This is a genomic window from Streptomyces spinoverrucosus (assembly GCF_015712165.1).
GTDB classification, from domain to species: Bacteria; Actinomycetota; Actinomycetes; order Streptomycetales; family Streptomycetaceae; genus Streptomyces; species Streptomyces spinoverrucosus_A.
This window is the reverse complement of record NZ_JADPZX010000001.1, coordinates 6874552-6930148: the sequence shown is the minus strand read 5'-3', so window position 1 is coordinate 6930148 and position 55597 is coordinate 6874552. Positions and strand designations below refer to the sequence as shown.

The following is a 55597-nucleotide window of genomic DNA, read 5'->3' as shown; positions in this document are numbered from 1 at the left end:
TGCCGGTGTTCTCAGCCGCCTTGGTGGCGTACTTGGCCACGTACGAGGCGACGGCCTGTTCGGTCAGCTCGGAGCCGTCGCCGAAGGCCCGCACGGGGCGGACGTCGAGCTGTCGGCCCCACTTCAGGGCGCGGGCGGGTTGCTCGCCAGCGGCGGGGACGTTGACGGTCGTGTAGCCGTGTCGCGCGGCAGCCCGGATCGCATCCGTGAGCAGGCTCGTGCTGGCCCAGGATGGGGGCGTCGAGTCAGGCCCGTCGGTGCCGTCGAGCCGGATCACGGCGTGGAAGTGGACGGCGCCCCGCTTCTGGAACTCGGCGACCTTGCCGTAGGAGACACGGCAGGTGTCGGCGAGTTCGCGCTGTGTCAGTCCGGCGCGTTTGGCGATCTCCCGGCGGAGCCGGTTGACGAAGCGAGCCCACATCTCCCCTGCGTAGTTGTTGAAGAGCACGGCGCCCGCGTAGTCGTACGTCGCCGGGTCGAGGGCAGTACCGAGGGTGGGATCTTCCGGCGTGTGGCGGGTGCCGCAGCGGCAGACGCCATGGTCGGGCCGGTTGTGGACCGGGCCGAATGAGGGTGCCGTGAGGGTCGCGAAGACTCGGGGGTGGTCGCGGATGGTAACGGGGACGTCCTTGTCCTCGTCCCCGGCGAGCCCTGCGCGAATGAGTCGGTACGTGTCGCCCGCGTACATCCAGGCGCAGGCCGGGCAGCGGGAGGCGCGGCGGTTACCGCAGGCGACGCGGAGTCGGCCGCCCGGCTCGTGCTCGGTGGAGTAGTGGTGCAGGGTCTCGCCGGTGGTCTTGTCCTTGTGGACGACCCAACCGCGCAGGTGGATGGGGTCGGCGCAGCCGCCGGTGCGGCGGATCTGGTCTTGCCAGCGGTCGAAGCCCGGAGACCCGGCCACCCGGAGGAGGTCCCCCAGGGTGGTCGGGTCCAGGCCCGCGAAGGTCGCGGGGTTGGTCATGCGCGGCCCCCGGCGAGCTGGGCGACGGGGGCGGGAACGGTGCCGGTGCCGTGGCAGGCCGGGCAGTCGACGGTCAGCGTGTGCAGGTGACCGTGAGGGTCGCGCGGACCGGAGGATACGGCGGCGGTGGCGAAGCCGTCGCAGTTCTGGCAGATCCGCGCGGGTGTGGTGGTAGCCGGGGTGGGGCCGGTCATGATGGAGATTCCTTCCGGTTTCTTGAATCGGACAGGGACGGCGCCCGGGCGGCGGATGCTTGGCGGTATCGAAGCCGCCCGGGGGCCGGTCAGCGTCGCTTCGTCTCGGATGCGAGCAGGGAGCGAAGGACGACGGCGCACACGGCGACCGAGACGCCGGTTATGGCAACCGCCAGGAGCATGGAGACCAGGACGGCGCCGACGACCAGCACCACGGCGGTGCCGCCGCCGACGAGGGCGAGCACGGTGCCGGGCGTGAGCTGGACGACGGGCCGGGACGGCGCCGGAGCCGCCGGGACAGGCGGCGGAATGTGGGCCGCCGGTACAACGGTGGTCGGCTCGACGACCGCGGGCGGGGTCACGTGGCCGGTCGGAGTCGGCATGGTGGGAATCTTCGGACGCAGCATGGGATAACTCCCTTCTGTGGCTGGTTACTTGACGAAGGCGTTGATGGCGGGAGCAAGGACGCTGTCGGCAAGGAGGAAGCCGCCGAGCAGCAGGACGGCGATGAGCCAGGCGGGCGGGCGGATGAGCTTGACGCCGAGCCAGCCGACGACGATCAGGGCGAGCCAGAGCGGTACTTCCATGGCGGTGGCCTCCCTCAGCGGACCTTGCAGCGGTGGGTGCGGGCGGCGAGCTGGGCGGCGGACTGACTGGTGTAGTCGGCGGACCAGCCGCAGCCGTCGGAGGTGCACACGGCGGCGTGCTTGGTCTGGCCGCGCCGGTCGCGGCGGGTGCCGATCTGCACCGGGCCGATCCGCATCACGGAGTGGAAGAAGTCACGGGCGGGCATGAGCTGGTCTCCTTGTCTGTCAGGCGAGTTGGGCGGCGATGGCGTCCGCCATGGGGGCGGGAACGTTGAGGCGGGCGCGCAGGGTGTCGGTGTCGATCCGGGTGCCGGTGCGGGCTTCGTGGTCGGCGGCGACCTTGCGGGCGTGGTCGACGAGGGCGGCCGGGACGGGCACGGCCGGAGCGGGCGCCGGAGTCGGAGTCGGGGTCGGGTCGGCGGCGGGCAAGGCCGGGGCGGTCTCCGGCTCCACGACAGGCGCAGGGTCGGTGTCGTGGTCGGGTTCGGGGGCCGCGGCAGCGGGCGCCGGCGGAACCGGCACCCGGTCCCCGGCCGGAGTCGGCGAGTGGGCCAGGAGGGTGCCGCCGAGGAAGGCCAGCGCGGGCCATCCGGCGACGAGGATGCGCAGCCAGGCCGGGACGTGGTCGAGGTCGAGGAGTCCGGCGGTCGCGACGTTGGCGCCGAGCGAAGCCACGAGTGCGATGAGGAACCAGCACCAGGCCAGCCGGGACGGGCCATCGGTGCGCAGCCTGCGCCAGACGGCGACCAAGAGGAGGTCGACGGAGACGGGGTAAGCCCAGGCCTTCCAGCCGGACTGTCCGGCAGCAGCTGCCAGGTCGTGCAGGTGGGCGAAGGACAGGGCCCCGGCGATGACCGCTTGGACGAGGACGGCGTCAAGGCGCAGTCGGGACGGCATGGCCATCACCGCACCCTCGGGCGGCCGTTGGCTTCGGCGATGGCCGTCAGGACCAGGTCGAGGTTGGCCGCGTCCAAGCCGCTGACCGCGTCCCCGAGCGGAACCCGGGCGGCGGGGTGGGCCAGGGAGGCGGCGAGGCCGAGGATGCGCAGCTCCCCACCGGAGGCGGGCAACTCCTTGGCGTCCAGGGCCTCAACGACCTTGACCCAGTCGACGCCGTACGGCTCGGGGGTGGGGCCGGAGTAGTCGATAAGCAACAGTCCGGGCCGCTCGGCCAGGCGCTTGACCCACGGGCCGTGGCCGATCAGGAGGCCGATCGCGGCCCGCAGGGCGGGGACGCCGTCCGCCGTGGCCCTCAGGGTGTCGGCCAGCTGGTCGGCGTCGATCGTCACGGCGCCGTCCTCGGTGCCGTACCAGGGGCAGTCCCGTTCGTCGTGGTCGACGCCGGTTTCCTCGCCGTCGACATCGCCGCAGTACTCGCAGAACATCGGGGGTCCTTCCTGGGATCACGTGGTGGCAGGGATGGACTCGACGGCCGAGTCAGGAGTCGGCGCAGGGCCGTCGAGGGCGGGCCGGAAGGGCGCCAGGGCGGGCAGGTCCGGGGTCAGGTCGGCGTGCAGGTTGCAGATGTTCACGGCCTGCCGCAGCGAGGTGTGCGGGGCGCGGATGCGGGCCCAACCGCCGGTGGAGTCACCCGTGATGGCGACGCCGGGCATGTCGGTGGGGATCTGGATCGCAGCCAGCACGGCGTCCGGGGCGATGTCGCCGAAGGCCATGTTCGCGCTGGATTCGTCGTTGACGCGGTGCGCGGTCCGGCCGGTGAGCTGGGCGCGGAGCATGGTGATGCCCTTGCCGAGTTCGGAGCCGAAGCGCTGCCCGCAGATCTCCAGGTAGATCCCGGCGGCACGGCCGAGCTGAGCCAGCCGGGCCAGCGCGGTGATGATCCGGTCCCGCCGCTTCTCCTCCTCCTTGCTGGCGAACAGGGCGAGTTCGGCGACCTCATCGACCAGGACCACGACCGGTATCGGCCGCAGGTCTTCGGGCAGGTCCCAGATGTCGGCGGCGATCTCCGCATCCGGCACGTCGGTGGTGATCCGCTGCTCGGCGCGGATGAGCTGGTAGACGTCCTCCATGTGCGCCACCAGTGCGTCGAGGAGTTCGGCGGCGGTGTCGGGGTTGTCGGCGAGCGCGGAGAACCGGCGAGCCAGCGGGAACAGCTCCACCCCCTGCTTGCAGTCGATCCCGACCAGGGCCACGTGCTGCGAAGCGAGCCCTGCCACGAGGTTGCGCTGGTAGACGGACTTGCCCGACTCCGTGGCGCCGAGCGTGAGCGCATGAGGCACGGCCCGGTAGTCGCGGTAGTGCACGCTGCCGTCCTCGCGCAGGGCGACCGGGACCCGCATCGGGCGGGTGTCGAGCTGGGCGGGCATCTGCACGCGCTTGAGCACGTCGTAGCCGGTCATCCGCACCTCGACGACACCGGAGCGGAGTTCACGGGAGGTGACGCCGTACATGGCGAACGAGTGCCGCAGCCGGTCACACGAGGCCGCCACGTCGAAGGCGTCCTGACCGGGCCGAAGCTTCAGCCGGAGGACCAGGCCGGTACGGGTCGGCCGCACGCGCAGGATGCGCGGAGCATGAGGACCGGGAACGGGCCGGTTGGCCATCCGGGCCAGCGTCAGCCGCCAGCGGGAGGCCGGAACAGTCAGCCCGCAGGCGTCCATCACGGAGGGGTAGCGGACCAGGACCCGCAGCGAAGCCCAGGTGACACCGAAGGCCAGCCAGTACCAGGCGGGGCGCCGCCACCGCAGGAGACCCGCAGCGGCGACAACCAGCACCAGGGCGACGATCAGCCACGTCATGGCTCAGGCCGCCTTCGACTTCGCCGCGCCAGCCTCAGCGAGCGAGGTGACGGCCACGGCACGGAACGCGATCCCGTGCCGCTTCTGGCCGTTGAACTCGTTCTCCCACGGCCGGGCGATCAGGCCCGTCAGGGCGACCGGCGTCCCCATCGCCAGGTCCTCGGAGACGCCGGTCTCCGGCACGGTGACGTTCAGGATCTCGACGTCGCCGTTGAGGGCGAACATCACGTTCACCGTCATCAGCTTCGCGCCGGTCTCGGTGTCGGTGGCGATCTCGCCGGTACGGCGGTCGCGGACCTTGGGCTCCGGGGTCTGAGCAACCATCACGGTGGCGGTGGAGGTGTCGACAGGAATCTGACGCATCGTCTGTTCTCCTGATCTGGAGTGGATTTGGAACCGACCGGAATCGCCGGTGAGATCAGGAGACCGCGAGGAGTGGTGGACACATCACGGCCCGTATGGACGTTTGGGGACGTCTGAGTTATCGTCAAAACGTCCCTGATACGTCCCACGAGAGGGCAGTCATGGCGAACGAGCGTCTGCGCGCGGCGATTTCAGCGAAGGGCGAGACCATCCAGTCCGTGGCCCAGCATGTCGGCGTCGACCCGAAGAGCGTGGAGCGCTGGATCACCACCGGCCGGACGCCGCACCGAGGGCACCGCTGGAAGGCCGCGAACTTCCTCGGAGTTGACGAGGTCTACCTGTGGCCCACCGTCGAGAAGCAGGCCGAGTCCGCCAGCACGTCCGAGCTGATCACGTACTACCCGCACCGGGGTGCGGTACCGGCCGCGCTGTGGTCATCGCTGATCGAGAAGGCGAAGGACCAGGTGGACATCCTCGTGTACGCGGGACTGTTCCTCTTCGACAACCACCCGGATCTGCCGTACGAGTTGGCCGACAAGGCCAAGGCCGGAGCACAGATACGCGTGCTCCTCGGCGACCCGGACTCGGAGATGGTCCGCCAGCGCGGCGAGGAGGAAGGCATCGGCGACGACCTGGCCGCACGCGCCCGGATAACACGGCGCTACCTCGAACCGGCGATGACGACGCCGGGCGTCGAGGTCCGGCTTCACAACACGATCCTCTACAACTCGATTTATCGCTTCGACGATGACGTGTTAGTGAACCCGCACGTGCTCGGAGCACCGGCCGGACAGAACCCAGTGCTGCACTTCCGGTACATCCCCGGTGCCCGCACCTTCCGGCACTACATGCGGAGTTTCGACTACGCCTGGGAGCGTGGTCGCCTCGCGTAGGCAAGCCGATGCCCTCGGGGGCCGGGGCTGCGGGCGCCGGCGGAACCGGCACCCGGTCCCCGGCCGACTCGGTACGACAGCCGAGCATGCGAGGCTGGAGGCATGGCCCGAGTCGACTACTTCAACGATCCGAACGCCCCGAAGGCGAACAGCATCGTCCCCTCCGTGACCGCGGTCGCGCTGAACGATGCCGGGGAAGTCCTGCTGATCCACAAGACTGACAACAACCTCTGGGCTCTGCCGGGCGGCGGGGTCGACGTCGGCGAGTCAGCACCCGATGCCGCCGTACGTGAGACGAAGGAAGAGACCGGCTTCGACGTCGAGGTGACGGGACTGGTCGGCCTCTACACCAACCCGGCTCACGTCATGGCGTACGACGACGGCGAGGTACGCCAGCAGTTCTCGATCTGCTTCCGAGCACGCATCGTCGGCGGCGAGCTGCGCACGAGCAGCGAGAGCAAGGAAGTGGCCTTCGTGCACCCCAGTCGGCTGGACAGCCTGAACATCCATCCGTCGATGCGGATGCGGATCGACCACGGATTGGCGAACCGGCAGGAGCCCTACGTCGGCTGATCACCGAGGCGAGCGCGCGTCCGTTCCACGGCGGCCCCGAGGTACGGACGCGCCTTGCTGATCGCGTTGTGCACTTCGCTACCCGGCTCGTACCGCTCCAGGATCTCGTCAATGCGCTGATCGAAGTCGAAGGACTGCCCGGCCGGACCGGTCGTCATGTCGGCATAGATCAAGGCGTCCAGAACGGGAGAGTCCTCCCGCTCGTACACGGCCAACTCATCGGTGAGCCCACGCTGTTCGGCTTCGTACACGGCGCCAGAGTGATGAGCGACGAGCCGCACGAGCCGATTAGGCGCCCTCAGTGTCTCCAGGTAGCGCGCGCCGTCGAGTGGATGAAACCCCGTATCGCGCAGCTCCGGCGCATACCCGATGTCGTGCAACCACGCGGCAGCGACGAGAAGATCCCGGTCTCCCTTGGACACAGCCGCCGATGCTTCGCGCGCACGAGCCGCCACGGCCTGAGTGTGCAGCCAGCGGTTCCCGAGCGGAGGCAGAAGCGACTCGGCCAGTTCAGCCGCGCCTTGGGGCGTGTCCAGTCCAGAGGGCATGAACCGCACGGTAGCCGACACGACCAGGCCACCAACACCCCGGCGCCGACCGCTCCTGATCATGGCGCGGTGAGAATTTCCCTACGTCCATCAAGAGCCCGCGCACGGCGCGGGCGCGCGCCGCCTCTGCGGCGCGGCCTGCCTCCTGTCTGCGCCCCGGCTGGCCGCGCCCGGCGGCGCGCTCGTCGGCTGCGGGCATGAAGTGGGAGACACCCTGTGTGGCTGGGGCGGTCGGCTCCACGGCTTTAGGCAGCCACTTTGGGGCGAGCCTCTAAGATCATGGCCCCAACGTCGTGCTTTACCGGGCAGGTCCACAGACTGCCCGACTCGCCGGAAGCTTACGGGGCCATGATCACTCGCCCCAAAGCAGCTCCAGCCCAAAGCCGCTCCACCGACCTCGATTACTCGAAACCACCCACGTGCCCTGCGCCCCCGATGCAGAATAAAGCCATGCTCGCAAATCTACTCCCAGGAATTCGAGAAATCCGGGCCCCATTGGCGGCCGGTTATATTTGGGTGATTGCTCTCTGGATTACATTTTCCGATCACATCCCCAAGAGAGGCGAGGCACAGGGAGTATGGAAGAGCGTATATCAGCTAAGCGCTACAGCCGGCACGGCGGCAACACTTGCCGCCGTCTCCTTTGCGGCATATCTAATTGGTAGCCTGCTTGAGATTCGCGCCCGCTCTATAGTTCACTGGTTTAGATTTACTGAGTGGTGGTGGATCCTCCGTCAAAAAATCCTGAAGAGGTCAGCGGGGAGCCAACTTAGCGATCCCCGAATTCTGCAATGGACCGAGACCCCGGCCACCATTCGGGGCCCCGCAGACCCACGTGCACCACTTGCCTTCGCGGAGTCCTGGACCGGCGTTCGGCGGCCCGAATGGGGCAGTCGCGCCTCTCGCTCGGCCCTTATCGATCTAGCCGTATACATTCGACATATCGGCGGAAGGAAGGTGGATCTTCATTCAGTAATGGGCAGGTTCGGCGGCGAACTCGACCAATTGGCCATCCGACTCCAGGCGAGAAATATAGATCTCTACGGCACATATGATCGCGCAACAGCAGAGGCGGACTTGAGAGTGAACGTCGGCCTCAGTTCGTCCATCCTCGTGAGTGCCGTCGCAGCTAATAGCAGCCCCAGCGTATTCTTGCTCATTCCCTGCGCGTGGCTTCTTATTATGCGCGGTCAGCAAAAGGCGCGCGAGGCGAATGACGTACTGATCCAGGCTGTGGTCTCTGGAGAGTTGGAATCAACTATCCTGTCGTCTTCATTGCCTCAAATCGTGGCATCATCGCTGGACGCCGAGGAAGGTCAATCAAACGGAACGCCTACTGAAACGACTGTTGCGGAGAGCGGCGTGGGTGATCCTGCTTGAAGATCAGGTCGGCGAGTGTCTCCAGTAACGCACGCTCTCAAGATTCAGTATCCGGCGATAGCCGATTCAATCTCCAGAAGGATGTCCCTCAATTCGGGAACGATCTCCTCAGCCCTCATATTGTTCGAGATCGCCCGCACATTTACAGGCTTGCACTTCTTCGCGGTCAATTTGCCATTTAGGGAAGAAAGAACCTTCTTCGGAGGCACCATCCCCGCTCTTCTTTCCTCGTCGCTCCACCACACCTCAAATTCAGGGATGGCGGCACGCGTAACGTCCATAGCGTGCGAACTTGCACTCACCAGATCCGTTTGCCGACGATAAAGAAACTGCGCTTGAGCGTCAACTTTCTGCTCCTCAATAGCCTCATCCAGAAGCTCTTGAACCATCGGTTGGTCGGCCCCTGACAGCCGAGAAATAGCACTTGGGATCAGAAAGTAGCTCTCAAGCTCTTTCTTCTGCCAGACGTGACAGTGCACCCCCGACCGCGACAATGCACTAGTTACGTCAAACGCCTGGCCTTCCGTTCGATTGTCTCGATCCAGGATGACGTACACCTTCACCGAGTCGCCGAGCAAACTCTCACTAAGCGTAGAGAAAGAGCCAGCTTGTGCCCACTTATCGAAGCCGCCGAGGGGAATAACCGCAACACCCTTTTCTCCGGCGAGATTCCTTGCCCCCACTTTGCGTGCCACGTTCCGCAGAACTTTCATATCCTGCCCCTCAACAAAGAGGGCGACCTTGGAACGCAGGGCACGTGCGAGGCCCAAATTGAAGCCCGTCCCGAGGGACTGACTAGCGTATTCCAGCGATTTTGAGTCGCGGAGATGCCTAGCACGCTTACGGGTCCTGTCTACAAGGATCACCGAGTCCCGACGGGCTTCAGCCAGGATCTCAGGGGCATGAGTGGCAAGGATCCACTGCTGACTTCTTTCTTCCAAGACATTGACTAGTCTGCGCTGAAGATCTGGATGAAGGAATACATCCGGCTCGTCCAGAACCAGTGCCTTAGCGGCCCTATGACGGAATAGGTGAAGTAGAAACTGAAGCCAAATTTGAAGGCCATCGCCAGCCCAGAAGAGCTCCTTTACTGACCTTGTGGCGGTCTCGGTGAAATAGAGGTCGAGTTCGGCCGCATCACCGGCCGAGCTAGCCTCGATGCTAATGTCCTGAATCTCTGGTGTATTTTCCAGGATGAAAGATGTCAGATCGAAGTACGCATCAGCATCTTCCCTTTTGAGGTAATATAGCTGATTCCTGAAGTGGCTACTCGACAGGCGCGTGGTCTGGCTCTCTTTGACGTATCTCTCCGTCAGGACGAGTTCCCGATGCTGAACGGGGGTCAGCGTAGGAACTACCCCGATCGACGGCGTCACAGATCGAGCAATGGCACTTGCGCTCACGATGGATCCGTCATCATTAACCAGACAGAAAAAAGGAGACTCCTCCACCGGCCATACAGATTTCAGAGTAGCGCCAGAACTGAACGTCAACTCAAGTCGCGTTTCCGATTCTCGGAATTCATGTCGAATATTCTCGCCCACGAAACCAGACGGGTTTCCGATTCCGCTAGACAGGTGATGCCCGAAAGCCCATCTATTTCCATCTAGATTGAACCGGTCTCGGCTATTCCTGCGCCGCGCAAACGAAACTTCTTCAGCCGCAAGGCGAAGCGCAGAGATAATAGTACTCTTACCGGCGTTATTGGGGCCGACGAGAACTGCTTGCTGACCGAAGTTGATTTCGAACTCAGCGAAGCCCTTGAAGTGGGACAGGCGAAGCTTCTTAAGCACCCGCCCACTGTAGTTTTCCAGCGCCACCCGGGACAGCGGTTTGGATGAACCTCTTACAAAAGGGCGCTGCCCGCCTACCGAGCACCCGAGGAAGCCTGCTTCGGAGACATGCCGAAAGCGCCCTCCCGGGCCGTCCTCGGGCCGTGGAAGGGCGCTCAACGATGACCAACGTCGACAGCTGCCGACAGCTCGACAGCAGGTCAGGACGTTGATCCATAAGACGGCCGCAGGTCACGGCCGCCGATGATCAGTTGTGGCTGTGCAGTACGTCGTTCAACCCGCCCCACTCCGCGTTGTTCGGGCGGGCCTCAACCGTGCCGGTGACGGAGTTGCGGCGGAAGAGGATGTTGGAGGCGCCGGACAGCTCGCGGGCCTTGACGATCTGGCCGTCGGGCATGGTGACGCGGGTGCCGGCGGTGAGGTAGAGGCCCGCCTCGACCACGCAGTCGTCACCGAGCGCGATGCCGATACCGGCCTCGGCGCCGACGAGGGAGCGCTCGCCGATGGCGACCCGCTGCTTGCCGCCGCCGGACAGGGTGCCCATGGTGGAGGCACCGCCGCCGATGTCGGAACCGTCGCCGACGACGACGCCCTGGGAGATACGGCCCTCGACCATCGAGGTGCCGAGGGTGCCCGCGTTGAAGTTGACGAAGCCCTCGTGCATGACCGTGGTGCCGGCGGCGAGGTGGGCGCCGAGGCGGACTCGGTCGGCGTCGGCGATACGGACCCCGGCCGGTGCCACGTAGTCGGTCATGCGCGGGAACTTGTCGACGCCGAAGACGCTCAGGTGCAGGCCGCGGGCGCGGGCGGCGAGTCGTACGGTCTCCAGGGTGTCGACGGCGACCGGGCCGAGGGAGGTCCAGGCGACGTTGGCGAGCAGGCCGAAGATGCCGTCGAGGTTCGGCTCGTTCGGCTTGACCAAGCGGTGCGAGAGCAGGTGCAGGCGCAGGTAGGCGTCGTGGGTGTCGAGCGGCTTGTCCTCGACGGAGGAGATGACCGTCCGGACCGCCACGACCTCCACGCCGCGCACCTCGTCCTTGCCGAGCGCCGCGACGCCGTGCTCACCGAGCAGCTCGGCGGTGCGGGCCTCGTCGAGGCGCTCGGTACCGGCAGGTCCGGGCTCGGCGGCCAGCTCGGGCGCGGGGAACCAGGTGTCGAGAACAGTGCCGTCGGCGGCGATCGTGGCAAGGCCGGCGGCCACGGCGCCGGTGGTGCGAGGAGCAGTCGTGTCGGTCATGAGGGCAACCTAACCGGCGGGGGGCCACGGAGGCGAACCAGCGGACGGATGTCTCAGGTGGCGGGCGGGGCGAGGGGGCCGACGCCGGGCAGGGGGCCGCTGTCGGCGAGCAGGGGGCGGCTGTCGGCAGGCAGGGGGCGGCTGTCGGCGAGCAGGGGGCTGGGGTCGCCTGCCGGGAGGAGACCGGTGCTGCCTGCGGGAAGGGGACCGGCGCTGCCCGAGGGAAGGGAGCCGGGGCTGCCCGAGAGAAGGGGACCGGCGCCACCCGCAGAACGCGGAGCAGCGCCACCCGCAGAAAGGGCACCGCCGCCACCCGCAGAACGCGAACCAGCGCCACCCGCAGAACGCGAACCAGCGCCACCCGCAGAAAGGCCACCGCCGCCACCCCCGGGAAGAGAACCAGCGCCACCCGCAGAACGCGAACCGGCGCCACCCGCAGGCACAGACCCCGCGCCGCCTCCCGTCGCAGCGACGGTACCGTCGGCAGTTCGGATCACCCGCCCCAGAACCTCCCGCGCCCACCCCTCCTCATACGCCACCCCCGTCAGCAGCACCTGCAGACAGATCCCGTCCATCAGCGCGAGCAACGCCCGCGCCGTCGCCGGATCGGTGCGGTCGGCGAGGTGTTCGCCGACCTCCTCGGTCCACTCCGCTGCCACCGGCCGCAGCGCCGGGCGGCGCAGCGCGGCGAGGTACAGCTCGTACTCCAGCTCCACCCCCGTGCGGTCACCCGCGAGCCACTCCCCCAGCAGGGCGGCGAGCTCGGCGGCCAGGTCGGTCCGCCGATCCCGCAGGGACTCGCGCTCGGCGACCAGCCTGGCGAAGCCCTCGTTCGTCTGCCGCAGCGCCGCGACCAGCAGGTCGTCGAGCGTCTTGAAGTGGTACGTCGTCGAACCGAGCGGTACATCCGCCTCCGCGGCGACGGACCGGTGGCTCAGCCCGGCGATCCCCTTGGCCCCGACCACGCGGATCGCCGCGTCGATGATCCGCTGCCGCCGCTCGGGGTCGTACCGCCGGACCATCAGTGGGCACCGCCCAGATTGAGCACCACGACCCCCACGACGATCAGCGCGATCCCGGCGGCCTTGGCCACGGTCATCCCTTCACCGAGGAACAGCATCCCGATCACCGCGATCGCCGCGGTGCCGACGCCGGACCAGATCGCGTACGCCGTGCCGACGGAGACCGTCTTCAAGGTCTGGGCGAGGAGCGCGAACGCGACCACGTACCCGAGGGCGGTCATCAGCGAGGGCCACAGCCGGGTGAAGCCGTGGCTGTACTTCATGGCGGTGGTGGCTGCCACCTCGGCGGCTATGGCGCCGGCGAGCAGTAGGAATCCCATGTGTACAAGGGTACACAACGTTATGTACAAGCGTACATAACGCCGGGCATGACAACCGCCATGACAACCGCCATGATGACCGCCATGACGACCGCTCACAGGCCGGGTTACCGACGCGGAAACCGATACGGAAACGCTTGTTGAATCAGGCTGCTCAAGCGTCACAACGTCCACTAGTGTTTCACCGCTCAATTACCGGCCGGTCACGGCCGCCCCCGGTCCCCCGCGCGCCCCCTGGAGATTCGCGCATGCCAGAAAGCTCGACCCCACCCCCGCAGCAGCCGTGGGAGAACAACTGGTCCCCGGACACCTCCCGGGTCCCCGGGACCCGGCGCCTGTGGCTGGCGGGCGCCCTCGCCATGGCCACGATCGTGGCCGGCGTGACCGCGGTGGCCGTCATGGAAACGCAGTCTGACGACATGTCACCCAAGAGCGCACCGCCCGCCCCCACGGACGGCGCGACCGTACCCGGCCTGATCTCCTTCGCCAGCCCCTCCTCGGCGGGCACGACCACACCCCCCGGCAAGAGCGCCCTGTCGTCCGCCCACCCCTCGCGGACCTCGTCCGGCAAGCCGAGCCCCGCCCCCGCGAGCACACCGCCGAAGTCCCCCGCACCCGGCGCCACGTCTTCCAACTCGCCCAAGCCGCCCTCGACTTCGGCGACCTGGCGGTTCGTCAACTCGGTCAACTACCCCGACCGCTACTGGCGCGTGAGCGACGGTCGGGTGGTCCTCGACACGGTCACCTCGTCCTCGGACCGCGAGGACGCCCGCCTCCGGCTCGTGAAGGGCCTGGCCGACTCCTCCTGCTACTCCTTCGTCACGGCCGACGGCGACTACCTCCGCCACCACGAATTCGTCCTGCGCGCCGAGGGCCACGACGGCTCGGGCCTGTTCCGGCAGGACGCCACCTTCTGCCCCCGGTCCCTCGGCTACTCGGACGCGATCGCCCTGGAGTCCGTCAACTACCCCGGCCACTTCCTGCGCCACCAGGACTTCCGGCTGCGCCTGGACTCGTACCAGCACAACGGCCAGTACTACGCCGACATGGCGTTCCGCCTGGTGACCGACGTGACCGAGACACAGCACGGGTACGGGGACGGGTACGGGTACGGGTACGGGTACGACAGTGGCCCCCGGCGGAATACCGGAGGCCACTGAAAGAACGTACGAGCGGGCTCAGACGTTGAAGCCGAGCGCCCGCAGCTGCTCCCGCCCGTCGTCCGTGATCTTGTCCGGGCCCCACGGCGGCATCCAGACCCAGTTGATGCGCAGTTCGCTGACCAGGCCGTCCGTGGCGGACTTGGCCTGGTCCTCGATGACGTCGGTGAGCGGGCAGGCCGCGGACGTCAGGGTCATGTCGACGGTCGCGATGTTGGCATCGTCGATGTGGATGCCGTAGATCAGGCCGAGGTTGACGACGTCGATGCCCAGCTCGGGGTCGACGACGTCCATCAGGGCCTCGCGGAGCTCCTCCTCCGAGGCCGGTTTCATCTCCACGGTCTCGCTCATGCGGTCTTCCTTTCGGCGTCGGCGCCCAGCGCCTGGGCCGTCGCGTCCTTCCACGCCATCCAGCTCAGGAGGGCGCACTTGACCCGGGCCGGGTACTTGGAGACACCCGCGAACGCGACCGCGTCCTCCAGGATGTCCTCCATCGCGTCGTCCGGTTCGATCTTCCCCTTGGACTGCATCAGCTCCAGGAAGGTCTCCTGGATCCGCTGCGCGTCGGCCAGCTCCCGGCCGACGAGGAGTTCGTTCAGTACGGAGGCCGAGGCCTGGCTGATCGAGCAGCCCTGGCCCTCGTACGAGACGTCGCTGATCGTCGTGCCGTCGTACTTCACACGAAGGGTGATCTCGTCGCCGCAGGTCGGGTTCACGTGGTGTACCTCGGCGTCGCCATCCCGCAAGCCCCGCCCGTGCGGGTTCTTGTAGTGGTCCAGGATGACGTCCTGGTACATGGAATCCAGTTTCACGGTGTCAGCACGCCCCTCAGCCGAAGAAGTTCCGTACGTGCTCCAGGCCGTCGACCAGTGCGTCGATCTCGGCCGGCGTGGAGTACAGATAGAACGACGCTCGCGTGGTCGCAGGAATTCCGTACCGCAGGCACACGGGGCGGGCGCAGTGGTGGCCGACCCGGACGGCGATGCCCTGCTCGTCGAGGACCTGGCCCACGTCGTGCGGGTGGATGTCACCGAGGGTGAAGGAGATCGCGGCGCCGCGCTCCTCCGCCGTGGTGGGGCCGATGATGCGCAGGTCGGGGACCTCTACCAGGCGCTTCACCGCGTACTCGGTCAGCGCGTGCTCATGGGCGAGGATCTTGTCCATGCCGATCGCCGACAGGTAGTCGATCGCCGCGCCGAGGCCCACCGCCTGCGCGATCGGCGGCGTACCCGCCTCGAACTTGTGCGGGGCGGGAGCGTACGTCGACGAGTGCATCGACACGGTCTCGATCATCTCGCCGCCGCCGAGGAACGGGGGGAGGTCCTCAAGCAGCTCCTGGCGGCCCCACAGCACGCCGATGCCCGTCGGGCCGCACATCTTGTGGCCGGTGAAGGCCACGAAGTCGGCCTGCAGGGCCTGGACGTCCAGCGGCATGTGCGGCGCGGCCTGCGATGCGTCGACGCAGACCAGCGCGCCGACCTCCTGCGCGCGCCGCACTATCGCCTCGACCGGGTTGACCGTGCCCAGGATGTTCGACACCAGCACGAAGGAGACGATCTTCGTCTTCTCCGTAATAATCTCCTCGATGTTGGACAGGTCGAGGCGACCGTCGTCGGTCAGGCCGAACCACTTCAGCTTCGCGCCCGTGCGCTGCGACAGCAGCTGCCACGGCACGATGTTGGAGTGGTGCTCCATCTCCGTGATGACGATCTCGGTGTCGGAGTCCACCCGGTAGGGCTCGTCGGCCCAGCCGAGCATGTTCGCCACGAGGTTCAGCGACTCGGAGGCGTTCTTGGTGAAGATCACCTCGTCGCGGCTGGGCGCGTTGATGAACTCGGCGACCTTGTCGCGCGCGCCCTCGTACAGCGCCGTGGCCTCCTCGGCGAGCACATGCACACCGCGGTGGACGTTGGCGTTGTAGCGCTCGTAGTACTCAGTCAGGGCGTCCAGCACCTGACGCGGCTTCTGCGAGGTCGCCGCGTTGTCCAGGTACACGAGCTTCTTGCCGTCGTGGATCTGTCGGTCCAGGACGGGGAAGTCCTTGCGGATCGCCTCGGTGTCGAGGAGGCCCGGCAGCTGTGTCACGCGGATGCGCCACCCTTCGTGTAGGCCTCGTAGCCCTCTTCCTCCAGCTTGTCGGCGAGCTCGGCGCCGCCGGACTCGACGATCCGGCCGCCGGAGAAGACGTGCACGTGGTCGGGCTTGATGTATCGCAGGATGCGCGTGTAGTGGGTGATCAGCAGGGTGCCGACCTCGCCCGTCTCGCGGACGCGGTTGACGCCCTCGGAGACCACGCGCAGCGCGTCGACGTCCAGACCGGAGTCGGTCTCGTCGAGGATCGCGACCTTCGGCTTGAGCAGCTCCAGCTGAAGGATCTCGTGGCGCTTCTTCTCACCGCCGGAGAAGCCCTCGTTGACGTTGCGCTCGGCGAAGGACGGGTCGATGTTGAGGCGCTCCATGGCCTCCTTGACCTCCTTCACCCAGGTACGCAGCTTGGGGGCCTCGCCGCGGATGGCGGTGGCGGAGGTGCGCAGGAAGTTGGAGACGGAGACGCCGGGGACCTCGACCGGGTACTGCATCGCGAGGAACAGGCCGGCGCGGGCGCGCTCGTCGACGGACATCTCCAGGACGTCCTCGCCGTCGAGGGTGACGGTGCCCTGGGTGATGGTGTACTTCGGGTGACCCGCGAGGGAGTAGGCGAGGGTCGACTTGCCCGAGCCGTTGGGGCCCATGATGGCGTGCGTCTCGCCCTGCTTCACGGTGAGGTCGACGCCCTTGAGGATTTCCTTCGTGGCGTTGTCGGCCTCGACGGTGACGTGCAGGTCTCGGATTTCAAGCGTTGCCATGGGTGCCTCAGGACTCCTGGGTGAGGGAGACGAGTACGTCGTCCCCTTCGATCTTTACGGGGTATACGGGGACGGGGCGCGTCGCGGGGAGGCCGGACGGCTTGCCGGTGCGCAGGTCGAACGAGGAGCCGTGCAGCCAGCACTCGATCTGGCAGTCCTCCACCTCGCCCTCGGAGAGCGAGACGTTCGCGTGGGAGCAGATGTCGTGGATGGCGAACACCTCGCCCTCGGTGTGCACGATGGACACCGGCGTGCCGTCGAGTTCCACCCGCTTGGGGGTGTCCTCCTCCAGCTCGCTCAGCGCGCACGCGCGTACGAAGGTGGTCATCCGACCGACGCCTCCAGCTCCTCTTCGATCCGGGCGATGAGCCGCTCCTCGATGTCCGGGATGCCGATCTGCTGGACCAGCTCGGCGAAGAAGCCGCGGACCACCAGTCGGCGGGCCTCGTGCTCCGGAATACCGCGGGCCATCAGGTAGAACAGCTGCTCGTCGTCGAAGCGGCCGGTGGCGGAGGCGTGACCGGCGCCGACGATCTCGCCGGTCTCGATCTCCAGGTTCGGCACCGAGTCGACCCGCGCGCCGTCCGTGAGGACGAGGTTGCGGTTCATCTCGTACGTGTCCGTGCCCTCGGCCTTGGCCTCGATCAGCACGTCGCCGATCCACACGGCGTGCGCGGCGTCGCCCTGGAGCGCGCCCTTGTAGGCGACGTTCGACTTGCAGTGCGGGGTGTTGTGGGTGACCAGCAGGCGGTGCTCCTGGTGCTGCCCGGCGTCGGTGAAGTACAGGCCGTACAGCTCGGCCTCACCGCCGGTGCCCGCGTAGGTGACGCGCGGGTGCAGGCGTACGAGGTCGCCGCCGAAGGTCACGACGACCGACTTGAAGGACGCGTCGCGGCCGACGAGGGCGTTGTGCTGGGCCACGTGCACGGCCTTGTCGTCCCAGTCCTGGACGGAGACGACGGTCAGCTTGGCGCCGTCACCCAGGACGTAGTCGACGTTGGCGGCGAGCACCGCGTCACCGGCGTGGTCGATGACCACGACGGCCTCGGCGAAGGCTCCGAGCTCGATGACCTGGTGGCCATAGGCGACCCCGCCCTGGCCGTGCACGGCGATGCGGATCGGCTCGGTGAGGACCGTCTCCTTGGGGACGGTGACGACTCCGGCCTTCTCGAACGCCGAGTACGCCTGGGCGGCGATGCGGTCCACCGGGGTGCCGGCCCTGCCGAGCCGCGCGTCGTCGCGGCCCACGGTCTCGACGACGACGCCCGCGGGGGCCTCGACCTCGACCTTGACGCCCTCGCCGGTGGCGACGGCGGTGCCGTCGTGGAGCCCGCGCAGGCGCTCCAGCGGGGTGAACCGCCACTCCTCCTCACGGCCGTGCGGGACCGGGAAGTCCGCCACGTCGAAGGACGGGGGCGCGCTCATGCGCGAGACGACGGTCGACTCCGCGGCGACCGCGATCGAGCCGGCGGTGGTAGAGCCCACCGGGATGTTCTGAGCCTCAGCCATGGCTGTCGGTCTGCTCTCTTTCCTACGTTTGCGATCTTCGGCCCGCCCCGGGGGCGGGCCGCCTGCTGCCGTACCGGATGGCGGGCCTTAGCCGACCGCGCCTTCCATCTGCAGCTCGATCAGCCGGTTGAGCTCAAGGGCGTACTCCATGGGCAGCTCCTTGGCGATCGGCTCGACGAAGCCGCGCACGATCATCGCCATCGCCTCGTCCTCGCTCAGACCACGGCTCATCAGGTAGAAGAGCTGGTCCTCGGAGACCTTGGAGACGGTCGCCTCGTGGCCCATGGACACGTCGTCCTCACGGACGTCCACGTACGGGTAGGTGTCCGACCGGGAGATGGTGTCGACGAGCAGAGCGTCACACAGGACGTTCGACTTGGCGCCCGGGGCGCCCTCGCCGATCTCGATCAGGCCGCGGTAGGACGTACGACCGCCACCGCGCGCCACCGACTTGGAGACGATGTTGGACGAGGTGTTCGGCGCCATGTGGACCATCTTGGCGCCGGCGTCCTGGTGCTGGCCCTCGCCCGCGAAGGCGATGGACAGGGTCTCGCCCTTGGCGTGCTCGCCCATCAGGTAGACGGCCGGGTACTTCATCGTCACCTTGGAGCCGATGTTGCCGTCGATCCACTCCATGGTCGCGCCCTCGTAGGCGACGGCGCGCTTGGTGACCAGGTTGTAGACGTTGTTCGACCAGTTCTGGATGGTCGTGTAGCGGCAGCGGGCGTTCTTCTTGACGATGATCTCGACGACCGCGGAGTGCAGCGAGTCCGACTTGTAGATCGGGGCGGTGCAGCCCTCGACGTAGTGCACGTAGGCACCCTCGTCGACGATGATCAGGGTCCGCTCGAACTGGCCCATGTTCTCGGTGTTGATCCGGAAGTAGGCCTGGAGCGGGATCTCCACGTGGACGCCCGGCGGGACGTAGATGAAGGAGCCACCCGACCACACGGCGGTGTTCAGCGACGCGAACTTGTTGTCACCGGGCGGGATGACGGTGCCGAAGTACTCCTTGAAGAGCTCCGGGTGCTCCTTCAGCGCGGTGTCGGTGTCGAGGAAGATGACGCCCTGCTCCTCCAGGTCCTCGCGGATCTGGTGGTAGACGACCTCGGACTCGTACTGGGCGGCGACACCGGCCACGAGGCGCTGCTTCTCCGCCTCCGGGATGCCGAGCTTGTCGTACGTGTTCTTGATGTCCTCGGGCAGGTCCTCCCAGGACTCCGCCTGCTTCTCCGTGGAACGCACGAAGTACTTGATGTTGTCGAAGTCGATGCCCGACAGGTCCGAGCCCCAGTTCGGCATGGGCTTCTTCTCGAAGAGCTTCAGGCCCTTGAGACGGAGCTTGGTCATCCACTCCGGCTCGCTCTTCTTCCCGGAGATGTCCCGGACGACGTCCTCGTCCAGGCCGCGGCGTGCCGACGCACCGGCCTCGTCGGAGTCGGCCCAGCCGTATTCGTAGTTGCCCAGGCCCTCGAGTTCGGGGTGGGCAGTCTCCGTGGGGAGAGTCATGCGGGGTTCCTCCCGGCCGTGCTTGCGGTGTTGTGGGTCTTGGAAGTCTTGGGGATGAACGTCGTGCAGACACCGTCGCCGTGCGCGATGGTGGCCAGCCGCTGGACATGGGTTCCGAGCAGCTCGGCGAAGATCTCCGTCTCGGCCTCGCACAGCTGCGGGAACTGCTCGGCGACGTGGGCGACCGGGCAGTGGTGCTGGCACAGCTGCTCGCCGGTGGGCGCGCTGCGCGCCGTAGCAGCGTACCCGTCCACGCTCAGGGCCTTGGCCAGTGCTTCTGCCCGCTCCTCGGGTGCGGCCGACTCGATCGCCTTGCGGTACGCGCCCGCCTGGGCGGCCATCCGGGCGCGGGCGAAGGCGGCGACCGCCTCGCTTCCGCCCTCCCGCTCGGCGATCCAGCGCAGCGCGTCCACGGCGAGCTTGTCGTACGACTGGTCGAAGGCGTCCCGGCCGCAGTCGGTCAGGGCGAACACCTTGGCGGGCCGGCCGCGCGTCCGCGCTCCGTAGACCCGCTGCTCGCGTGCCGCGACGACGTCGTCGGCGACCAGCGCGTCCAGGTGCCGGCGTACGGCCGCCTGGGTGAGGCCGAGCCGTCCGGCGAGTTCGGCCACGGTCGACGGGCCGTGGTCCAGGATGGACCGCGCGACCCGGTTGCGCGTCGAGCGCTCTCCGGTCGCGAACTCCTCCTGAGGGGCCCCCGTGGGGGTCTCCCGAGCCTGGCCGACGTTTTTCACAACGCCATTGTTGCGTAATTCCCGAGAGCGTGACAAGCGGCGTCCGAACCGGCTGCTGGTGCGCTGCGTCACTTAGGCATACCTAAGCTGACCTGCGAAAACGATCATTGATCGATCAGATCGAGCAGTTCTCGCACCCGCCCGCCCGAGGGACCAGGCCCCTTACCTAGACTCTGGACCCATGCGAAGTGAGCCCGTGCTCCAGGTCCAGGCCTTGGTGAAGCGGTACGGCGACAAGACCGCGGTGAACGGCCTCGACCTGGTGGCCGGGGCGGGCATCACCGCCGTTCTCGGACCCAACGGCGCCGGCAAGACGACCACCGTCGAGACCTGCGAGGGGTACCGGAAGCCGGACTCCGGCAGGGTGCGCGTCCTGGGCCTCGACCCGGTGCGGCAGTCCCGCGAGCTTCGGCCACGGATCGGCGTGATGCTCCAGTCCGGCGGCGTCTACTCCGGCGCCCGCGCGGACGAGATGCTCCGCCATGTGGCCCAGCTGCACGCGCACCCGCTGGACGTGGACGCCCTGATCGAACGCCTCGGCCTCGGCTCGTGCGGCCGCACCACCTACCGTCGCCTCTCCGGCGGCCAGCAGCAGCGGCTGGCGCTGGCCATGGCCGTCGTCGGCCGACCGGAGCTGGTCTTCCTGGACGAGCCGACCGCCGGCCTGGACCCGCAGGCGCGCCGGGCCACCTGGGACCTCGTACGGGACCTGCGCGCGGACGGCGTCTCCGTGATCCTCACGACCCACTACATGGACGAGGCCGAGCAGCTCGCCGACGACGTCGCGGTCATCGACGCCGGCCGGGTGATCGCTCAGGGCTCCCCCGAGGAGCTGTGCCGCGGCGGCGCCGAGAACACGCTGCGCTTCACCGGCCGCCCCGGCCTCGACGTCGCCTCCCTGCTCAAGGCGCTCCCCGCCGACTGCGCGGCCGCCGAGCTGACCCCGGGCTCGTACCGGGTCGTCGGCAAGGTCGACCCACAGCTGCTGGCGACGGTGACGTCCTGGTGCGCCCAGCACGGGGTGATGCCGGACCGGATCTCGGTGGAACGGCACACCCTGGAGGACGTCTTCTTGGAGCTCACCGGCAAGGAGCTGCGCTCGTGACCACCACGGCCGAAAAAGGCACCTACGCACCCAGGCCCGGCGCGGCCCCGCTCCCCCGCATGATCGCGGCGCAGGCGGCGCTGGAGACCAAGATGCTGCTGCGCAACGGCGAGCAGCTGCTGCTGACGGTGATCATCCCGACGCTGCTGCTCGTGCTCTTCAGCACCGTCGACATCGTCGACACCGGCGAGGGAAAGGCCGTCGACTTCCTCGCCCCCGGCATCCTCGCGCTCGCCGTGATGTCGACGGCCTTCACGGGCCAGGCCATCGCGACGGGCTTCGAACGCCGCTACGGCGTGCTGAAGCGGCTGGCGTCCTCCCCGCTCCCCCGCTGGGGTCTGATGGCCGCGAAGACCGCGTCCGTGCTGGTCGTCGAGGTGCTCCAGGTGATCCTGGTGACGGTGATCGCCCTCGCGCTGGGCTGGTCGCCGCAGGGCAACCCGCTCGCCGTACTCCTCCTGCTGATCCTCGGTACGGCCGCCTTCTCCGGCCTCGGCCTGCTGATGGCGGGCACGCTCAAGGCGGAGGCGACGCTGGCCGCCGCGAACCTCGTCTTCCTGCTGCTGCTCGTCGGCGGCGGGGTCGTCGTCCCGCTGGACAAGTTCCCGGACGCGGCACAGACCGTGCTGGGCCTGCTGCCCATCTCGGCGCTGTCGGACGGGCTGCGGGACGTGCTCCAGCACGGCGGCGGGATGCCGTGGGGTGACCTGGGCATCCTGGCCGGCTGGTCGGTCGTGGGCCTGGCGGCGGCGGGCCGCTTCTTCCGCTGGGAGTAGCGCGGAGCGGGGGGCCTAGTGAAAGCGTGCACAAGCCCAGGCCTACGATGGTGCGCGTGCCAAAGTTGACCCGCGCCGACGCCTCAGCCGCGTTGCACAACCCGCTCGCCTTCATCGCCGAACGCTGGACCCCCACCACCAGGACGGTTCAACGGGCCGCCCTCGCCGCACTCGTCATGGCGGTGATCATCGTGGTCACCGGCGGCGCGGTACGGCTCACCGGTTCCGGCCTCGGCTGCCCGACGTGGCCCAAGTGCACGGACGACTCGCTGACCGCGACCCGCGAGATGGGCCTGCACGGCGCCATCGAGTTCGGCAACCGCATGCTCGCCTACGTGCTGAGCGCGGCGGTCGGCTGGGCGATCATCGCGGCCCGCGCGCAGAAGCCGTGGCGGCGCGACCTCACCCGGCTGGGCTGGGCGCAGTTCTGGGTCGTCATGAGCAACGCCGTGCTCGGCGGCATCGTGGTGCTGGTCGGTCTCAACCCGTACACGGTCGCGGCCCACTTCCTGGCGACCACGGCGCTGATCACGGTGGCCGTGCTGATGTGGCAGCGCACCCGGGAGGGCAGCACGCCGGCGCGGCCGCTGGTCGGCAAGGCCGTGCGGCAGCTGGTGTGGAGCCTGATCGCCGCGAGCGCCCTGCTGATCATGGTCGGCACGGTGGTCACCGGCGCGGGCCCGCACGCGGGTGACTCCAGCGACGTACCGCGCATGCCGGTGGACTGGGAGAACGTCACCAAGCTGCACGCCGTGCTGGCGTGGATCGTGGTGACGCTGACCTTCGCCCTGTGGTTCGTCCTCAAGGCCGTCGACGCCCCGCGCGGCCCCCTGAACCGCACCCGCGACCTGTTCCTGATCCTGCTCGCCCAGGGTGTCATCGGTTACGCCCAGTACTGGACCGATCTCCCCGAGATCCTGGTCGGCCTGCACATGCTGGGCTCGTGCCTGGTGTGGATCGCGGTGCTCCGCGTCGCGCTGTCCCTGCGCGAACGCCCCGAGACCCCGCAGGTCGAGGCCCCGGCCACGCCGGCTCAGGCGTACGACGCCACCAGCCCGTCGATGGCCGGCCCCAGGTAGTTCCGCGTGAGCTCGCTTCTGCGTGCCGTCCACTGCGGGGTGGGCGGCACGGGTTCGCCGTAGCGCCGTCGCCTGATGTCCTCGACGACCTCGCCGGGCGCGCCGAGGGCGGGCAGTACGTCCAAGGCCTCCCGCTTGGAGATCAGACGGCCGTCCCGCAGGGTGACCACCGCGCGGGCGAAGGTCGTCAGTCCCACGTCGATCCATTCGTTCTGCGTCCAGTTGCCGACGCGGTCCACCTCCCGCCGCCAGAAGTCCCGCTGGTCGGCCACCACGAACCCGGTCAGTTCGCCGTCCGGGACCGGCGGCAGCAGGCCGGCGGGCGGCTCGCCGTGGAGGACGCGGCCGAAGGTGTGCAGCTCTCGGCGGGTGACCGGGGTGACGGGCCGTTTGAACAGTCGCTGGTGCGCCCAGGTGAGGTGCCGCCGCCGCGCGCCGTCGATCGTGTCGGGCGTCAGATAGCTGCAGTGCAGCCGGGCGGCGAGCGGCTCGGCCCGCAGGCGGGCATGCAGGCGGGCCAGTCCCCAGACCGTCCGCGCGGTGATCGGGCCGTCCAGCACCGCGATCAGGTCGAGGTCGCTGCGGCCCTCCTGGTAGTCGCCGCCGGCCAGCGAACCGTGCGCCCAGACGGCGACGGGAGCGGCGGCCGTGAGTTCCGTGAGGAAGCGGTCGAGTAACGCGTCGGTCGGCATGCGCTCAGTGTGTGCGCCTCACGCCAGCCCGTACACCCGGCGTGCGTTCCCCGCCGCGATCAGGCCCGCGACCCGCTGGGCGTCCGCCAGGGACCAGGCGCCCTCCGCCACCCAGGTGCCCAGGACGCGGGCCAGCGCCTCGCGGAACAGGCGGGCGCCCACGACGTGCAGTTCGGGCAGGCCCTGGGCGCCGCTGGAGAAGAGGATCTTGCCGAAGGGGGCCAGTTCCAGGATCTCGGCGAGGACGGTGGCGGCGCGGGCGCCGGTGCGGACCAGGGCGGCGCCGGAGTCCGCGTAGACGTGCGGGAAGACGCCGGCGAGGTGGGCGGCGTGGCGGTGGTACGGGTAGCCGTGCAGGAGGACCAGGTCGGTGCCCATGCCGGCCGTCGCGCGGACGAAGTCCGTGAGCAGCACCGGGTCCGTGCGGTCGATGCGCAGGCCCGGTTCGCCGAGCCCGGCGTGCAGTTGCAGGGGCAGGCCGGAGGCGACCGCGATCCACAGCAGGTGCCGCAGCAGCACCGGGTCGCTCAGCTCGCCGCCGACCCGGCGATCGGCCAGCCAGCGGCCCGCCGCGCCCCGCACCTCACCCGGACCCGGCGGCTCGGGCGCGAGCGCGAGGCCGTGCCGGACGCCCGCGACCGAGGTGAAGGCGACGGCGTTCGCGGCGGCCCCGTGCACCGACTCGGCGAGGTTCGCCAGGAACGACTCGACCGTGCCCGAGGTGTCGGCGACCTGTTCGGCCAGCAGCTCCAGGCGGACGATCTCACGGGCCTCGGCGGTCGCGGTCGAGGCCATCTCGGCGGGTCCGGTGAGGTCGCCGGGGAGCCCGGTGTCGATGAGATACGTCGTGATGCCACTGCCGCGCAGCAGCCGGCGGGCCGCCTCCAGTACGCCGAGTTCGCGGCGCCGGGCGAGATAGCGGGCGGGCGGGCAGTGCGGTTCCAGGCCGAGCAGTGGCGGGCACCAGCGGCGTACCGCGAAGCCGGTCTGGGTGTCGAAGAGGGTGGTGCCGGGTGCGGGCGGGCCCTCGGTGCGGGCCAGCTGGGCCTCGAAGGTGCCGAGGCCCAGCTCCGTTCTCAGAACGCCGTGGCAGTACTGGTCCACGAGGGACGGCGTTTCGATCATCCGGGGCTCCCGTTGTGGACGTCGTACTCCTACGAGTCCTAACGGGTGAACCTGGATTGAGGTGATGCGTCAGCAGGGCGTTGCTCAGCCGCCGATCTGGATGCCCGCCATCCGCTTCCACTCGTACGGGCCGGTCCTCACCTTGGCCGCGAACTCGCCGTCGAACGCCTCGTGGGCCGTGAGGCCGGACTTCTCCACGGCCTTCTGGGCGGTCTCGTACGTCGGAGCCACCAGGTCGCCCCAGCCGCCGTCCTCACCGACCAGCACGATCCGGGCGCCGCGCTGCCCGAGATACGCGACCTGGGCCTCGGCCCCTCCGTGCGCCTTGGCGAAGGCGTTGATCTGCTTGGCGAGCCGGGCCACCCGGCGCTCGTCCACCTGCTGAGTGTCTCCCATGGCCAGGATGCTACCCACGAGTAGCCAAAACGGCTAGCGCAGGAAGGGGTCCACGGCCACGGCGACGAACAGCAGCGACACATAGGTGATCGACCAGTGGAACAGCCGCATCTCCTTCAGCTTCACGCCCGTCACCTCGGCCCTCGCCCGGTTCTGCAGCGCGTGCGCCTCCCACAGCCACCAGCCGCCGGCCACCAGCGCGACCAGGGTGTAGAACCAGCCGGTGTAGCCGAGCGGGGTCAGCAGCAGCGAGACGGCGACCATCACCCAGCTGTAGATCACGATCTGCTTGGCGACGACCTTGTTGGACGCGACGACCGGCAGCATCGGCACGCCGACGCGCGCGTAGTCGTCCTTCACCTTCATGGACAGCGGCCAGTAGTGCGGCGGCGTCCAGAAGAAGATGACCATGAAGAGGATGAGCGGCGCCCAGGACAGCGAGTTCGTCACGGCCGTCCAGCCGATCAGCACCGGCATACAGCCCGCGATGCCGCCCCAGACGATGTTCTGCGAGGTGCGGCGCTTGAGGATCATCGTGTAGACGACGACGTAGAAGAGGAGCGCTCCGAGGGCGAGCCAGGCCGACAGCCAGTTGACGGCGAGGCCGAACAACAGGGTGGAGGCGATCGCCAGGGTGATGCCGAAGGCGAGGCACTCGCGCGGGCTGACCATGCCCGTGACCAGGGGACGCTGCGAGGTGCGGTCCATCAGCGCGTCGATGTCACGGTCGATGTACATGTTGAGCGCGTTGGCGCCGCCCGCCGAGAGGTACCCGGCGAGGCAGGTGACGAGCACGAGGCCGAGGTCGGGCACGCCCTGCTCGGCGAGGAACATCACCGGCACGGTGGTGATCAGCAGCAGCTCGATGATTCGCGGCTTGGTCAGCGCCACGAACCCCTTGACCCGGGCCCCGATCGGCCGCCGGCTCGGGCTCTGGCTCGTCCCGATAATCCCCGCTGGACGGGATTCAACGGCCGTCACGCACACCCCTGACAGAGACATCCCAGCAAGCCCAAACCGTGTGAAGTCCCGGTAAAGGCTCGCGCGTACCACGCCACTGTAGACGTTGCCCATACCGCGACCTTCGCGGGGGTGGGGTCGTGTTGGACAGCCCGCTCCGAGGTGCGCCGGGAGCGTCGATTGAGCAGTCAGATGAGCGGCTGCGTATTCACTTGCCGAATGGGAGAACGACCCGGTCGGGAGGCGGATCGACGACACTCCCGGCAGTCTGGAATGAGTCGAAAAAACGCACGTTCTTACGGGGGTAGGCTCGACAACGGCCGGTGGGCGTCATGTGCACCGGCAGCCGGTGTACGCGCAGGACACCGGCCTTCGACATGTGGAGAGGAGCCCTGACCCAGGGTGAGCACCAAGCCGACCACCACAGACCTCGAGTGGACCGAGCTGGACCAGCGGGCCGTCGACACCGCCCGCGTCCTGGCCGCCGATGCCGTACAGAAGGTCGGCAACGGCCATCCCGGTACGGCGATGAGCCTGGCGCCGGCCGCCTACACCCTCTTCCAGAAGGTGATGCGGCACGACCCGGCGGACGCCGACTGGGTCGGGCGGGATCGTTTCGTCCTGTCCGCCGGCCACTCGTCCCTGACCCTCTACACCCAGCTGTACCTGGCCGGCTTCGGTCTGGAGCTGGACGATCTGAAGGCCTTCCGGACGTGGGGGTCGAAGACCCCGGGTCACCCCGAGTACGGCCACACCGTGGGCGTCGAGACCACCACCGGCCCGCTCGGCCAGGGTGTCGCCAACGCGGTCGGCATGGCGATGGCGGCCCGCTACGAGCGCGGTCTGTTCGACCCGGACGCGGCCCAGGGCGAGTCCCCGTTCGACCACTTCGTCTACTGCATCGCCGGTGACGGCTGCCTCCAGGAGGGCATCTCCTCCGAGGCCTCCTCCCTCGCCGGCCACCAGAAGCTCGGCAACCTGGTCCTGCTGTGGGACGACAACCACATCTCGATCGAGGGCGACACCGAGACGGCCGTCTCCGAGGACACCGTCAAGCGGTACGAGGCCTACGGCTGGCACGTGCAGCGGATCGCCCCGAAGCCGGACGGCGACCTGGACCCGCACGCCATCTACAACGCGATCGAGGCCGCGAAGAAGGTGACGGACAAGCCGTCCTTCATCGCGATGCGCTCGATCATCGCCTGGCCCGCCCCGAACGCCCAGAACACCGAGGCCGCGCACGGCTCGGCGCTCGGCGACGACGAGGTCGCTGCCACCAAGCGCGTCCTCGGCTTCGACCCGGAGCAGACCTTCGAGGTCTCCGACGAGGTCATCGGCCACACCCGGCAGGCCCTGGACCGGGGCCGGCAGGCGAAGGCCGAGTGGGAGAAGTCGTTCCAGGAGTGGCGCGACAACAACCCGGAGCGCGCCGCCGAGTTCGACCGCGTCGCCAAGGGTGAGCTGCCCACCGGCTGGGAGGAGAAGATCCCGGTCTTCGAGGCGGGCAAGGGCCTCGCGACGCGTGCCGCGTCCGGCAAGGTGCTCCAGGCGCTCGGCGCGGTGATCCCCGAGCTGTGGGGCGGCTCCGCCGACCTGGCCGGCTCGAACAACACGACGATCGACAAGACGTCGTCGTTCCTCCCGGCGGACAACCCGCTGCCGGAGGCGAACCCGTACGGCCGCACGATCCACTTCGGCATCCGCGAGCACGCCATGGCCGCGGAGATGAACGGCATCGCGCTGCACGGCAACACCCGTATCTACGGCGGCACGTTCCTCGTCTTCTCCGACTACATGCGCAACGCGGTGCGGCTGTCGGCGCTGATGCACCTGCCGGTGACGTACGTGTGGACGCACGACTCCATCGGTCTCGGTGAGGACGGCCCGACGCACCAGCCGGTCGAGCACCTGGCGTCGCTGCGCGCGATCCCGGGTCTGAACGTGGTCCGCCCGGCGGACGCCAACGAGACCGCGATCGCCTGGCGCGAGATCCTCAAGCGGTACACCAAGGAGTTCGGCAAGGGCGCCCCGCACGGCCTCGCGCTGACCCGCCAGGGCGTGCCGACGTACGAGCCCAACGAGGATGCCGCGCGCGGCGGTTACGTGATGTTCGAGGCCGAGGGCGGCGAGGCGCAGGTCGTGCTGATCGCCACCGGTTCCGAGGTGCACGTGGCCGTCGAGGCGCGTGAGCGGCTCCAGGCCGACGGCGTGCCCACGCGCGTGGTGTCGATGCCGTCCGTGGAGTGGTTCGAGGAGCAGGACCAGGGGTACCGGGACAGCGTGCTGCCGCCGTCGGTGAAGGCTCGTGTCGCGGTCGAGGCGGGGATCGGCCTGACCTGGCACAAGTACGTCGGGGACGCCGGTCGCATCGTTTCCCTGGAGCACTTCGGTGCTTCGGCCGACGGCAAGGTCCTTTTCCGCGAGTTCGGCTTCACTGCCGAGAACGTGGCCGCGGCGGCCCGGGAATCACTCGCCGCCACCCAGCGCTGACGCTCATATACGACACGTAGGAGATGCATTTTCCATGACAGACGCACTGAAGCGCCTCTCCGATGAAGGCGTCGCGATCTGGCTGGACGACCTGTCCCGCAAGCGGATCACGTCCGGCAACCTCGCCGAGCTGATCGACCAGCAGCACGTCGTGGGCGTCACCACCAACCCGACGATCTTCCAGAAGGCGATCAGCAGCGGCGACGGGTACGAGCAGCAGCTCACCGACCTCGCCGCCCGCAAGGTCACCGTCGAGGAGGCCGTGCGCATGATCACCACGGCGGACGTCCGGGACGCCGCCGACATCCTGCGCCCGGTCTTCGACGCGACGGGCGGCAAGGACGGCCGGGTGTCGATCGAGGTCGACCCGCGCCTGGCGCACAACACCCGCGCGACCGTCGCCGAGGCCCGCCAGCTGGCCTGGCTGGTGGACCGGCCCAACACCCTGATCAAGATCCCGGCCACCAAGGCGGGCCTGCCGGCGATCACCGAGACGATCGGCAACGGCATCAGCGTCAACGTCACGCTGATCTTCTCGCTGGAGCGCTACCGCGAGGTCATGGACGCCTACCTCTCCGGCCTGGAGAAGGCGAAGGAGAAGGGCCTGGACCTCTCCCTCATCCACTCGGTGGCGTCCTTCTTCGTGTCCCGCGTGGACACCGAGATCGACAAGCGGATCGACGCGCTCGGCACCGACGAGGCCAAGGCGCTGCGCGGCAAGTCCGCCGTCGCCAACGCGCGGCTCGCCTACCAGGCGTACGAGGAGGTCTTCGGCTCCGACCGCTGGAGCACGCTGGAGAACGCGGGCGCCAACAAGCAGCGTCCGCTGTGGGCGTCGACCGGTGTGAAGGACAAGGCGTACAAGGACACCATGTACGTCGACGACCTGGTCGCCCCGAACACCGTCAACACCATGCCCGAGGCCACCCTGCTGGCCACCGAGGACCACGGGCAGATCACCGGCGACACCGTCGCCGGGACGTACGAGCAGGCCCGGGCCGACCTCGACGCGGTCGAGCAGCTCGGGATCAAGTACGACGACGTGGTCCTGCTTCTCGAAGACGAGGGCGTCGAGAAGTTCGAGGCGTCCTGGAACGACCTGCTGGCCTCGACCGAGGCCGAGCTGAAGCGACTCGCCCCTTCGGAGGGCTGACACCTTGTCGAGCAGCAATCCGCTGCGTGACCCCGCAGACCGACGGCTCCCGCGTATCGCGGGGCCGTCGGGCCTGGTCATTTTCGGCGTCACGGGCGATTTGTCACGAAAGAAGCTGATGCCCGCGGTGTACGACCTCGCCAACCGGGGTCTGCTTCCGCCGGGCTTCTCGCTGGTCGGGTTCGCCCGCCGCGAGTGGGCCAACGAGGACTTCGCTGAGCAGGTCCACGAGGCCGTCAAGGAGCACGCCCGTACGCCGTTCCGGGAGGAGGTCTGGCAGCAGCTCATCCAGGGGATGCGCTTCGTCCAGGGCACCTTCGACGACGACGACGCCTTCGAGCGGCTGCGCGCCACGATCGACGAGCTGGACAAGGCGCAGGGCACGGGCGGCAACTTCGCCTTCTACCTCTCCGTGCCGCCGCGCTCGTTCCCGGTGGTCATCCAGCAGCTGAAGAAGCACGGGCTGGCCGACCAGACGAGCGGCTCGTGGCGCCGTGCGGTGATCGAGAAGCCGTTCGGTCACGACCTGAAGTCGGCCGAACAGCTGAACAAGGTCGTGCACGAGGTCTTCGCCCCGGACCAGGTCTTCCGCATCGACCACTACCTGGGCAAGGAGACCGTCCAGAACATCCTGGCGCTCCGCTTCGCCAACCAGATGTTCGAGCCGATCTGGAACCGGTCCTTCGTGGACCACGTACAGATCACCATGGCCGAGGACATCGGCATCGGCGGCCGGGCGGGTTACTACGACGGGATCGGCGCCGCCCGTGACGTCATCCAGAACCACCTGCTGCAGCTGCTCGCGCTGACTGCGATGGAGGAGCCCGCCTCCTTCGACGCGGACGCCCTGGCCGCGGAGAAGACCAAGGTGCTGGGCGCCGTGAAGCTGCCCAAGGACCTGGGCCGCGACACCGTGCGCGGACAGTACGCGGCGGGCTGGCAGGGCGGCGCGAAGGTCATCGGCTACCTCGAAGAGGACGGCATCGACGCCAAGTCGAAGACCGACACGTACGCCGCGATCAAGCTGGAGATCGACAACCGGCGATGGGCCGGGGTGCCGTTCTACCTGCGCACCGGCAAGCGCCTCGGCCGCCGCGTCACCGAGATCGCGGTGGTCTTCCAGCGCGCCCCGCACTCCCCCTTCGGCGTGACGGCCACCGAGGAGCTGGGCCAGAACGCGATCGTCATCCGCGTCCAGCCCGACGAGGGCGTCACCGTCCGCTTCGGCTCCAAGGTGCCGGGCACCTCGATGGAGATCCGGGACGTCTCCATGGACTTCGCGTACGGCGAGTCCTTCACGGAGTCCAGCCCGGAGGCGTACGAGCGGCTGATCCTGGACGTCCTGCTCGGCGACTCGAACCTCTTCCCGCGCACCGAGGAGGTCGAGCTGTCCTGGAAGATCCTCGACCCGATCGAGGACTACTGGGACGGCAACGGCAGGCCCGCGCAGTACCCGGCCGGAACGTGGGGGCCCGTCGAGGCGGACCAGATGCTCGAACGAGACGGACGGAGCTGGCGCCGGCCATGAAGATAGACCTCACCGACACCACGGCCAGCAAGATCAACAAGGCGCTCGTGCAGGGCCGGCGCGCCATCGGCACGCCCGCCGTCGGCATGGTCCTCACCCTGGTCATCGTCACCGACGAGGAGAACGCCTACGACGCCCTGAAGGCCGCCAACGACGCCTCGCGCGAGCACCCCTCGCGCACCCTCGTCGTCATCAGGCGCGTCTCGCGCACCCCCCGGGACCGCACGCAGTCCCGCCTCGACGCCGAGGTGCGGGTGGGCGCGGACGCGGGCACCGGCGAGACCGTCATCCTGCGGCTGTACGGCGATGTGGCCGACCACGCCCAGTCGGTGGTGCTGCCGCTGCTGCTGCCGGACGCCCCCGTGGTCGTCTGGTGGCCGGTCAACGCGCCTCTCGACCCGGCGAACGACCCGCTCGGCGCGCTGGCCCAGCGCCGGGTCACCGACACCTATGCCGCCGAGCAGCCGGTCCGGGAGCTGTCCGCCCGCGCCGACACCTACACGCCCGGCGACACCGACCTGTCGTGGACCCGCATCACGCCCTGGCGCTCGATGCTGGCGGCGGCCCTCGACCAGGTCGTCTGCGAGGTCAGGGGCGTCGAGGTGGAGGGCGAGGAGTTCAACCCGAGCTGCGAGCTGCTGGCGATGTGGCTCGCGGACCGGCTGGACGTCCCCGTCCGGCGCTCGCTGTCCGCGGGGCCGGGTCTCACGGCGGTCCGCATGGACACCGACTGCGGCCCGATCACCCTCGACCGCGCCGACGGCTCGCTGGCCACGCTGTCCATCCAGGGCCAGCCGGACCGGGCGGTGGCGCTGAAGCGGCGGGAGACGGCCGAGCTGATCGCGGAGGAGCTGCGGCGGCTCGATCCGGACGACACGTACGCGTCGGCGCTGCGGTACGGGGTGGACCGGCTGAACGCCTCGATGTCGGCAGCGGTCGCCCTTGAGGAGCCGCCGGCCAAAGGAGAAGCCGAAGGACACGGCGACGGAGACGTCGTCGGCGACCGAGCGGCAGCGATCCCGGCTCCCGTCGAAACCGCTGCGAAAGCACCCGCGAAGGACGCGGCGGCGCCGGCACCGGTGAAGAAGGCGGCGGCGAAGTGAGCACTCCCCAACTGGTCGTCCACCGCGACAAGGAACTGATGGCGCAGGCCGCCGCGGCCCGGCTGATCACCAAGATCGTGGACGCCCAGGCCTCGCGCGGCACCGCGTCCGTCGTCCTCACCGGCGGCCGCAACGGCAACGGCCTGCTGGCCGCGCTGGCCGCCGCGCCCGCCCGGGACGCCATCGACTGGGCGCACCTCGACCTGTGGTGGGGCGACGAGCGCTTCCTGCCCGAGGGCGACCCGGACCGCAATGTCACCCAGGCCCGCGAGGCGCTCCTCGACTCCGTCCCGCTGGACCCGAAGCGCGTGCACGCCATGCCCGCGTCGGACGGCCCGTACGGCTCGGACGTGGAGGCGGCGGCGGCCGCCTACGCCGAGGAACTGGCCGGGGCGGCGGTCCCGGAGAACCACGCCCCGGTGCCCACGTTCGACGTCCTGATGCTGGGCGTCGGACCGGACACCCACGTGGCGTCCCTGTTCCCGGAGCTCCCCGCGGTACGGGAGACGGAGCGCACGGTGGTCGGCGTCCACGGCGCCCCCAAGCCACCGCCGACCCGCATCACCCTCACCCTCCCGGCGATCCGGGCGGCCCGTGAGGTGTGGCTGCTGGCGGCGGGCGAGGACAAGGCGAACGCCGCGGCCATGGCCCTCTCGGGCGCCGGCGAGATCCAGGCCCCCGCGGCGGGCGCCCAAGGCCGCGCCCGCACCCTGTGGCTCCTGGACGCGGCAGCGGCGTCCCAACTCCCCAGGTCCCTGTACCCACCGGCTTCGCCGTGAGGAACGGGGCGGCGCGGCAGCCGCGCCGCCCCCTACTTCACCGACCCCGCCATCACGCCCTGCACAAAATGCCGCTGGAACGCGAAGAACACCACCACCGGCACGATCAGTGACACGAAGGCGCCGGGGGCCAGGACGTCGATGTTGCTGCCGAACTGGCGTATCTGCGACTGGAGTTCAACCGTGAGCGGCTGCGAGGCGCTGTCCGCGAAGAGCAGGGCCACCAGCATGTCGTTCCAGACCCACAGGAACTGGAAGATGGCGAGGCTGGCGATGGCCGGGCGGCCCACCGGCAGGACCAGGCGGGTGAAGATGCGCCACTCGCTGCCGCCGTCCATCCGGGCCGCCTCCAGCATCTCCTTCGGCATCTCGGCGAAGTAGTTGCGCAGCAGGAAGACGGCGAACGGAAGTCCGTAGGCGACGTGGAAGAGCACCACGCCCGGGATCGTGCCGAACAGGCCCAGCTGGCCGAAGAGTTTGGCCACCGGCAGCAGGCCGATCTGGACCGGCACCACCAGCAGCGCGACCACCAGCAGGAACAGCGGCTCACGGAACGGGAAGTCCAGCCACGCGAAGGCGTAACCGGCGAGAGCCGCCACGGCGACGACCAGGACCGTCGTCGGCACCGAGATCAGGACCGTGTTCCAGAAGGCCTGCGTGATGCCCGCGTTCTGAAGCAGCGCGGAGTAGTTGTCGAAGGACAGCTGGCCGGGGCTGGTGAACACCGTCCACCAGCCGCCCTTCGCCGTGTCCTCGGCGGACCGCAGCGACGACAGGAACAGCCCGGCCAGCGGGGTGAGCCAGACCAGGCCCACCACCACGAGGAAGGCCTGGACCAGGCTGTTGCCCAGGCCTCGTCGGACGGCGTTCATCGCTGACACCCCTTCATCGCTGACACCTCTTCATCGCTGACTCCTTCGGAAACGGCGGACGTTGAAGACCATCGCGGGGATGACGAGGAGCAGGAGCAGGACGCCCAGCGCGCTGCCGAGGCCCTGGTCGTTGCCGCCGCCGAAGGACACCAGCCACATTTGCGTCGCGAGCACGGTCGCGTCCTCCTGTACGGGGCCGGGCGCGATGATGTAGACGAGGTCGAAGACCTTCATCACGTTGATCACCAGCGTGACGAAGACGACGGTGAGCACCGGCGCGAGCAGCGGCACCGTGATCCTCCGGAAGATCTGCCACTCGTTGGCGCCGTCCATCCGCGCCGCCTCCAGCGCGTCCCGGGGCAGCGTCGACAGCCCCGCGCCGATCAGCACCATCGCGAAGCCGGTCCAGATCCACAGGTACGCCCCGATGATCGCGGGCGTGACGAGCGTGGGCCCCAGCCAGGAGATGCCCTCGTAGGGCGGGGCGAAGTTCGAGGCGGGCAGCCGCAGCGTGTACGAGCCCGGGTCCAGCCCCTCGAAGCGGAAGGAGCCGTCGGACGCGGTGGTCGTCGTACCGGCCGACTTCCCGTCGCGCACCGCCTCGACCGTCATCTCGGGCAGCCCGCTCTCCTCCCGGTCGACCCGACCCTGCTTCCCTCCCCCACCGGGCGTGAAGTCGAGGTACACCACTCCGCGCAGTTCACCGGCACCGGCCTTCCGCTCGGCCGCCCCGTACGCGGGCTCCGCACCGCCGGGCAGGTCACCCGGCAGCACCCCGACCAGTCCGAGCGCCACCGTCTCCCCCGGCGACACACTCGCCGTCGTCCGGTACGCCCCGTCCGCCTCCTTGGTCATCCCCTGCCCGTCGCGCGCCCGCGCGGTCGGATAGGAGGACGTGCCCTCGAAGGCGTCGTGGACGGAGACCGCGGCGGCGTTCAGCACGCCCTTGTCCGGGTCCTCGTCGTAGGCGAGCCGGAAGATGATGCCGGCGGCGAGGAAGGACACCGCCATCGGCATGAACAGCAGCAGCTTGAACGCCGTCGCCCAGCGGACCTTCTCCACCAGCACGGCCAGGATCAGCCCCAGCCCGGTGAGCAGCGTCGGGGCCACGACGACCCAGATCGCCGTGTTGCGTACGGCCTTCAGCGTCGCCGGGTCGCGGAACATCTCGGTGTAGTTGTCGCCGCCCACGAACCGGGTGCCGGACGCGTCGAAGAAGCTGCGGCCGACGGAGAACAGCACGGGGTAGACGACGAGCGCGCCGAGCAGGAGCAGCGCGGGGAGGACGAAGAGCAGGGCGACGACCAGGCCCCGCCGCCGCGGGCGCCGGCCACCACCGGCGCCGGCGGCGGCCGGGGGGCTCGCCTCTTTCACGAGCGTCGCGGTCATGGTCAGTTCCCGTACGCCTTCGCCGCGGCGGCCTCCAGCTCGGCCGCCGTGCCCTTCGGGTCGGACGGGTCGCGCAGGAAGTCCTGAAGGATCTTCCACTCGCCCGCGCCCTTGGTGCCGCCGAAGGCCGCCGGTGCCTGGTCGGACATGTCGAAGCGGACCGAGTCGCCCGCGCCGACGAGGGACTTGGCGGTCGCGCGGGTGACGTCGTCGCCGTAGGAGGCGAGGTCGAGCTTCTTGTTCGGGGACAGGAAGCCGCCCGCCCCGGCCCACACGGCCGCGGCCTCGGGGGTGGCCAGGTACTCCAGGAGCTGCATGCCGGCCTCGGCGTTCTTGCCGTCCTTCAGGACGACGGCCGCGTCGCCGCCGCTGACGACCGGGGCGTCACCGCCGCCGACCGCCGGGAACGGGAAGAAGTTCGCGTCCTCGCCGATGGTCCTGCCGAACTGGTCCTTGGCGACACCGGCCACGAAGTCGCCCTCGTAGACCATGCCGGCCTCGGGCTTCGGCCCGAAGACCTTCTCCACCGAGCCCGGGAAGTCGGTGTTCAGGGCCCCCTTCTGGCCGCCCGCGATCAGCTGCTTGTCCTTGAACAGCTTCCCGAGCGTGGTCAGCGCGTCGACCACCGAGGCGTCCGTCCACTTCAGCTCGTGCGCGGCGAGCGCGTCGTACTTCTCGGGTCCGGCCTGGGAGAGGTAGACGTTCTCGAACCAGTCGGTGAGCGTCCAGCCGTCCTGCCCGGCGACCGAGAACGCGGCGAGCCCGGAGTCCGAGATGGTCTGCCCGGCCTTCAGCATCTCCTCGTAGGTCTTCGGCGGCTCGACTCCGGCCTGGGCGAGGGCGTCGGGGCTGTACCAGACGGTCGACTTGTGGGCCGCCTTGAAGTACAGGCCGTAGAGCGTGCCGTCGACGCTGCCGTAGTTCTTCCAGACGTCCGCGAAGTTGGCGCCGATCGACTGCTGCGCGGTCTTGGACAGCGGCTTGAGCCAGCCCTCCTTGGCGAACTGCTGGAGCACGCCGACCTGCGGGACCATCACCACGTCGGGCGCGTTGCCGCCCTCGATCTTGCTGCCGACGACGGTGGAGACGTTGTCCCCGGTGGACACGAACTGGGTCTTCGCGCCGGTCTTCTCGGTGAAGGCGTCGAGCACCTTCTGGAAGTTCTTCTGCTCGCTGCCGGACCAGACACCGGCCACGGTGACGGTCTGGCCGCTGAGCGCCTTGTCACCGCCGCCGGCCGTGACCGGGCCGCCGCCGCAGGCGGTGGCGCCGAGCGCCAGGACGAGGGCGGTGCAGCCGGTGAGCAGGGTGGTACGTCGTCGCATCATCGTTGATGTCCCTTCAGGGGTTGGGAGTTGACGAGGGGTCGGTGATCCACCAGGCGGCGGTGGAGCCGGGCAGCACCCCGGACTCCGGGCAGGGGCCGCTGGCCAGCAGGGGGGTGCCGGAGACCGGCGCGGGGGTGGGGGCCGTACCGAAGTTGACGGCGCAGACCAGGTCGTCGCCGCGGGCGAAGGCCAGGACGCCCGGCGGGGTGTCCAGCCAGCGCAGCGTGCCCTCGCCCAACTGAGGCAGCGAGGCGCGCAGTTGGAGGCCGTCGCGGTACAGGTGCCAGAAGGAGCGGGTGTCGGCGAGGGCCCGGTCGGTGGCGTGCTCGGCGAACCACTGAGGCTGCGGCAGCCAGGGCTTGACGCCCTCGACGCCGGAGGTGAAGCCGAACGGCGAGGCCTGTCCCGACCAGGGCAGCGGCACCCGGCAGCCGTCGCGGACCCGGGCCCGGCTGCCGGTGCGGTGGAAGATCGGGTCGGTGAGCACGTCGTCGGGCAGGTCGACGACCTCGGGCAGACCGAGCTCCTCGCCCTGGTAGATGTACGCGGCTCCGGGCAGCGCCAGCATCAGCAGCGCTGCGGCGCGGGCGCGGGCGGCGCCGAGGCCGCTGCCCTCGGGGGCGGGTTCGCCGTAGCGGGTGACGGTGCGGACCTGGTCGTGGTTGTTGAGGACCCAGGTGACCGTCGAGCCGGTCCCGGCGATGTCCTGCATGGCCTCGGAGATGACCTTGCGGAAGGCGTCCGGGTTCCAGGGGGCGCCGAGCAGGTCGAAGAAGAAGGCCTGGTGCAGCTCGTCCGGGCGGACGTACAGCGCGTGCTCGCGGGCGGTCGGCACGGACACCTCGCCGACCAGCAGCCGCTCCCGGCCGTCCCGGGCGGCGTACTCGTCGCATGTGGCGCGCCACTGCCGCCAGACGTCGTGCACCTCGGGCTGGTTCCAGGCGAGCGGGTTGACCGAGTCGCGGGTGCGGGCGTCGGCCTCCGGATCGTCGGAGTCCGGCAGGTCGGGGTGCTTGAAGAGGCCGGCGGCAACGTCGATGCGGAAGCCGTCGACACCGCGGTCGAGCCAGAAGCGCAGGACCCGGTCGAACTCGGCGCCGATCTCGGGGGCGCGCCAGTTCCAGTCCGGCTGCTCGGGCGTGAACATGTGCAGGTACCACTGGCCGTCGCCGACCCGGGTCCAGGCCGGGCCGCCGAACATGGCGTGCCAGTTGTTGGGCGGCTCGGCGCCGCCGGGGCCACGGCCGTCGGCGAAGTGGAAGCGGGCGCGCGCCGGGGTGCCGGGCGGCGAGGCCAGCGCCTCGCGGAACCACGGGTGCTCGCTGGAGCAGTGGTTCGGGACGATGTCCAGCAGCACCTTGATGCCGAGCCGCCGGGCGGCCCGCACCAGGAGGTCGAACTCGGCGAGGTCGCCGAACAGCGGGTCGACGTCGCAGTAGTCGACCACGTCGTACCCGTGGTCGTGCTGCGGCGACGGATAGAAGGGGCTCAGCCAGATCCCGTCGACACCGAGCTTCTTCAGGTACGGCAGCCCGGCCCGGACCCCGGCGAGGTCGCCGACGCCGTCTCCGGTGCTGTCGAGGAAGCTGCGGACGTACACCTGGTAGATCACCGCGTCGCGCCACCAGTGGTGCCTGTTCAACCCATTGATCCATCTCTACGAGGGCAGCGGTTATGCATGCATGTTAAGTAGGCATGTCGCGAGGGTGTCAACGAAAAGACGGAAGCCGTCGGGGAGTTGAACCGGGCATAGATGGACCTTTCCGGACATCTCGCGCCCAGTTGAGATGCTGGCGTTACCTAACAGGTAACTATCGGCTGGAGATGGCGGCCAGCTCGCGCGCCAGCCGTCGCACCGCGCCCTCGGGCGTCTGGCGCCCGGTCGTCGCGTCGTGCACGACCGCCTGCACCACCAGGCTGACCTGGTCGTAGCGCGGGCTCTTGGGCCGCGGCGCCGCCGCGAGGACGCCCGCGCGCAGGGTCGGCAGATAGGGGAAGTCCCGGACCAGCGCCGGGTCCTCGTACAGCGCGGCCCGTACGGGCGGCAGCGCGCCGCGCGTGAGCACCTGGCGCTGGACGGGCTCACTGGTGAGGTACGCGATCAGGCGCGCGGCCGTGTCGGGGTGCCGCGCATGGCTGCTGACGGCCAGGTTGGAGCCGCCGAGCACGCTCGTGCCCGGACCGTCCGGCCCGGGCAGGGGCACGGCGCCGACCTTGCCGGCCAGCGGGGACCCCACGGCCGAGGCGGCGGCGTAGGCGTAGGGCCAGTTGCGCAGGAACAGCAGGCGGCCGTCGAGGAAGGCCTGCTTGGACTCCTCCTCCTTGTACGTCAGCGCCTGCTGGGGGATCCAGCCCTCGCGGACGCCGCGGGCGAGGAAGTCGATGCCCTCGCGGGCCGCGTCCGAGTTCACGGTGACGCGTTCGCCCTCGTCGCCGAGGATCGTGCCGCCGGCCGAGTACACGGCCTCGGCCGCGTTGACGGTGAGGCCCTCGTACGGCAGGAACTGTCCGGCGTAGCCGTCGAGCCCGTACTTCGGCGCGACGGTCCTCGCCGCCCGTTCCAGCTCGGCCCAGGTACGCGGCGGCGGGACACCCTCCTTGGCCAGGACGTCCTTGCGGTACAGCAGCAGCCCGGCGTTGGTGACGTACGGCACGGCGTACAGCCGCCCGTCGTACGTGGCGGTGTCGACGACCGGGGGCAGGAAGGTGCCGAGCGGGAAGCGGTCGCGGGGCAGCGGGCGGATCCAGCCGGCCGCCGCGAACTCGGAGGTCCAGGCGACGTCGATGTTGAGGACGTCGAAGCGGCCGCGGGAGCCGCCGCGCAGGTCGGTGATCATCTGCGCGCGGGTCTCGTCGGCGGAGTCCGGCAGCTCGACGAGTGTGACCTGCTCGGCGGGATGGGTGCGGTTCCAGTCCTGAAGGAGGGGACCGAGATAGCCGGTGAGGTCTCCGGCGGTGGCGATCGTCAAAGGCCCCCGGCCGCCCACGGTCCCGTCCTCGGCGCGGGCGCCGGAGGCGACGTAACCGGTCAGCACGACGACCAGAACGAGGAGGCCCCTACCGGCGGCGCGTATCCACCGCATAGGTTCCTCCCTGTACACCGGCACCGGGCCCCTTCGCCCGGAGTCAGCGCCATGTATACCTGTTAGGTATGGGCGATACTAGGGCGTGGCACACAATAAGCAGACGCGAGGAGGAGAGCACGAGTGCGCCTGCCCCTCCTGGCACTCCTCGCGCGCGGCCCGGCCCACGGCTATGAGCTGAAGCAGGACCTTGAGCAACTGCTGGGCGCCGCGTACCCTCAGCCGAACATCGGCCAGATCTACGTCACCCTCGGCCGCCTCGAGAAGTCGGGACTGATCGAGGGCGAGGAGGTCGAGCAGTCGAGCCGGCCCAACAAGAGGATCTACCACCTCACCGACGCCGGGCGGGAGGCGCTGCACGCCTGGTACGAGGAGACGGCGGACGAACCGCGGGTCCGGGACGAGTTCTTCATGAAGCTCGCGCTCGCCCCGCAGACCGGGCTGGCCGACCGGATCGCGCTGATCAACAGACAGCGGCGCCAGTATCTGAACACCATGCGCAGTCTGTCGAAGCTGGCAGCCGCCGAGAACCGGGACAACCGCATCGCCCAGCTGCTGATCGAGGGCGCGATGCTGCATCTGCAGGCCGACCTGGACTGGTTGGAGCGCTGCCAGGAGGAACTGGAGGAGTCGGAGTGAGCGAGCACCACCCCACTCCTGCGCTGCGCGCCGAGGCCCTGGTCAAGACGCACCACGGCGAGGGTGCCCCGGCACATGCCGTGCGCGGGGTCGATCTGTGTGTGGCGCGGGGCGAGTTCGTGGCCGTGACCGGCCCGTCCGGCGCGGGCAAGTCGACGCTGCTGCATCTGCTCGGCGGACTCCAGCGTCCGGACAGCGGCAGCATCTGGCTGGACGGCGAGCGCACGGACGCCTACAGCGAGGCGCGCTGGGCGGTGGAGCGCCGGCGGCGCATCGGGATCGTCTTCCAGTTCTTCAACCTGGTCTCCAACCTGTCGGTCGCGGACAACGTCGAGCTGCCCGCCCTCCTCGCCGGGGTGCCGCCGAAGCGGGCGCGCGCCGAGCGTCAGGCGCTGCTGGCCGAACTGGGTCTTGACGGCAAGGAGCGCAGCATGCCGGGCGAGCTGTCCGGCGGTGAGCAGCAGCGGGTGGCGCTGGCCCGCGCCCTGGTCAACCATCCGCCGCTGCTGCTGGCCGACGAACCCGCCGGCAGCCTGGACAGCCGGGGCACCCGCGAGGTGATGCGCCTGCTGTCCCGCTTCCACCAGCGTGGCCAAACGATCCTGCTGGTCACCCACGACGCCCGGCTGGCAAGCGCCGCGGACCGGGTCATCAGCTTCTTCGACGGACGGATCGCGGACGACGCGGAACTCGACGGCGCCACGCCCTCGCGCCGGTCCGGCATATCCGGTGTGCTGGAGCTCAGGGACTGACATGCGGGTGTACGACCATTGCGTGCCGAGGGGCTGACGCCCGTGCGAGCGACCCTGCGCTGGGTGCGGTCCGATCTGCGGGCGCACCGTGGTGAGGCGCTGTTCATCGTGCTCGCGACCGCCGGAGTCGTCGCCTCGCTGCTGCTGGCGACGGCGCTCTTCGGCTACGCCACCAACCCCTGGCAGCGCGTGTTCACCCAGTCCCGGGACGCGCACGTGTGGCTCCACACCACGCCCTCCGCCGACGCGGGCAAGCTCTCCGGCCTGGACGGCGTCGAGTCCGTCGCGGGCCCCTACCCCACCGAGTCCGTCACCGTCGCCGCCCGCGGCATCCGCGCCTCCGTCGAACTGCGCGGCACCACCGCCACCCCCGCCGCCGGGCGCCCGCTGCTCGCCTCGGGCCGCTGGCTGGACGGCGCACACCCCGACGGTGTGGTGCTGGAGAGCCACCTGGCCCGCGCCCTGCTCGCCCAGCCCGGCGACGTCCTCACCCTGCCCGGCACCGCCCGCACGCTCACCGTCGCCGGGATCGCCGACAGCGCCGAGCCGCGCTACCGCCCCGGTGAGCGCCCGGGGCTCGTGTGGGCGCTGCCGTCCGCCGTACGCGCCCCGGACGGCGAGGTGACCGGCCTGCGCCTGACGGATCCGGGCGAGACGGACTACGCCGTCCAGCGCGCCGTCACCGTGCTCGGGGCCGGCGCGGTCAGCGAGGTCTCCACCTGGCAGCAGGCCCGGTCCGAGGCACAGGGCGACACCCGGCTGCTCGGCCAGGTGCTGGGCCTGTTCGGGCTGGGTGCCCTGCTGGCCGCCGGGCTGGCCGTGCACGGGGCGATCGGCACCCGGATCCGGGGCCATCTGCGGGACATCTCCGTGCTGAAGGCGATCGGCTTCACGCCTGGCCAGGTCGTCCGGGTCTTCCTGCTCCAGCACGTCGCGTACGCCCTGCTCGGCGCGGTGGCAGCGGCGGCGCTCACGGAAGGCCTGGGCAGCCGGATCCCGGGCCGCCTCGGGGAGGCGGTCGGCGTGTGGCAGGGGCTGCCGGGGCACACCGCCGCCCTGGTCGGGATACCGGTGGCCGCCGTGCTGTTCATCGCCGCGACCACCGGGCTCGCGGCCTGGCGGGCGGGACGGGTGCCCCCGGTGCCCGTGCCCCGAACCGCCGCTCCGGCGGCCGGACGGCTGTCGCGCGCGGCGCGCGGTGCGCTGGGGCTGCGGCTGCCGCCCGCGCTGGTCCTGGGCTGGCACAAGGCGTTCGCCCGCCGCCCGCGCACCCCGGCGACCGTCGCCCGGCTGGCGCTGCCGCTGCTGCTGATCGTGGTGGCGATGAGCGCCTGGACCACCATCGACCGCTTCCACAGCAGGCCCGAGCAGGTCGGCCTGGCCGCCGCGCTCACCGTCCGCCCGGACGGCGAGGTCGGCGACCGCGAGGTCCGCGCCCTGCTCGACCGCGACCCGCGCATCATCGCCGCCCACCCGGGCGTCGAGGTGGCGGCCCTGGTGCCGGGCCAGACCGGCACGATCGCCCTGCGCGGTCTCGGCACCCGCCAGGACCCCTACCCGTACGCGGTGGCCGAGGGCCGCCCGGCGCACGGCAGGGACGAGGCGGTGGCCGGGCAGGGACTGCTCGACCTGCTCGACGTACGCGTCGGCGACTGGGTGCGGATGACCGTGGGCGACCAGCCGCAGATCCTGCACATCGTGGGCCGCAGCATCGAGCCGGAGAACGCCGGCCGGGTCATCTCCACCTCGCTCGACACACTCCGCGAGAACGACCCGGAGCTGGGCCCCACCCGCTACGACCTGCGCCTGCGACCGGGCGCCGACCCGCAGGAGGTCGCGGTCGACCTGGCCACGGCCGCCGGCGGGCACCTGGACGTGCACGCCGTGCCGAATCCGGTGGACGGGCTGTCGTCGCTGCGCGGGGTGGTGCTCGGCCTGATCGCCGTGCTCGCCCTCATCGGGATCGTCGAACTGCTCACCGTGATCGGCGGCACCGTCCGCGAGGGCGAGCGGGATCTGCTGGCGCTCAAGGCCGTCGGCCTGTCCCCACGACAGATCACCGCCGTCACGGTCACGGCCACCGCCTGCACCGCTCTGTGCGCGGTCCTGCTCGGCACGGCCCTGGGGCTGCCGCTGGCGCGCTGGCTGATCGACGCCCAGGGCAGATCCAGCGGCATCGGCGCCGGGCTGGCGCAGGGTCCGTCACCCGGCCTTCTGCTGCTGTTCGGCGCGGCCGCCGTGCTGGGCGCCGCCGCCCTCGCCGCCCTGCCCGCGGCCCGCGCGGCCCGCCGCCGCCTCGCCGACACGCTCAGCGCGGTGGCCTGAGCGCGGCCTCGACGACGCCGTCAGACGGTGACGGCGGTGACGCGCCGGTAGCTGCTGCCGTCGCGCTCCCGCACGAGCAGACCGCTCTCCACGCAGTAGCGGCGCAGCGCGGAGGTGTCGTCGTGGACGGTGCGGAACGCGTCGTTGACCTCGCGCTCGGTGTAGCCGCGGTCGGCCTCGAAGAGGGTCTGCGTCAGATGCTCCAGCAGTTCGCGGCGTACGACCGGACGGACCGGGATCGACGTCAGTCGCCCGTGGGCGAAGAACCCGGTCAGGCGCCGGGGCACACCGGTCTGTGCCGGCTCGGCGGGGCGTGCGCGGCGGAAGACCGTCGGGTCGGCCCGCAGGGAGCCGTCGGGCAGGCGTTCCACCAGGCCCGCCGAGATCAGGCGCCCCAGGTGTTTGCGCACGGCGGGAGAGTCCTCCTCGCGGGGCGGCAGGTCCTCCAGCACGATACGGGCGTACAGCTTCAGCCGTTCCGGGTCGGCGAGCGCGGCCAGGAGCTGGTCCATGGTGTGTGTCCTTCCGGCGGGTGACGGAGCCGGAGCAGTGTCACCCGCCGGAAGCCGGCCGCGCATCCAGTTTTTAGGGCCGCTACGGCTCAACGGCCGCGCAGCTGGCGGTACTTGGCGACCAGGGACTGGGTGGACGCGTCCAGGCCGGGCACCTCGGCGCCCTCGGTCAGCGCGGGCTCGACGCGCTTGGCGAGGACCTTGCCGAGCTCGACGCCCCACTGGTCGAAGGAGTCGATGTTCCACACCGCGCCCTGCACGAACACCTTGTGCTCGTAGAGGGCGACCAGCTGGCCGAGCACCGACGGGGTCAGCTCGCGCGCGAGGATCGTGGTCGTCGGGTGGTTGCCCTTGAACGTCTTGTGCGTGACCAGTTCCTCCGGCACGCCCTCCGCACGCACCTCTTCCGGCGTCTTACCGAAGGCCAGCGCCTGGGTCTGGGCGAAGAAGTTGGCCATCAGCAGGTCGTGCTGGGCCTTCAGCTCGGCACTCATCTCGGCGACCGGCTCGGCGAAGCCGATGAAGTCCGCCGGGATCAGCTTGGTGCCCTGGTGGATGAGCTGGTAGTAGGCGTGCTGCCCGTTGGTGCCGGGCGTGCCCCAGACGACCGGCCCGGTCTGCCACTCCACCTCACGGCCGTCCCGGCCGACGTACTTGCCGTTGGACTCCATGTCGAGCTGCTGCAGATACGCCGTGAACTTCGACAGGTAGTGCGAGTACGGCAGTACGGCGTGCGACTGGGCGTCGTGGAAGTTGCCGTACCAGATGCCGAGCAGGCCCAGCAGCAGCGGCACGTTGGACTCGGCGGGGGCGGTGCGGAAGTGCTCGTCGACGAGGTGGAAGCCGTCGAGCATCTCCCGGAAGCGGTCCGGGCCGATGGCGATCATCAGCGAGAGGCCGATCGCGGAGTCGTAGGAGTAGCGGCCGCCGACCCAGTCCCAGAACTCGAACATGTTGGCCGTGTCGATGCCGAACTCGGCGACCTTCTCGGCGTTCGTCGACAGAGCGACGAAGTGCTTGGCCACGGCCGACTCGTCACCGAGGGCGGCCAGCAGCCACTTGCGCGCGGAGGTGGCGTTGGTGACCGTCTCGATGGTGGTGAAGGTCTTGGACGCGATGATGAACAGCGTCTCGGCCGGGTCCAGGTCGCGGGTCGCCTCGTGCAGGTCGGCACCGTCGACGTTGGAGACGAAACGGACGGTCAGCTCGCGGTCGGTGAAGGCCCGCAGCACCTCGTACGCCATCGCCGGGCCGAGGTCGGAGCCGCCGATGCCGACGTTGACGACATTGCGGATCCGCTTGCCGGTGTGCCCGGTCCACTCCCCCGACCGGACCCGCTCGGCGAAGTCGGCCATCTTGTCGAGCACGGCGTGCACGCCGGGCACGACGTTCTCCCCGTCGACCTCGATGACGGCGTCCCGGGGTGCGCGCAGCGCGGTGTGCAGGACGGCGCGGTTCTCGGTGGTGTTGATCTTCTCGCCGCGGAACATGGCGTCCCGCAGCCCGAAGACGTCGGTGGCGGCGGCCAGCTCGCGCAGCAGCCGCAGCGTCTCGTCGGTGACGAGGTGCTTGGAGTAGTCGACGAACAGGTCACCGACCTGGAGCGTGTAGCCGGAGCCGCGCCCGGGGTTCGCCGCGAACAGATCCCGCAGATGGGTGTCCGCGAACTCCTCACGGTGCTTGGCCAGAGCGGTCCACTCGGGTGTCTGATTCAGCCTGGTACGGCCGTCTGCGTTCATGGTCCCAACCTAGTTGATCAGCTCAGGACGTGACCTGTCGTCGCGTCGTCGTGCCGTGCAACAACAGGTACGTTCACCTTGACCACAGGTATCAGCGACCTGAAGACCAAGCAGGTCCGGCCGGGCACCGCTCGGTGCCCGGCCGGGTTCAACTCCTAGATCTCGCCCCGCAGTTTGGCGAGCGCCTCGGCGAGGATCGCCTCGCCGTCCGCGTCGCTGCGCCGCTCCCGTACGTACGCCAGATGCGTCTTGTACGGCTCGGTGCGCGGCGGGTCCGGCGGGTTGTCCCGGTCCTGTCCGGCCGGGAAGCCGCAGCGCGGGCAGTCCCAGGTGTCGGGAACCTGCGCGTCGCTGGCGAAGCTGGGCTGGGTCTCGTGCCCGTTGGAGCACCAGAAGGAGATGCGCAGCCGGGGCGCGGACTCGCCGCGCTCGGCCTCGCCCATCGGCCCCGCCCCGACCCGGCTTCCTCGGATCGCGTTGCCACTTGCCACGGTCGTAACTCCCTGCGTGATGGTGCCGCGAAGCGAGTCGGCGTTCCGCTTCGCCGCGAGCGCCTCAGTCTACGTAAGGCCCAACGCGCGTCCAGTGATTGGAGTTACAGCCCCCACACCTAGACGCAAGCCCCATGATAGGCCGCGCTCAGCTGCGCGTACCGAACATGGGGCGTTACGTGCGAAACGCGTGGGCAGCTCAGCTGTTGATCTTCATAAGAATGCCGAGTACGACGATGCACGCGAACCACAGCAGACCGACCACCACGGTGATCCGGTCCAGGTTGCGCTCGGCGACGGAGGAGCCGCCGACGGACGACTGCATGCCGCCACCGAACATGTCGGAGAGGCCGCCGCCCTTCCCCTTGTGCATCAGCACCAGCAGCATCAGCAGCAGGCTGAAGACGATCAGGGCGATCGAGAACCCCAAAACCACGGCTGGACCAACTTCCTCGGATACGGATGAACGACGGGGGCACAGCGTTTCAGCTATGCCCCCGCAAGGGTACGACGGATCGCCGCTACCGCATACTCACTGATCGACTCACTGATCGACTCACCGGTCGATTCACCGGTCGATTCACTGGTCGCGGAAGCGCACGATCTTGACGAACTCGTCCGCGTCCAGCGAGGCCCCGCCGACCAGCGCGCCGTCGATGTCGGCCTGCGCCATGATCTCGGCGACGTTGCCGGCCTTCACGGAGCCGCCGTACTGGATGCGGACCTTGTCGGCCACGTCCTGGGAGTACAGCTCGGCGATCTTGCCGCGGATGGCGGCGCAGACTTCCTGGGCGTCCTCGGCGCCGCAGACCTTGCCGGTGCCGATGGCCCACACGGGCTCGTAGGCGATCACGACGGTCTCGGCCTGCTCGGCCGGGACGCCCTGGAGGCCGCCCTCGACCTGGGTGAGGGTGTGAGTGACGTGGTTGCCCGCTTCGCGGACGTCCAGCTCCTCGCCGACGCACAGGATCGGGGTGATGCCGTTCTTGAAGGCGGCCTTGACCTTGGCGTTCACCAGCTCGTCGGACTCGCCGTGGTACTGGCGGCGCTCGGAGTGACCGATCGCCACGTATGTGCACCTCAGCTTGGCCAGCATGGGGCCGGAGATCTCGCCGGTGTAGGCACCGCCGTCGTGCACCGAGATGTCCTGGGCACCGTACTTGATCTTCAGCTTGTCGTGCTCGACCAGGGTCTGCACGGAGCGCAGGTCGGTGAAGGGCGGCAGGACGACGACCTCGACGGCCTCGTAGTCCTTGTCGGCCAGGGCGAAGGCGAGCTTCTGGGTGTGGGCGATGGCCTCGAGGTGGTTGAGGTTCATCTTCCAGTTGCCCGCCATCAGCGGCGTGCGCGTGCTCATAAAGAGTCAGTCCTCCAGTGCGGCGAGGCCGGGGAGCGTCTTGCCCTCGAGGTATTCGAGGGAGGCGCCGCCGCCGGTCGAGATGTGGCCGAATGCGTTCTCGTCGAAGCCCAGGGTGCGCACGGCCGCGGCGGAGTCGCCGCCGCCGACCACGGTGAAGCCCTTGGAGTCGACGAGGGCCTGGGCGACCGCCTTGGTGCCCTCGGCGTAGTCGGGGTGCTCGAAGACGCCCATGGGGCCGTTCCAGAAGACGGTGGCGGCGTCGGCGAGTTTCGAGGCGTACAGCTTGCGGGTCTCCGGACCGATGTCCAGGCCCTCCTCGTCGGCCGGGATGGCGTCCGCGGCGACGGTGGTGGGGTTGGCCGGGGCCTTGGTCTTCAGGTCCGGGAACTCGGTGGAGACCAGGACGTCCACCGGCAGCACCAGCTCGACGCCGCTCTTCTCGGCGCGCTCCATGTACTCGGTGACGGCCGGGACCTGGTCCTCCTGGAGGAGGGAGATGCCGACCTCGTAGCCCTTGGCCTTCAGGAAGGTGTAGGCCATGCCGCCGCCGATGAGCAGGCGGTCGGCCTTGCCGAGGAGCTGGTCGATCACGGCGAGCTTGTCGGAGACCTTGGCGCCGCCGAGCGCGACGACGTAGGGGCGCTTGACGTCGTCGGTGAGCTTCTTCAGGACGCCGACCTCGGTGGCGATGAGGTAGCCGGCGTAGTGCGGCAGCTTCTTCGGCAGGTCGAAGACCGAGGCGTGCCCCCGGTGCACGGCGCCGAAGCCGTCGCCCACGTACACGTCGGCGAGGGCGGCGAGCTGGTCGGCGAAGGCGCCGCGCTCGGCGTCGTCCTTGCTTGTCTCGCCGGCGTTGAAGCGCAGGTTCTCGATGACCGCGACCTGGCCGTCGGCGAGGGAGCCGACGGTGGCCTGCGCGGAGTCGCCGACCGTGTCGGTGGCGAACTTGACCTCGGTGCCGAGGAGTTCACCGAGCCGGGCGGCGGCCGGGGCGAGCGAGAAGGCGGGGTCCGGGGCGCCCTTGGGACGGCCCAGGTGCGAGGCGACGACCACGCGGGCGCCCGCCTCGGCCAGCGCCTTCACGGTGGGCAGTACCGCGCGGATCCGGCCGTCGTCGGTGATGGTGGTGCCGTCCAGCGGCACGTTGAGGTCGGCGCGGACGAAGACCCGCTTGCCTGCCACACCGTCGGCGAGGAGTTCGTCGATCGTCTTCATAGGGGACTCCTGAGGAGGGCTGGTCGATCTGTACGTGAGTCAGGGCTCGGACAACGCGGCGCGCGCTGCCCGAGCCCTGCCCTCACATCGAGGTGCCTGTGGAAGCTGCTCAGAGCTGGTTGCCGACGAAGACCGTGAGGTCGACGAGGCGGTTGGAGTAGCCCCACTCGTTGTCGTACCAGCCGAGGATCTTCACCGAGTTGCCCTCCTGGACCATGGTCAGGGAGGAGTCGAAGGTGCAGGACGCCGGGTCGCTGACGATGTCGGAGGAGACGATCGGGTCCTCCGTGTAGGACAGGTAGCCCTGCAGCTCGCCCTCGGACGCCTTCTTGAAGGCGGCGTTGACCTCGTCCTTGGTGACCTCGCGCGACAGCTCCACGACGAGGTCGGTGGCCGAGCCGGTCGGGACCGGGACGCGCATGGCGATGCCGTCCAGCTTGCCCTTGAGCTGCGGCAGGACCAGGGCGGTGGCCTTGGCGGCACCGGTGGTGGTCGGGATGATGTTCTCCGCGGCGGCACGGGCGCGGCGCAGGTCCTTGTGCGGGAAGTCCAGGATGCGCTGGTCGTTCGTGTACGCGTGGACCGTCGTCATCAGGCCCTTGACGATGCCGAAGTTCTCGTCGAGCACCTTCGCCATCGGCGCCACACAGTTGGTGGTGCAGGAGGCGTTGGAGATGACGTGGTGGTTCGCCGGGTCGTACTTGTCCTGGTTGACGCCCATCACGATGGTGATGTCCTCGTCCTTGGCCGGAGCCGAGATGAGGACCTTCTTCGCGCCACCGGCGATGTGCTTCGCGGCGTCTTCCTTCTTGGTGAAGATGCCGGTCGACTCGATGACGATGTCGACGCCCAGCTCGCCCCACGGGATGTCGGCGGGGTTGCGCTCGGACAGCACCTTGATGGTGTGGCCGTCGACGGTGATGGTGTCGGCGGTGTGCGTGACCTCCTGCTTGAGGCGGCCCAGGATGGTGTCGTACTTCAGCAGGTGAGCGGTGGTCGCGGTGTCACCCAGGTCGTTGACAGCCACGATCTCGATGTCTGCACCCTGCTCCAGCAGCGCGCGGAAGTAGTTACGACCGATGCGGCCGAAGCCGTTGATGCCTACGCGGATCGTCACGAACCGATCTCCTCGTTGGTACGCCGGCCATGCGGTGCCGGCGAGCTCTGTTTGGGATGTCCCCGACCGCCTACGACCCTACCTCCCTGAAGCCCCTGGGGTGACATCGAGATGGCCCATACACGGCAGTGCGGTCCGTACCCGCCAGTAGGGGTACGGACCGCCCGAGCCATGCGACCCGATCACCCGATATGACTACGAACAGTTGGTGGCCGTTGACCTGGTGTTCACTCGTCGAGCGCGGTGAGCGCCTCGCCGATCAGATCCCTGCGGTCGGTCGCCGCGCTGACGTGTTCCAGTCCAAAACCGAGCAGCACGGTGTCGTCCGTGGTGACCGCTCCATATGTCTTGAACAGTTCCCCGGACAGCCCCCAGTCCTTGACCACCGCCGGGCTGCCGACGGGCGGTCCGGGGGTGGTCCAGGCGCCGAGCGAGGTCTCGAAGCCGTCGGTCTGCCCCGCCGCACCGCCGACGACGACGGTGGCGTTGTCGGCGAGGACGCCGTGGCCGCCGGTGCCGGGGTCGGTGATGTAGCTGAGTGAGACCTCGACCGTCTTCCCGGCGTACGCGGAGAGGTCGAACTCGACCTGCTGCCAACGGTCGGAGGCGCCGCTGAAGCTGTTCCAGGAGCCGCTGGTACCGGTGGGCGTGCAGCCGCCGTCGCCGCGGGTCAGGTACCGCTGGAGCGCCGGGTGCGTCTGGAGGAAGAACCCGGCCTCGCACTCGGCGGGTACGGCGGTGCCGGTGGCGCCGCCCTTCTCCGGCAGCGTGGTCCAGTCGTCGGCCCCTGCGGTGTGCGCCTCGAGTACGGCGTGGTCGTAGCCCGCCTCGGTGTCCCACAGCAGCCGGGTGCGCAGGGTCGGGGCGTCGGCCGCGCTCACGGAGGTGAGGTCGATGGTGCGGGTCAGGCGGTTCCAGGCGTAGTCGGAGTGCGTGACGGCCGCCATGGACGCGCCCTCGTACGGGCCGTACGGGTTGACGGTCCCCGGGTACTGGCCCGCGCCGGCGCTCTCGAACTGCGGGAACGTCTCCACGGGCAGGGTGTCGGAGGTGACGCCGAACGATCCGGCGGTGTTCAGCGGGTTGCCGGGCGCGTCGCCGAGCGGGGCCGTGACGCCGGCGAGGGCGCCGGTGCCGGTGAAGCCGGTGACGCCCGGCAGGGACGTACGGGTGTGGGCGCCCAGGTAGTACTGGCTGAAGTCGTTCGACAGGGTGCCGCCGCCGAGGTCGACCGAGCCGCCGGCCGTCTCGCCCGCCTCGATCAGTTTGCCGCCCTCGTTGAGGTAGGCGCGCAGTTCGAGCTGGGTGGCGTTGCCGGGCCGGACGGCGCCGGTGTAGTGGACGACCGTGTCGAAGTGCGTCAGCACGCCGAACGCGTCCGGTGCGCCCTGGGTGGCGACGTCCCAGACGACGGCCCGCTCACCGTTGGCCTTCAGCGCGTCGACGTACGTCTGCGCCTGGGTCGCGGGTGCGCCCTCCTCGGCGACGACGAGCACGTCGGCGCGCGGCCGTTCGGCGACCGTGTAGGTGAAGCGCTCGCTCTCGGTGCGCTTTCCGGACCTGGTCTCGCCGGTGAACCAGACCTCGACCCTGTCTCCGGGGTCGCCGTCGGCGACCTTCGCCCGGTACTCGTCGAAGTAGAGGTTGTCCTCACCACCGTACGTCTCACCGCCCTTCCAGGGCCGCAGCCGCATGTCGTGCGTACGGCCGCCGTTGACGCGGTACTTGAGCTCCTTGTCGCGCACGGACTTGCGTACGACGACGGAGACCTCCTGGTCGGCGCCGCGGGAGTACGACGTCGTGAACGGCGCCGGGGTGAAGTCGGGGGCGTCGATGCCGACCGAGGACCTGGGCCGGTCGGGACGGGCGGCGGACTCGGCGACGGAGAGCGCGAACGGGATGTTCTTCTCGAACTCCTGCTGGATCAGCTTCTCGTCGTCCGGGAAGGTGAAGATCGACGCGCAGTCGGCGGGGTTCCAGGCGTCGTTCGGGTCGACGTTCGACACGGACTGGCAGGTGGACATCTCCGGGGTGAACATCGCCGTGCCGTTGACGTTGGCCGCGTGCCCGTCCGCCTCGCCGTTGGTGGTGTAGAGCTCGGAGGAGAGCTGCGGGTGGTAGCCGGGGATCGCGGAGTTCTCCGGCGTACCGGCGAGGGACTTGTACAGGACGTCGTCCGGGGTGGGTGTGGCGACCTGCCAGCCGACGCCGTAGAGGAGCAGTTCGGCGGCGGAGTGGTAGTTGATGCCGTACTCGAAGCCGATGCGTCGTTCGAAGGCGTCCAGTGCCTTGGTCTCGGGCTCGGAGTTCGGGCCGGGGCCGCGGTAGGTCTGGCTGGTGGGGTACGGGGACGAACCCTCGTCGTCGTAGCCCCACTTGTAGGCGAAGTTGCGGTTGAGGTCGACACCGTCGCCGATCGTGTGGGCGCCGTCGCCGTTGTTGTCGCGCATGTTCTTGCGCCACTGGCGGTCGCCGTCGGGGTGGTGCGTCCAGTCGTAGCCGTCGGGGTTGGCCGAGAGCACGAACCACAGCTCGGTGGTGTCGACGATCTTCTTGATGCGCTTGTCGGTGGCGTAGGTGTCCAGGTAGTGGTGCATCAGCCGCCGGGTCATCTCCGGGGTGATCCACTCGCGCGCATGCTGGTTGGAGAGATAGAGGACGGAGGGCTTGGCGCCGTCCTTGCTCTTCCTGGCGTTCTTGGTGAGCTTCAGGGCGAGGATGTCCTGTCCCTGGAGGGACTTGCCGATGGAGACCACCTTGGTCAGGGACGGGTGCTCCTGGGCGGTCCTGAGGATCTCCTCCTTGAGGTTGCCCTTGCCGCTGTACGGCCGGAAGACTCCGTCGCCGGCGGCGGCCACGCGTGCGCGTGCCTGCGGCGAGAGGGTGTGCTCCTTGAGGTCGACGCCCTGCTTCTGGAGTTTCTCGGCCTGTTTGTCGGTGAGGTAGACCTCGACGGTGGCGGTGCCCTTGTCGGGGATCTGTTCGCCGAGTTCGTGACTGTCCTGTCCGGTGGCGAGCAGCAGGGGTACCTGCTGCTTGGTGACGTCGGCGCGGAAGACCTTGACCTCTTCGGTGTCGGGGTCGGATGCCTTCTCGTCGGCCTGGGCCAAGGGTGCCAGGGTGAGGGCGCCCAGCAGGAGTGCGCCGGCGGCGAGGATCGATCTCGCTCTTCGTCTCATGAACCCCCCTTGCGGTGGTTCGCCACAGTGGCGAGTGGATGCCAGGCTCATGACAGGGCATGGTCAAGTCAAGAGCGCCTCAGGGGTGTTGCGGCGCCGGCATCAGGTGGATGCCGGTGTGGTGTCAGGGGTGGCGGGGTTGAGGGGGAGTCGGGGTGAGGCCGGTTCGCGGGCGTGACGCCGGGGCGGACGTGATGCCGGGGGCGGGAGTGGGGTCGGCGGGGGGCGTGATGCGGGTGCGGGAGTGACGCCGGGGCGGGCGTGCGGGTCGGCGGGCGTGCGGGTCGGCGCGGGCCTGCGGGTCGGCGCGGACGTAATGCGGGTGCGGGAGTGAGGCTGACGCGGGCGTGACGCCGGGGTGGGAGTGGGCGTGACGCCGGTGCCGGACCTCCTCATTCAGGTGTCGGCACCGGTGTGTCCGACGGGGCGTCAGCCGGCGAGATTGTCCGCCAGTTCATCGCTGAGGTTCGCCTCCGTACCCGGGATCCCCAGGTCGGCCGCCCGCTTGTCGGCCATGGCGAGCAGGCGGCGGATCCGCCCCGCGACGGCGTCCTTGGTCAGCGGCGGATCGGCCAGCGCGCCCAGCTCCTCCAGCGAGGCCTGCTTGTGCTCCATGCGCAGGCGGCCGGCCGCGGCGAGGTGCTCGGGAACGTCGTCGGCGAGGATCTCCAGCGCACGGGCGACCCGGGCCCCGGCGGCGACCGCCGCGCGCGCGGACCGGCGCAGGTTGGCGTCGTCGAAGTTGGCGAGCCGGTTGGCGGTGGCACGGACCTCGCGGCGCATTCGCCGCTCCTCCCAGGCCAGCACCGACTCGTGGGCGCCGAGCCGGGTGAGCAGCGCGCCGATCGCGTCACCGTCGCGGACGACGACCCGGTCAACGCCCCGCACCTCACGGGCCTTCGCGGCGATCGACAGGCGGCGGGCGGCGCCGACCAGGGCGAGCGCGGCCTCGGGGCCCGGGCAGGTCACCTCCAGGGAGGAGCTGCGGCCGGGCTCGGTGAGCGAACCGTGCGCCAGGAAGGCCCCGCGCCAGGCCGCCTCGGCGTCGCAGGTGGCCCCCGAGACCACCTGCGGGGGCAGACCCCGGATCGGGCGGCCCCGGCCGTCGACCAGGCCGGTTTGCCGGGCCAGCTGGTCGCCACCGGCGACGACCCGAACGACGTACCGCGAACCGCGCCGCAGGCCACCCGGAGCCATCACGATCAGTTCCGAGCTGTGCCCGAAGATCTCCAGGATGTCCCGCTTCAGCCGCCGCGCCGCCATCGCGGTGTCGAGCTCCGCCTCGATCACGATGCGCCCGCTGACCAGGTGAAGGCCGCCGGCGAACCGCAGGATGGCGGAGACCTCCGCCTTCCTGCAGCAGGTCCGGGTGACGGGGAGCCGGGAGATCTCGTCCTTCACCGCTGCCGTCATCGCCATGGGCCGATCCTTCCATGCATCCGAAAAATACGGTCGTACGCGGCGGCCAGCAGCTCCGGGTCGTGCCGCGGAGTTCCGTCCGTCCGGGCCACCGGCGCCAGCTCGACCGCGGCCCCGAAACGCTTGGCGGCGTCGGTCAGGGAGTCGCGGTCGGGCACGGCGGCCTCGTCGGCCAGCACCACGTCCAGGGCGAGTTTAGGGGCGTGTCGTCCCAAAACCTCCAAATGACGCTGCGGGGAGAAGCCCTCGGTTTCTCCGGGCTGCGGGGCGAGGTTCAGCGAGAGTACCCGGCGTGCCTTCGTCTCCGTCAGGGCGTCCAGCAGCTCGGGCACGAGCAGATGCGGGATGACCGAGGAGAACCAGGAGCCGGGGCCGAGCACCACCCAGTCGGCGTCCAGCACCGCCTCGACGGCCTCCGGGACGGCGGGCGGATCGTTCGGCACCAGGTGCACGGACTGCACCTCGCCGGGCGTGAGGGCGACGTTCGCCTGTCCGCGGACGGTGTCGAGGTCGTCGGGCCGCTCCCGATCGTGCCCCCTGACCAACGCCTGGAGTTCCAGCGGCACGGCGGACATGGGCAGCACGCGCCCGTGCGCGCCGAGC

Annotated in this window: 55 protein-coding genes and 1 pseudogene (2 of these 56 running past the window's edge); 15 read left to right on the top strand and 41 right to left on the bottom strand. The window is 69.6% G+C overall.

All coding sequences use genetic code 11. The annotated features are described in order from the left end of the window. From repSA to I2W78_RS31445, 9 genes are all read right to left on the bottom strand, one after another. Nucleotides 1–961 carry the 5' portion of a replication initiator protein RepSA gene (repSA, locus tag I2W78_RS31485; protein ID WP_196463633.1) on the bottom strand. Its footprint begins 425 nt before the window's first position, so only the first 961 of its 1386 coding nucleotides appear in the window; it begins with the start codon at nucleotides 959–961; its stop codon lies off the left edge, out of view. Then, on the bottom strand, nucleotides 958–1155 hold the full coding sequence (locus I2W78_RS31480; RefSeq protein WP_196463632.1) for a hypothetical protein: 198 nt from the start codon (nucleotides 1153–1155) through the stop codon (nucleotides 958–960). Before I2W78_RS31480 ends, repSA begins: the two co-directional genes overlap by 4 nt. Before the next feature lie 89 nt (nucleotides 1156–1244). Beyond that, nucleotides 1245–1562 carry a SpdD-like protein gene (locus I2W78_RS31475; protein ID WP_196463631.1) on the bottom strand — a complete coding sequence of 106 codons (318 nt, stop codon included), beginning with the start codon at nucleotides 1560–1562 and terminating at the stop codon, nucleotides 1245–1247. A gap of 24 nt (nucleotides 1563–1586) precedes the next feature. Then, nucleotides 1587–1742, bottom strand: a complete 156-nt coding sequence (locus tag I2W78_RS31470) for a hypothetical protein (protein WP_196463630.1) — start codon at nucleotides 1740–1742, stop codon at nucleotides 1587–1589. Nucleotides 1743–1756: 14 nt separating this feature from the next. Further along, the gene (locus I2W78_RS31465) at nucleotides 1757–1948 is read right to left on the bottom strand and encodes a mobile element transfer protein (RefSeq protein WP_196463629.1); all 192 of its coding nucleotides are present in this window, start codon (nucleotides 1946–1948) and stop codon (nucleotides 1757–1759) included. Nucleotides 1949–1967: 19 nt separating this feature from the next. Further along, nucleotides 1968–2639 (bottom strand): DUF2637 domain-containing protein, encoded by a 672-nt coding sequence (locus I2W78_RS31460; RefSeq protein WP_196464795.1) that lies wholly within the window; start codon nucleotides 2637–2639, stop codon nucleotides 1968–1970. A 5-nt stretch (nucleotides 2640–2644) separates the two neighbouring features. Continuing rightward, entirely contained in the window at nucleotides 2645–3127 is a 483-nt protein-coding gene (locus I2W78_RS31455) for a hypothetical protein (RefSeq protein WP_196463628.1), read from the bottom strand. 18 nt (nucleotides 3128–3145) lie between these two features. Continuing rightward, complete coding sequence (locus I2W78_RS31450) at nucleotides 3146–4501, bottom strand: FtsK/SpoIIIE domain-containing protein (protein WP_196463627.1); 1356 nt, start codon at nucleotides 4499–4501, stop codon at nucleotides 3146–3148. Between the two features lie 3 nt (nucleotides 4502–4504). Beyond that, a complete protein-coding gene (locus tag I2W78_RS31445; RefSeq protein WP_196463626.1) occupies nucleotides 4505–4864 on the bottom strand; it encodes an SCO3933 family regulatory protein in 360 nt (119 codons plus the stop codon). 161 nt (nucleotides 4865–5025) lie between these two features. On the opposite strand from I2W78_RS31445, the gene I2W78_RS31440 reads away from it, so the two are divergent. Together I2W78_RS31440 and I2W78_RS31435 are read left to right on the top strand one after the other, a co-directional pair. Then, on the top strand, nucleotides 5026–5757 hold the full coding sequence (locus I2W78_RS31440; protein WP_196463625.1) for an XRE family transcriptional regulator: 732 nt from the start codon (nucleotides 5026–5028) through the stop codon (nucleotides 5755–5757). Nucleotides 5758–5859: 102 nt separating this feature from the next. Continuing rightward, a complete protein-coding gene (locus I2W78_RS31435; RefSeq protein ID WP_196463624.1) occupies nucleotides 5860–6330 on the top strand; it encodes an NUDIX hydrolase in 471 nt (156 codons plus the stop codon). On the opposite strand, the gene I2W78_RS31430 is transcribed toward I2W78_RS31435, so the two are convergent. Further along, entirely contained in the window at nucleotides 6318–6878 is a 561-nt protein-coding gene (locus tag I2W78_RS31430; protein WP_196463623.1) for an HD domain-containing protein, read from the bottom strand. The genes I2W78_RS31435 and I2W78_RS31430 overlap by 13 nt on opposite strands. A 957-nt stretch (nucleotides 6879–7835) precedes the next feature. Here I2W78_RS31430 and I2W78_RS31425 point away from each other — a divergent pair. Further along, nucleotides 7836–8258 carry a hypothetical protein gene (locus I2W78_RS31425; RefSeq protein WP_196463622.1) on the top strand — a complete coding sequence of 141 codons (423 nt, stop codon included), beginning with the start codon at nucleotides 7836–7838 and terminating at the stop codon, nucleotides 8256–8258. Between the two features lie 44 nt (nucleotides 8259–8302). Here the strand turns inward: I2W78_RS31425 and I2W78_RS31420 are convergent, their stop codons facing one another. The 4 genes and pseudogenes from I2W78_RS31420 to I2W78_RS31405 form a co-directional block, all read right to left on the bottom strand. Further along, the gene (locus I2W78_RS31420; RefSeq protein ID WP_196463621.1) at nucleotides 8303–10051 is read right to left on the bottom strand and encodes an ATP-dependent nuclease; all 1749 of its coding nucleotides are present in this window, start codon (nucleotides 10049–10051) and stop codon (nucleotides 8303–8305) included. Nucleotides 10052–10298: 247 nt separating this feature from the next. Further along, nucleotides 10299–11288 carry a 2,3,4,5-tetrahydropyridine-2,6-dicarboxylate N-succinyltransferase gene (gene dapD, locus I2W78_RS31415; RefSeq protein ID WP_196463620.1) on the bottom strand — a complete coding sequence of 330 codons (990 nt, stop codon included), beginning with the start codon at nucleotides 11286–11288 and terminating at the stop codon, nucleotides 10299–10301. 491 nt (nucleotides 11289–11779) lie between these two features. Beyond that, nucleotides 11780–12310: pseudogene (locus I2W78_RS31410) on the bottom strand (TetR/AcrR family transcriptional regulator); the annotation flags it as partial. Then, nucleotides 12310–12630 (bottom strand): DMT family transporter, encoded by a 321-nt coding sequence (locus I2W78_RS31405; RefSeq protein ID WP_196463619.1) that lies wholly within the window; start codon nucleotides 12628–12630, stop codon nucleotides 12310–12312. The pseudogene I2W78_RS31410 and the gene I2W78_RS31405, both read right to left, overlap by 1 nt. A 248-nt stretch (nucleotides 12631–12878) precedes the next feature. Here I2W78_RS31405 and I2W78_RS31400 point away from each other — a divergent pair, with 248 nt between their 5' ends. Continuing rightward, nucleotides 12879–13790, top strand: coding sequence for an AbfB domain-containing protein (locus I2W78_RS31400; RefSeq protein WP_196463618.1), 912 nt, complete (start codon nucleotides 12879–12881; stop codon nucleotides 13788–13790). An 18-nt stretch (nucleotides 13791–13808) separates the two neighbouring features. Here I2W78_RS31400 and I2W78_RS31395 read toward each other — a convergent pair whose 3' ends face one another. The 8 genes from I2W78_RS31395 to I2W78_RS31360 all read right to left on the bottom strand — a co-directional run bounded on the left by I2W78_RS31395 (nucleotide 13809) and on the right by I2W78_RS31360 (nucleotide 20388). Further along, on the bottom strand, nucleotides 13809–14141 hold the full coding sequence (locus tag I2W78_RS31395) for a metal-sulfur cluster assembly factor (protein WP_067271562.1): 333 nt from the start codon (nucleotides 14139–14141) through the stop codon (nucleotides 13809–13811). Next, entirely contained in the window at nucleotides 14138–14602 is a 465-nt protein-coding gene (gene sufU / locus I2W78_RS31390; protein ID WP_196463617.1) for a Fe-S cluster assembly sulfur transfer protein SufU, read from the bottom strand. Before sufU ends, I2W78_RS31395 begins: the two co-directional genes overlap by 4 nt. A 16-nt stretch (nucleotides 14603–14618) precedes the next feature. Beyond that, nucleotides 14619–15875, bottom strand: a complete 1257-nt coding sequence (locus I2W78_RS31385; protein ID WP_196463616.1) for a cysteine desulfurase — start codon at nucleotides 15873–15875, stop codon at nucleotides 14619–14621. Next, nucleotides 15872–16636 (bottom strand): Fe-S cluster assembly ATPase SufC, encoded by a 765-nt coding sequence (gene sufC, locus I2W78_RS31380; RefSeq protein WP_196463615.1) that lies wholly within the window; start codon nucleotides 16634–16636, stop codon nucleotides 15872–15874. Before sufC ends, I2W78_RS31385 begins: the two co-directional genes overlap by 4 nt. Before the next feature lie 7 nt (nucleotides 16637–16643). After that, nucleotides 16644–16964, bottom strand: a complete 321-nt coding sequence (locus I2W78_RS31375) for a bifunctional 3-phenylpropionate/cinnamic acid dioxygenase ferredoxin subunit (RefSeq protein ID WP_053762338.1) — start codon at nucleotides 16962–16964, stop codon at nucleotides 16644–16646. After that, nucleotides 16961–18145, bottom strand: a complete 1185-nt coding sequence (sufD, locus tag I2W78_RS31370; protein WP_196463614.1) for a Fe-S cluster assembly protein SufD — start codon at nucleotides 18143–18145, stop codon at nucleotides 16961–16963. Before sufD ends, I2W78_RS31375 begins: the two co-directional genes overlap by 4 nt. Nucleotides 18146–18232: 87 nt before the next feature. Beyond that, nucleotides 18233–19654 carry a Fe-S cluster assembly protein SufB gene (sufB, locus tag I2W78_RS31365; RefSeq protein ID WP_196463613.1) on the bottom strand — a complete coding sequence of 474 codons (1422 nt, stop codon included), beginning with the start codon at nucleotides 19652–19654 and terminating at the stop codon, nucleotides 18233–18235. Continuing rightward, entirely contained in the window at nucleotides 19651–20388 is a 738-nt protein-coding gene (locus I2W78_RS31360) for a helix-turn-helix transcriptional regulator (RefSeq protein ID WP_196463612.1), read from the bottom strand. Before I2W78_RS31360 ends, sufB begins: the two co-directional genes overlap by 4 nt. A gap of 181 nt (nucleotides 20389–20569) precedes the next feature. Here I2W78_RS31360 and I2W78_RS31355 point away from each other — a divergent pair, with 181 nt between their 5' ends. Genes I2W78_RS31355 through I2W78_RS31345 form a run of 3 tightly spaced genes read left to right on the top strand, consistent with a single transcriptional unit; the run spans nucleotide 20570 to nucleotide 23348 of the window. Next, nucleotides 20570–21493 (top strand): ABC transporter ATP-binding protein, encoded by a 924-nt coding sequence (locus I2W78_RS31355; protein WP_196463611.1) that lies wholly within the window; start codon nucleotides 20570–20572, stop codon nucleotides 21491–21493. 59 nt (nucleotides 21494–21552) lie between these two features. After that, nucleotides 21553–22269 (top strand): ABC transporter permease, encoded by a 717-nt coding sequence (locus I2W78_RS31350; RefSeq protein WP_230886824.1) that lies wholly within the window; start codon nucleotides 21553–21555, stop codon nucleotides 22267–22269. A gap of 47 nt (nucleotides 22270–22316) precedes the next feature. After that, a complete protein-coding gene (locus I2W78_RS31345; RefSeq protein ID WP_196463609.1) occupies nucleotides 22317–23348 on the top strand; it encodes a COX15/CtaA family protein in 1032 nt (343 codons plus the stop codon). Here I2W78_RS31345 and I2W78_RS31340 read toward each other — a convergent pair. The 4 genes from I2W78_RS31340 to I2W78_RS31325 form a co-directional block, all read right to left on the bottom strand. Further along, nucleotides 23303–24040, bottom strand: a complete 738-nt coding sequence (locus tag I2W78_RS31340; protein ID WP_196463608.1) for a nucleotidyltransferase domain-containing protein — start codon at nucleotides 24038–24040, stop codon at nucleotides 23303–23305. The genes I2W78_RS31345 and I2W78_RS31340 overlap by 46 nt on opposite strands. 18 nt (nucleotides 24041–24058) lie before the next feature. Then, nucleotides 24059–25165, bottom strand: coding sequence for an amidohydrolase family protein (locus tag I2W78_RS31335; protein ID WP_196463607.1), 1107 nt, complete (start codon nucleotides 25163–25165; stop codon nucleotides 24059–24061). An 84-nt stretch (nucleotides 25166–25249) separates the two neighbouring features. Further along, the gene (locus tag I2W78_RS31330; protein WP_196463606.1) at nucleotides 25250–25561 is read right to left on the bottom strand and encodes a hypothetical protein; all 312 of its coding nucleotides are present in this window, start codon (nucleotides 25559–25561) and stop codon (nucleotides 25250–25252) included. A 33-nt stretch (nucleotides 25562–25594) separates the two neighbouring features. After that, entirely contained in the window at nucleotides 25595–26563 is a 969-nt protein-coding gene (locus I2W78_RS31325) for a heme o synthase (RefSeq protein WP_230885648.1), read from the bottom strand. A 360-nt stretch (nucleotides 26564–26923) separates the two neighbouring features. On the opposite strand from I2W78_RS31325, the gene tkt reads away from it, so the two are divergent. From tkt to pgl, 5 genes are read left to right on the top strand one after another with little or no spacing between them, the layout of a single operon-like run. Then, nucleotides 26924–29011, top strand: coding sequence for a transketolase (gene tkt / locus I2W78_RS31320; RefSeq protein WP_196463605.1), 2088 nt, complete (start codon nucleotides 26924–26926; stop codon nucleotides 29009–29011). A gap of 34 nt (nucleotides 29012–29045) precedes the next feature. Then, nucleotides 29046–30164 carry a transaldolase gene (gene tal, locus I2W78_RS31315; RefSeq protein WP_196463604.1) on the top strand — a complete coding sequence of 373 codons (1119 nt, stop codon included), beginning with the start codon at nucleotides 29046–29048 and terminating at the stop codon, nucleotides 30162–30164. 4 nt (nucleotides 30165–30168) lie between these two features. Then, on the top strand, nucleotides 30169–31692 hold the full coding sequence (zwf, locus tag I2W78_RS31310; RefSeq protein ID WP_196463603.1) for a glucose-6-phosphate dehydrogenase: 1524 nt from the start codon (nucleotides 30169–30171) through the stop codon (nucleotides 31690–31692). Continuing rightward, nucleotides 31689–32795: a glucose-6-phosphate dehydrogenase assembly protein OpcA gene (gene opcA / locus I2W78_RS31305; RefSeq protein WP_196463602.1), complete on the top strand. Its 1107-nt coding sequence runs from the start codon at nucleotides 31689–31691 to the stop codon at nucleotides 32793–32795. The genes zwf and opcA overlap by 4 nt, the downstream gene beginning before the upstream one ends. Further along, complete coding sequence (pgl, locus tag I2W78_RS31300; RefSeq protein ID WP_196463601.1) at nucleotides 32792–33574, top strand: 6-phosphogluconolactonase; 783 nt, start codon at nucleotides 32792–32794, stop codon at nucleotides 33572–33574. The genes opcA and pgl overlap by 4 nt, the downstream gene beginning before the upstream one ends. 32 nt (nucleotides 33575–33606) lie before the next feature. On the opposite strand, the gene I2W78_RS31295 is transcribed toward pgl, so the two are convergent. The 5 genes from I2W78_RS31295 to I2W78_RS31275 form a co-directional block, all read right to left on the bottom strand. Continuing rightward, a complete protein-coding gene (locus I2W78_RS31295) occupies nucleotides 33607–34446 on the bottom strand; it encodes a carbohydrate ABC transporter permease (protein WP_196463600.1) in 840 nt (279 codons plus the stop codon). 30 nt (nucleotides 34447–34476) lie between these two features. Beyond that, the gene (locus I2W78_RS31290; protein ID WP_196463599.1) at nucleotides 34477–35835 is read right to left on the bottom strand and encodes an ABC transporter permease; all 1359 of its coding nucleotides are present in this window, start codon (nucleotides 35833–35835) and stop codon (nucleotides 34477–34479) included. Between the two features lie 2 nt (nucleotides 35836–35837). Beyond that, nucleotides 35838–37163 (bottom strand): ABC transporter substrate-binding protein, encoded by a 1326-nt coding sequence (locus I2W78_RS31285; RefSeq protein ID WP_196463598.1) that lies wholly within the window; start codon nucleotides 37161–37163, stop codon nucleotides 35838–35840. A gap of 13 nt (nucleotides 37164–37176) precedes the next feature. Next, nucleotides 37177–38805 carry a glycoside hydrolase family 13 protein gene (locus I2W78_RS31280; protein ID WP_196463597.1) on the bottom strand — a complete coding sequence of 543 codons (1629 nt, stop codon included), beginning with the start codon at nucleotides 38803–38805 and terminating at the stop codon, nucleotides 37177–37179. Nucleotides 38806–38974: 169 nt separating this feature from the next. Next, a complete protein-coding gene (locus I2W78_RS31275) occupies nucleotides 38975–40246 on the bottom strand; it encodes an ABC transporter substrate-binding protein (protein ID WP_196463596.1) in 1272 nt (423 codons plus the stop codon). Nucleotides 40247–40369: 123 nt separating this feature from the next. On the opposite strand from I2W78_RS31275, the gene I2W78_RS31270 reads away from it, so the two are divergent. From I2W78_RS31270 to I2W78_RS31260, 3 genes are read left to right on the top strand one after another with little or no spacing between them, the layout of a single operon-like run. Then, the gene (locus tag I2W78_RS31270; RefSeq protein WP_196463595.1) at nucleotides 40370–40885 is read left to right on the top strand and encodes a PadR family transcriptional regulator; all 516 of its coding nucleotides are present in this window, start codon (nucleotides 40370–40372) and stop codon (nucleotides 40883–40885) included. After that, nucleotides 40882–41637 (top strand): ABC transporter ATP-binding protein, encoded by a 756-nt coding sequence (locus tag I2W78_RS31265; protein ID WP_196463594.1) that lies wholly within the window; start codon nucleotides 40882–40884, stop codon nucleotides 41635–41637. Before I2W78_RS31270 ends, I2W78_RS31265 begins: the two co-directional genes overlap by 4 nt. Before the next feature lie 42 nt (nucleotides 41638–41679). Further along, nucleotides 41680–43962 (top strand): ABC transporter permease, encoded by a 2283-nt coding sequence (locus I2W78_RS31260; protein ID WP_196463593.1) that lies wholly within the window; start codon nucleotides 41680–41682, stop codon nucleotides 43960–43962. Nucleotides 43963–43982: 20 nt separating this feature from the next. Here the strand turns inward: I2W78_RS31260 and I2W78_RS40835 are convergent, their stop codons facing one another. From I2W78_RS40835 to I2W78_RS31210, 10 genes are all read right to left on the bottom strand, one after another. Beyond that, entirely contained in the window at nucleotides 43983–44249 is a 267-nt protein-coding gene (locus I2W78_RS40835) for a DUF2087 domain-containing protein (protein WP_307783995.1), read from the bottom strand. A 314-nt stretch (nucleotides 44250–44563) separates the two neighbouring features. Beyond that, on the bottom strand, nucleotides 44564–46213 hold the full coding sequence (gene pgi, locus I2W78_RS31250; RefSeq protein ID WP_196463591.1) for a glucose-6-phosphate isomerase: 1650 nt from the start codon (nucleotides 46211–46213) through the stop codon (nucleotides 44564–44566). Nucleotides 46214–46368: 155 nt separating this feature from the next. Then, nucleotides 46369–46704 carry an RNA polymerase-binding protein RbpA gene (locus I2W78_RS31245; protein WP_003957010.1) on the bottom strand — a complete coding sequence of 112 codons (336 nt, stop codon included), beginning with the start codon at nucleotides 46702–46704 and terminating at the stop codon, nucleotides 46369–46371. 199 nt (nucleotides 46705–46903) lie between these two features. Next, nucleotides 46904–47140, bottom strand: a complete 237-nt coding sequence (gene secG, locus I2W78_RS31240; protein ID WP_196463590.1) for a preprotein translocase subunit SecG — start codon at nucleotides 47138–47140, stop codon at nucleotides 46904–46906. A gap of 144 nt (nucleotides 47141–47284) precedes the next feature. Further along, a complete protein-coding gene (tpiA, locus tag I2W78_RS31235) occupies nucleotides 47285–48061 on the bottom strand; it encodes a triose-phosphate isomerase (protein WP_196463589.1) in 777 nt (258 codons plus the stop codon). 6 nt (nucleotides 48062–48067) lie between these two features. After that, on the bottom strand, nucleotides 48068–49279 hold the full coding sequence (locus tag I2W78_RS31230) for a phosphoglycerate kinase (protein ID WP_196463588.1): 1212 nt from the start codon (nucleotides 49277–49279) through the stop codon (nucleotides 48068–48070). A 109-nt stretch (nucleotides 49280–49388) separates the two neighbouring features. Further along, nucleotides 49389–50396, bottom strand: coding sequence for a type I glyceraldehyde-3-phosphate dehydrogenase (gene gap / locus I2W78_RS31225; protein ID WP_196463587.1), 1008 nt, complete (start codon nucleotides 50394–50396; stop codon nucleotides 49389–49391). Nucleotides 50397–50623: 227 nt separating this feature from the next. Beyond that, on the bottom strand, nucleotides 50624–53575 hold the full coding sequence (locus I2W78_RS31220) for a M14 family metallopeptidase (RefSeq protein ID WP_196463586.1): 2952 nt from the start codon (nucleotides 53573–53575) through the stop codon (nucleotides 50624–50626). Nucleotides 53576–54004: 429 nt separating this feature from the next. Continuing rightward, complete coding sequence (whiA, locus tag I2W78_RS31215; RefSeq protein WP_196463585.1) at nucleotides 54005–54994, bottom strand: DNA-binding protein WhiA; 990 nt, start codon at nucleotides 54992–54994, stop codon at nucleotides 54005–54007. After that, nucleotides 54985–55597 carry the 3' portion of a gluconeogenesis factor YvcK family protein gene (locus I2W78_RS31210; RefSeq protein WP_196463584.1) on the bottom strand. The gene runs 455 nt beyond the window's last position, so the window shows 613 of its 1068 coding nt (coding positions 456–1068); its start codon lies off the right edge, out of view; the stop codon is at nucleotides 54985–54987. The genes whiA and I2W78_RS31210 overlap by 10 nt, the downstream gene beginning before the upstream one ends.

What these genes read in the sequence shown, in the direction of transcription:
- I2W78_RS31480 (WP_196463632.1), bottom strand. Translation starts at nt 1,155, where the DNA reads ATGACCGGCCCCACCCCGGCTACCACCACACCCGCGCGGATCTGCCAG.
- I2W78_RS31475 (WP_196463631.1), bottom strand. Translation starts at nt 1,562, where the DNA reads ATGCTGCGTCCGAAGATTCCCACCATGCCGACTCCGACCGGCCACGTG.
- I2W78_RS31470 (WP_196463630.1), bottom strand. Translation starts at nt 1,742, where the DNA reads ATGGAAGTACCGCTCTGGCTCGCCCTGATCGTCGTCGGCTGGCTCGGC.
- I2W78_RS31465 (WP_196463629.1), bottom strand. Translation starts at nt 1,948, where the DNA reads ATGCCCGCCCGTGACTTCTTCCACTCCGTGATGCGGATCGGCCCGGTG.
- I2W78_RS31460 (WP_196464795.1), bottom strand. Translation starts at nt 2,639, where the DNA reads ATGCCGTCCCGACTGCGCCTTGACGCCGTCCTCGTCCAAGCGGTCATC.
- I2W78_RS31455 (WP_196463628.1), bottom strand. Translation starts at nt 3,127, where the DNA reads ATGTTCTGCGAGTACTGCGGCGATGTCGACGGCGAGGAAACCGGCGTC.
- I2W78_RS31450 (WP_196463627.1), bottom strand. Translation starts at nt 4,501, where the DNA reads ATGACGTGGCTGATCGTCGCCCTGGTGCTGGTTGTCGCCGCTGCGGGT.
- I2W78_RS31445 (WP_196463626.1), bottom strand. Translation starts at nt 4,864, where the DNA reads ATGCGTCAGATTCCTGTCGACACCTCCACCGCCACCGTGATGGTTGCT.
- I2W78_RS31440 (WP_196463625.1), top strand. Translation starts at nt 5,026, where the DNA reads ATGGCGAACGAGCGTCTGCGCGCGGCGATTTCAGCGAAGGGCGAGACC.
- I2W78_RS31435 (WP_196463624.1), top strand. Translation starts at nt 5,860, where the DNA reads ATGGCCCGAGTCGACTACTTCAACGATCCGAACGCCCCGAAGGCGAAC.
- I2W78_RS31430 (WP_196463623.1), bottom strand. Translation starts at nt 6,878, where the DNA reads ATGCCCTCTGGACTGGACACGCCCCAAGGCGCGGCTGAACTGGCCGAG.
- dapD (WP_196463620.1), bottom strand. Translation starts at nt 11,288, where the DNA reads ATGACCGACACGACTGCTCCTCGCACCACCGGCGCCGTGGCCGCCGGC.
- I2W78_RS31405 (WP_196463619.1), bottom strand. Translation starts at nt 12,630, where the DNA reads ATGGGATTCCTACTGCTCGCCGGCGCCATAGCCGCCGAGGTGGCAGCC.
- I2W78_RS31400 (WP_196463618.1), top strand. Translation starts at nt 12,879, where the DNA reads ATGCCAGAAAGCTCGACCCCACCCCCGCAGCAGCCGTGGGAGAACAAC.
- I2W78_RS31395 (WP_067271562.1), bottom strand. Translation starts at nt 14,141, where the DNA reads ATGAGCGAGACCGTGGAGATGAAACCGGCCTCGGAGGAGGAGCTCCGC.
- sufC (WP_196463615.1), bottom strand. Translation starts at nt 16,636, where the DNA reads ATGGCAACGCTTGAAATCCGAGACCTGCACGTCACCGTCGAGGCCGAC.
- I2W78_RS31375 (WP_053762338.1), bottom strand. Translation starts at nt 16,964, where the DNA reads ATGACCACCTTCGTACGCGCGTGCGCGCTGAGCGAGCTGGAGGAGGAC.
- sufD (WP_196463614.1), bottom strand. Translation starts at nt 18,145, where the DNA reads ATGGCTGAGGCTCAGAACATCCCGGTGGGCTCTACCACCGCCGGCTCG.
- sufB (WP_196463613.1), bottom strand. Translation starts at nt 19,654, where the DNA reads ATGACTCTCCCCACGGAGACTGCCCACCCCGAACTCGAGGGCCTGGGC.
- I2W78_RS31355 (WP_196463611.1), top strand. Translation starts at nt 20,570, where the DNA reads ATGCGAAGTGAGCCCGTGCTCCAGGTCCAGGCCTTGGTGAAGCGGTAC.
- I2W78_RS31350 (WP_230886824.1), top strand. Translation starts at nt 21,553, where the DNA reads ATGATCGCGGCGCAGGCGGCGCTGGAGACCAAGATGCTGCTGCGCAAC.
- I2W78_RS31345 (WP_196463609.1), top strand. Translation starts at nt 22,317, where the DNA reads ATGGTGCGCGTGCCAAAGTTGACCCGCGCCGACGCCTCAGCCGCGTTG.
- I2W78_RS31340 (WP_196463608.1), bottom strand. Translation starts at nt 24,040, where the DNA reads ATGCCGACCGACGCGTTACTCGACCGCTTCCTCACGGAACTCACGGCC.
- I2W78_RS31335 (WP_196463607.1), bottom strand. Translation starts at nt 25,165, where the DNA reads ATGATCGAAACGCCGTCCCTCGTGGACCAGTACTGCCACGGCGTTCTG.
- I2W78_RS31330 (WP_196463606.1), bottom strand. Translation starts at nt 25,561, where the DNA reads ATGGGAGACACTCAGCAGGTGGACGAGCGCCGGGTGGCCCGGCTCGCC.
- I2W78_RS31325 (WP_230885648.1), bottom strand. Translation starts at nt 26,563, where the DNA reads ATGTCTCTGTCAGGGGTGTGCGTGACGGCCGTTGAATCCCGTCCAGCG.
- tal (WP_196463604.1), top strand. Translation starts at nt 29,046, where the DNA reads ATGACAGACGCACTGAAGCGCCTCTCCGATGAAGGCGTCGCGATCTGG.
- opcA (WP_196463602.1), top strand. Translation starts at nt 31,689, where the DNA reads ATGAAGATAGACCTCACCGACACCACGGCCAGCAAGATCAACAAGGCG.
- I2W78_RS31295 (WP_196463600.1), bottom strand. Translation starts at nt 34,446, where the DNA reads ATGAACGCCGTCCGACGAGGCCTGGGCAACAGCCTGGTCCAGGCCTTC.
- I2W78_RS31290 (WP_196463599.1), bottom strand. Translation starts at nt 35,835, where the DNA reads ATGACCGCGACGCTCGTGAAAGAGGCGAGCCCCCCGGCCGCCGCCGGC.
- I2W78_RS31285 (WP_196463598.1), bottom strand. Translation starts at nt 37,163, where the DNA reads ATGATGCGACGACGTACCACCCTGCTCACCGGCTGCACCGCCCTCGTC.
- I2W78_RS31275 (WP_196463596.1), bottom strand. Translation starts at nt 40,246, where the DNA reads ATGCGGTGGATACGCGCCGCCGGTAGGGGCCTCCTCGTTCTGGTCGTC.
- pgi (WP_196463591.1), bottom strand. Translation starts at nt 46,213, where the DNA reads ATGAACGCAGACGGCCGTACCAGGCTGAATCAGACACCCGAGTGGACC.
- tpiA (WP_196463589.1), bottom strand. Translation starts at nt 48,061, where the DNA reads ATGAGCACGCGCACGCCGCTGATGGCGGGCAACTGGAAGATGAACCTC.
- I2W78_RS31230 (WP_196463588.1), bottom strand. Translation starts at nt 49,279, where the DNA reads ATGAAGACGATCGACGAACTCCTCGCCGACGGTGTGGCAGGCAAGCGG.
- I2W78_RS31220 (WP_196463586.1), bottom strand. Translation starts at nt 53,575, where the DNA reads ATGAGACGAAGAGCGAGATCGATCCTCGCCGCCGGCGCACTCCTGCTG.
- whiA (WP_196463585.1), bottom strand. Translation starts at nt 54,994, where the DNA reads ATGGCGATGACGGCAGCGGTGAAGGACGAGATCTCCCGGCTCCCCGTC.